The sequence below is a fragment of the Candidatus Albibeggiatoa sp. nov. BB20 genome, assembly GCA_016744725.1.
In the GTDB taxonomy this organism is placed as follows: Bacteria; Pseudomonadota; Gammaproteobacteria; order Beggiatoales; family Beggiatoaceae; genus Albibeggiatoa.
In genome coordinates this window covers 1-56,567 of record JADGDW010000007.1, presented here as the reverse complement: position 1 = coordinate 56,567, position 56,567 = coordinate 1, and the positions used below count along the sequence as shown (strand labels likewise).

Annotated in this window: 49 protein-coding genes; 28 read left to right on the top strand and 21 right to left on the bottom strand. The window is 38.5% G+C overall.

Annotated features, from left to right (window positions below; all coding sequences use genetic code 11):
* Positions 1-404 precede the first annotated feature (404 nt).
* Positions 405-1,151, top strand: a complete 747-nt coding sequence (locus tag ABXH34_RS01710; protein WP_353570123.1) for a Crp/Fnr family transcriptional regulator — start codon at positions 405-407, stop codon at positions 1,149-1,151.
* Positions 1,152-1,154: 3 nt separating this feature from the next.
* On the top strand, positions 1,155-1,637 hold the full coding sequence (locus ABXH34_RS01705) for a thioesterase family protein (protein ID WP_353570122.1): 483 nt from the start codon (positions 1,155-1,157) through the stop codon (positions 1,635-1,637).
* A gap of 50 nt (positions 1,638-1,687) precedes the next feature.
* On the opposite strand, the gene ABXH34_RS01700 is transcribed toward ABXH34_RS01705, so the two are convergent.
* Positions 1,688-3,337, bottom strand: coding sequence for an SUMF1/EgtB/PvdO family nonheme iron enzyme (locus ABXH34_RS01700; RefSeq protein WP_353570121.1), 1,650 nt, complete (start codon positions 3,335-3,337; stop codon positions 1,688-1,690).
* Positions 3,338-3,598: 261 nt separating this feature from the next.
* Complete coding sequence (locus tag ABXH34_RS01695; RefSeq protein WP_353570120.1) at positions 3,599-4,414, bottom strand: carbon-nitrogen hydrolase family protein; 816 nt, start codon at positions 4,412-4,414, stop codon at positions 3,599-3,601.
* Between the two features lie 410 nt (positions 4,415-4,824).
* Between ABXH34_RS01695 and ABXH34_RS01690 the strand changes: the two genes are divergently transcribed.
* Complete coding sequence (locus ABXH34_RS01690; RefSeq protein WP_353570119.1) at positions 4,825-6,438, top strand: TolC family protein; 1,614 nt, start codon at positions 4,825-4,827, stop codon at positions 6,436-6,438.
* A gap of 75 nt (positions 6,439-6,513) precedes the next feature.
* On the opposite strand, the gene ABXH34_RS01685 is transcribed toward ABXH34_RS01690, so the two are convergent.
* Together ABXH34_RS01685 and ABXH34_RS01680 are read right to left on the bottom strand one after the other, a co-directional pair.
* Complete coding sequence (locus ABXH34_RS01685) at positions 6,514-7,962, bottom strand: UDP-N-acetylmuramoyl-L-alanyl-D-glutamate--2,6-diaminopimelate ligase (RefSeq protein ID WP_353570118.1); 1,449 nt, start codon at positions 7,960-7,962, stop codon at positions 6,514-6,516.
* A complete protein-coding gene (locus ABXH34_RS01680) occupies positions 7,940-12,565 on the bottom strand; it encodes a PAS domain S-box protein (RefSeq protein ID WP_353570117.1) in 4,626 nt (1,541 codons plus the stop codon). The genes ABXH34_RS01685 and ABXH34_RS01680 overlap by 23 nt, the downstream gene beginning before the upstream one ends.
* Before the next feature lie 422 nt (positions 12,566-12,987).
* Here ABXH34_RS01680 and phaE point away from each other — a divergent pair, with 422 nt between their 5' ends.
* The 4 genes from phaE to rpoS all read left to right on the top strand — a co-directional run bounded on the left by phaE (position 12,988) and on the right by rpoS (position 17,048).
* Positions 12,988-14,094, top strand: coding sequence for a class III poly(R)-hydroxyalkanoic acid synthase subunit PhaE (phaE, locus tag ABXH34_RS01675; RefSeq protein WP_353570116.1), 1,107 nt, complete (start codon positions 12,988-12,990; stop codon positions 14,092-14,094).
* Positions 14,095-14,097: 3 nt separating this feature from the next.
* Entirely contained in the window at positions 14,098-15,153 is a 1,056-nt protein-coding gene (locus tag ABXH34_RS01670; RefSeq protein WP_353570115.1) for a class III poly(R)-hydroxyalkanoic acid synthase subunit PhaC, read from the top strand.
* 160 nt (positions 15,154-15,313) lie between these two features.
* Positions 15,314-16,060 carry a peptidoglycan DD-metalloendopeptidase family protein gene (locus ABXH34_RS01665; RefSeq protein ID WP_353570114.1) on the top strand — a complete coding sequence of 249 codons (747 nt, stop codon included), beginning with the start codon at positions 15,314-15,316 and terminating at the stop codon, positions 16,058-16,060.
* Positions 16,061-16,097: 37 nt separating this feature from the next.
* Positions 16,098-17,048: an RNA polymerase sigma factor RpoS gene (gene rpoS / locus ABXH34_RS01660; RefSeq protein ID WP_353570113.1), complete on the top strand. Its 951-nt coding sequence runs from the start codon at positions 16,098-16,100 to the stop codon at positions 17,046-17,048.
* 212 nt (positions 17,049-17,260) lie between these two features.
* Here rpoS and ABXH34_RS01655 read toward each other — a convergent pair whose 3' ends face one another.
* The gene (locus ABXH34_RS01655) at positions 17,261-18,400 is read right to left on the bottom strand and encodes a class I SAM-dependent methyltransferase (RefSeq protein ID WP_353570112.1); all 1,140 of its coding nucleotides are present in this window, start codon (positions 18,398-18,400) and stop codon (positions 17,261-17,263) included.
* A 49-nt stretch (positions 18,401-18,449) separates the two neighbouring features.
* Between ABXH34_RS01655 and ABXH34_RS01650 the strand changes: the two genes are divergently transcribed.
* From ABXH34_RS01650 to ABXH34_RS01640, 3 genes are all read left to right on the top strand, one after another.
* Positions 18,450-19,199, top strand: a complete 750-nt coding sequence (locus ABXH34_RS01650; RefSeq protein WP_353570111.1) for a pteridine reductase — start codon at positions 18,450-18,452, stop codon at positions 19,197-19,199.
* Positions 19,200-19,293: 94 nt separating this feature from the next.
* Entirely contained in the window at positions 19,294-20,400 is a 1,107-nt protein-coding gene (aroC, locus tag ABXH34_RS01645) for a chorismate synthase (protein ID WP_353570110.1), read from the top strand.
* Complete coding sequence (locus tag ABXH34_RS01640; protein ID WP_353570109.1) at positions 20,400-21,560, top strand: MFS transporter; 1,161 nt, start codon at positions 20,400-20,402, stop codon at positions 21,558-21,560. Before aroC ends, ABXH34_RS01640 begins: the two co-directional genes overlap by 1 nt.
* Positions 21,561-21,914: 354 nt before the next feature.
* On the opposite strand, the gene ABXH34_RS01635 is transcribed toward ABXH34_RS01640, so the two are convergent.
* The 3 genes from ABXH34_RS01635 to ABXH34_RS01625 form a co-directional block, all read right to left on the bottom strand.
* On the bottom strand, positions 21,915-22,373 hold the full coding sequence (locus ABXH34_RS01635; RefSeq protein ID WP_353570108.1) for a DUF4381 domain-containing protein: 459 nt from the start codon (positions 22,371-22,373) through the stop codon (positions 21,915-21,917).
* Positions 22,370-23,284, bottom strand: coding sequence for a DUF58 domain-containing protein (locus ABXH34_RS01630; RefSeq protein WP_353570107.1), 915 nt, complete (start codon positions 23,282-23,284; stop codon positions 22,370-22,372). Before ABXH34_RS01630 ends, ABXH34_RS01635 begins: the two co-directional genes overlap by 4 nt.
* A 115-nt stretch (positions 23,285-23,399) precedes the next feature.
* Positions 23,400-23,729, bottom strand: coding sequence for a hypothetical protein (locus ABXH34_RS01625; RefSeq protein ID WP_353570106.1), 330 nt, complete (start codon positions 23,727-23,729; stop codon positions 23,400-23,402).
* A gap of 641 nt (positions 23,730-24,370) precedes the next feature.
* On the opposite strand from ABXH34_RS01625, the gene ABXH34_RS01620 reads away from it, so the two are divergent.
* Entirely contained in the window at positions 24,371-25,825 is a 1,455-nt protein-coding gene (locus ABXH34_RS01620) for a hypothetical protein (protein WP_353570105.1), read from the top strand.
* A 258-nt stretch (positions 25,826-26,083) separates the two neighbouring features.
* On the opposite strand, the gene ABXH34_RS18720 is transcribed toward ABXH34_RS01620, so the two are convergent.
* The 3 genes from ABXH34_RS18720 to rpoZ all read right to left on the bottom strand — a co-directional run bounded on the left by ABXH34_RS18720 (position 26,084) and on the right by rpoZ (position 29,001).
* Positions 26,084-26,239, bottom strand: coding sequence for a GltB/FmdC/FwdC-like GXGXG domain-containing protein (locus ABXH34_RS18720; RefSeq protein ID WP_502710389.1), 156 nt, complete (start codon positions 26,237-26,239; stop codon positions 26,084-26,086).
* Positions 26,240-26,574: 335 nt separating this feature from the next.
* Positions 26,575-28,782: a RelA/SpoT family protein gene (locus ABXH34_RS01615; RefSeq protein ID WP_353570104.1), complete on the bottom strand. Its 2,208-nt coding sequence runs from the start codon at positions 28,780-28,782 to the stop codon at positions 26,575-26,577.
* 3 nt (positions 28,783-28,785) lie between these two features.
* Positions 28,786-29,001, bottom strand: coding sequence for a DNA-directed RNA polymerase subunit omega (rpoZ, locus tag ABXH34_RS01610; protein WP_353570103.1), 216 nt, complete (start codon positions 28,999-29,001; stop codon positions 28,786-28,788).
* A gap of 312 nt (positions 29,002-29,313) precedes the next feature.
* On the opposite strand from rpoZ, the gene cysM reads away from it, so the two are divergent.
* The gene (gene cysM, locus ABXH34_RS01605; protein WP_502710388.1) at positions 29,314-30,207 is read left to right on the top strand and encodes a cysteine synthase CysM; all 894 of its coding nucleotides are present in this window, start codon (positions 29,314-29,316) and stop codon (positions 30,205-30,207) included.
* A gap of 169 nt (positions 30,208-30,376) precedes the next feature.
* On the opposite strand, the gene ABXH34_RS01600 is transcribed toward cysM, so the two are convergent.
* On the bottom strand, positions 30,377-30,754 hold the full coding sequence (locus tag ABXH34_RS01600) for a DUF423 domain-containing protein (protein WP_353570101.1): 378 nt from the start codon (positions 30,752-30,754) through the stop codon (positions 30,377-30,379).
* A gap of 60 nt (positions 30,755-30,814) precedes the next feature.
* On the opposite strand from ABXH34_RS01600, the gene ispB reads away from it, so the two are divergent.
* From ispB to ABXH34_RS01560, 8 genes are all read left to right on the top strand, one after another.
* Positions 30,815-31,783 carry an octaprenyl diphosphate synthase gene (gene ispB, locus ABXH34_RS01595; RefSeq protein ID WP_353570124.1) on the top strand — a complete coding sequence of 323 codons (969 nt, stop codon included), beginning with the start codon at positions 30,815-30,817 and terminating at the stop codon, positions 31,781-31,783.
* 728 nt (positions 31,784-32,511) lie between these two features.
* On the top strand, positions 32,512-33,330 hold the full coding sequence (locus tag ABXH34_RS01590) for a lipase family alpha/beta hydrolase (protein WP_353570100.1): 819 nt from the start codon (positions 32,512-32,514) through the stop codon (positions 33,328-33,330).
* A 2-nt stretch (positions 33,331-33,332) separates the two neighbouring features.
* Complete coding sequence (locus ABXH34_RS01585) at positions 33,333-34,190, top strand: DMT family transporter (RefSeq protein WP_353570099.1); 858 nt, start codon at positions 33,333-33,335, stop codon at positions 34,188-34,190.
* Between the two features lie 62 nt (positions 34,191-34,252).
* Positions 34,253-34,699, top strand: a complete 447-nt coding sequence (gene fur / locus ABXH34_RS01580; RefSeq protein WP_353570098.1) for a ferric iron uptake transcriptional regulator — start codon at positions 34,253-34,255, stop codon at positions 34,697-34,699.
* A gap of 117 nt (positions 34,700-34,816) precedes the next feature.
* Positions 34,817-35,689, top strand: coding sequence for a TIGR04222 domain-containing membrane protein (locus tag ABXH34_RS01575; RefSeq protein ID WP_353570097.1), 873 nt, complete (start codon positions 34,817-34,819; stop codon positions 35,687-35,689).
* Positions 35,690-35,793: 104 nt separating this feature from the next.
* Complete coding sequence (locus tag ABXH34_RS01570; RefSeq protein WP_353570096.1) at positions 35,794-37,545, top strand: PHA/PHB synthase family protein; 1,752 nt, start codon at positions 35,794-35,796, stop codon at positions 37,543-37,545.
* A gap of 380 nt (positions 37,546-37,925) precedes the next feature.
* Complete coding sequence (locus ABXH34_RS01565) at positions 37,926-38,168, top strand: SMI1/KNR4 family protein (protein ID WP_353570095.1); 243 nt, start codon at positions 37,926-37,928, stop codon at positions 38,166-38,168.
* A gap of 194 nt (positions 38,169-38,362) precedes the next feature.
* Complete coding sequence (locus ABXH34_RS01560) at positions 38,363-38,938, top strand: 5-formyltetrahydrofolate cyclo-ligase (RefSeq protein ID WP_353570094.1); 576 nt, start codon at positions 38,363-38,365, stop codon at positions 38,936-38,938.
* A gap of 1 nt (position 38,939) precedes the next feature.
* On the opposite strand, the gene ABXH34_RS01555 is transcribed toward ABXH34_RS01560, so the two are convergent.
* From ABXH34_RS01555 to ABXH34_RS01545, 3 genes are read right to left on the bottom strand one after another with little or no spacing between them, the layout of a single operon-like run.
* The gene (locus ABXH34_RS01555) at positions 38,940-39,491 is read right to left on the bottom strand and encodes a YfiR family protein (protein ID WP_353570093.1); all 552 of its coding nucleotides are present in this window, start codon (positions 39,489-39,491) and stop codon (positions 38,940-38,942) included.
* A gap of 57 nt (positions 39,492-39,548) precedes the next feature.
* Positions 39,549-40,292, bottom strand: a complete 744-nt coding sequence (locus tag ABXH34_RS01550; protein WP_353570092.1) for a LytR/AlgR family response regulator transcription factor — start codon at positions 40,290-40,292, stop codon at positions 39,549-39,551.
* The gene (locus ABXH34_RS01545; RefSeq protein WP_353570091.1) at positions 40,289-41,557 is read right to left on the bottom strand and encodes a sensor histidine kinase; all 1,269 of its coding nucleotides are present in this window, start codon (positions 41,555-41,557) and stop codon (positions 40,289-40,291) included. The genes ABXH34_RS01550 and ABXH34_RS01545 overlap by 4 nt, the downstream gene beginning before the upstream one ends.
* A 198-nt stretch (positions 41,558-41,755) precedes the next feature.
* Here ABXH34_RS01545 and ABXH34_RS01540 point away from each other — a divergent pair, with 198 nt between their 5' ends.
* Entirely contained in the window at positions 41,756-42,460 is a 705-nt protein-coding gene (locus ABXH34_RS01540) for an OmpW/AlkL family protein (protein WP_353570090.1), read from the top strand.
* Between the two features lie 76 nt (positions 42,461-42,536).
* Positions 42,537-42,749: a hypothetical protein gene (locus tag ABXH34_RS01535; RefSeq protein ID WP_353570089.1), complete on the top strand. Its 213-nt coding sequence runs from the start codon at positions 42,537-42,539 to the stop codon at positions 42,747-42,749.
* Positions 42,750-43,093: 344 nt separating this feature from the next.
* Here ABXH34_RS01535 and ABXH34_RS01530 read toward each other — a convergent pair whose 3' ends face one another.
* Complete coding sequence (locus tag ABXH34_RS01530; RefSeq protein WP_353570088.1) at positions 43,094-43,960, bottom strand: NAD(P)-dependent oxidoreductase; 867 nt, start codon at positions 43,958-43,960, stop codon at positions 43,094-43,096.
* A gap of 191 nt (positions 43,961-44,151) precedes the next feature.
* Between ABXH34_RS01530 and ABXH34_RS01525 the strand changes: the two genes are divergently transcribed.
* Positions 44,152-44,916, top strand: a complete 765-nt coding sequence (locus ABXH34_RS01525) for an HAD family hydrolase (RefSeq protein WP_353570087.1) — start codon at positions 44,152-44,154, stop codon at positions 44,914-44,916.
* A 234-nt stretch (positions 44,917-45,150) separates the two neighbouring features.
* On the opposite strand, the gene ABXH34_RS01520 is transcribed toward ABXH34_RS01525, so the two are convergent.
* Entirely contained in the window at positions 45,151-45,744 is a 594-nt protein-coding gene (locus tag ABXH34_RS01520) for a YdbL family probable chaperone protein (protein WP_353570086.1), read from the bottom strand.
* 196 nt (positions 45,745-45,940) lie between these two features.
* Between ABXH34_RS01520 and rsmG the strand changes: the two genes are divergently transcribed.
* Both rsmG and ABXH34_RS01510 read left to right on the top strand, forming a co-directional pair.
* The gene (rsmG, locus tag ABXH34_RS01515; protein ID WP_353570085.1) at positions 45,941-46,570 is read left to right on the top strand and encodes a 16S rRNA (guanine(527)-N(7))-methyltransferase RsmG; all 630 of its coding nucleotides are present in this window, start codon (positions 45,941-45,943) and stop codon (positions 46,568-46,570) included.
* A gap of 180 nt (positions 46,571-46,750) precedes the next feature.
* A complete protein-coding gene (locus ABXH34_RS01510) occupies positions 46,751-48,790 on the top strand; it encodes a sodium-translocating pyrophosphatase (protein WP_353570084.1) in 2,040 nt (679 codons plus the stop codon).
* Between the two features lie 273 nt (positions 48,791-49,063).
* Here the strand turns inward: ABXH34_RS01510 and ABXH34_RS01505 are convergent, their stop codons facing one another.
* The 3 genes from ABXH34_RS01505 to ABXH34_RS01495 all read right to left on the bottom strand — a co-directional run bounded on the left by ABXH34_RS01505 (position 49,064) and on the right by ABXH34_RS01495 (position 53,262).
* Positions 49,064-50,239: an acetate/propionate family kinase gene (locus tag ABXH34_RS01505; protein ID WP_353570083.1), complete on the bottom strand. Its 1,176-nt coding sequence runs from the start codon at positions 50,237-50,239 to the stop codon at positions 49,064-49,066.
* Between the two features lie 109 nt (positions 50,240-50,348).
* The gene (locus tag ABXH34_RS01500; protein ID WP_353570082.1) at positions 50,349-51,746 is read right to left on the bottom strand and encodes a bifunctional enoyl-CoA hydratase/phosphate acetyltransferase; all 1,398 of its coding nucleotides are present in this window, start codon (positions 51,744-51,746) and stop codon (positions 50,349-50,351) included.
* Between the two features lie 508 nt (positions 51,747-52,254).
* Positions 52,255-53,262: a TRAP transporter substrate-binding protein gene (locus ABXH34_RS01495; protein ID WP_353570081.1), complete on the bottom strand. Its 1,008-nt coding sequence runs from the start codon at positions 53,260-53,262 to the stop codon at positions 52,255-52,257.
* 260 nt (positions 53,263-53,522) lie between these two features.
* Here ABXH34_RS01495 and ABXH34_RS01490 point away from each other — a divergent pair, with 260 nt between their 5' ends.
* The 3 genes from ABXH34_RS01490 to ABXH34_RS01480 are packed head-to-tail and all read left to right on the top strand — an operon-like array spanning position 53,523 to position 55,944.
* Positions 53,523-54,050 (top strand): hypothetical protein, encoded by a 528-nt coding sequence (locus ABXH34_RS01490; protein WP_353570080.1) that lies wholly within the window; start codon positions 53,523-53,525, stop codon positions 54,048-54,050.
* Between the two features lie 54 nt (positions 54,051-54,104).
* Positions 54,105-55,187, top strand: coding sequence for an ABC transporter permease (locus ABXH34_RS01485; RefSeq protein ID WP_353570079.1), 1,083 nt, complete (start codon positions 54,105-54,107; stop codon positions 55,185-55,187).
* A 1-nt stretch (position 55,188) separates the two neighbouring features.
* The gene (locus ABXH34_RS01480; RefSeq protein WP_353570078.1) at positions 55,189-55,944 is read left to right on the top strand and encodes an ABC transporter ATP-binding protein; all 756 of its coding nucleotides are present in this window, start codon (positions 55,189-55,191) and stop codon (positions 55,942-55,944) included.
* Here the strand turns inward: ABXH34_RS01480 and ABXH34_RS01475 are convergent.
* A partial coding sequence (locus tag ABXH34_RS01475; protein WP_353570077.1) for a prepilin-type N-terminal cleavage/methylation domain-containing protein occupies positions 55,941-56,567 on the bottom strand: 627 nt, incomplete at its 5' end. The genes ABXH34_RS01480 and ABXH34_RS01475 overlap by 4 nt on opposite strands.

The window sequence follows — 56,567 nt, the reverse complement described above, 5'->3', positions numbered from 1 at the left end:
GAGTGAAATATAGCTTCAGATTACGTTTGAGATTATTAAGAACTGAAGGTATTGTTCCTGACATACCAAGTAAAAATCAATAGTATTTTTTATAGATTCTGAGGATAGGGAGTTATTCTTAATGGTTGCGTGTCCTGAGATGCAACACCTCATACCCACTTTCCCTTCACGGAATTTTAAATTTTTGATAATTTGAGTTATTTGCATATTTTCCCCTATTATTGAGGCAAGCCTAAAAAGCAAAAATAATAGTTTTATTTTGAAATGAAAATGCTGTTCCCATATCTATTTACCTCATGATTTAGTCCATTCAATGAAATTAGTCTTCATTTTCCTTCAAAAAAGCCACAAATACATTTACAATGGACTTATTAACTTAAGTTAAAGCCGTTTATCCTAAATCCATGAGAAAAGCAACCACATTGACCTCTTGTTCAGTTTGCCCTGTGCGCCAGTTGAACATCTTTAAGCAGCTCCCTAGTGAACTCGTAGACGCGATTGAGAATTATCGTACAGAACAAGTCACTTTACCTGCCAAGACTTTTTTATACAAACAAGGTGAAGAACATAGTAATACCTATACTTTATTTTCTGGCTGGGTCATGCTGTATAAGACATTAGATAATGGTAGCCGCCAAATTTTGCGCTATGCTTTACCTGGTGATTTCCTAAGCTTTCAAGCTGATTTAAATAGCCCAATCAATCATTCTGCACAAGTATTAACTGAGTGCAGCTTCTGTGTATTTCCACGCAAAAGCATTCTACAAATGTTTGAGCATCATCCTGAATTAGCTTCGCAAATTGCGTGGATTACAGCGCGTGACATGAGTCTTAGTCATGAATATTTGGTTAATATTGGGCGTAAAAATGCTAAAGAACGCATGGCTTATCTATTTTTAGATTTATATCATCGTCTCTGTACCCAAGTGGAATATCAAGAAAATACGATTCCCTTCCCCATGACCCAAGAAGATATTGCTGATACGATAGGCCTGACTTTAGTGCATGTAAATCGAACTCTGCGCAGTTTGCGTGAAGAAGGTTTAGTTAAATTAGCCCATCATCAATTGACTATTTTGGATTACGCCACTTTAGCCTCACTTGCGGGTTTTACTCGTCCACTCAACGCGCAACCTCAGCCTTTATTGTAAATAATGACCGACTTAAATCAAACTAAAGAACAAGAGTTAGACCAATTGCTGAATCGTTTATTAGGTGCATTTGAAGAAAAAATGCCGTTTAATAAATTATTGGGGATCAAAATTGAAAGTCTCCATTTACAAGAAGTCCGATTACGGATCAATATGCGTGAAGAATTGGTTGGAAATTTTGTACATGGGATTTTGCATGGCGGCGTGATTGCGTCAGTATTGGATGTCGCAGGAGGAATGATTGCAATTGCTAATGCGTTCAGTACTAAAAAACAATTGACTGAAGCAGAGCGGATGCAAGGCATTGATAAATCAGGCACAATTGATATGAGAATCGATTATTTACGCCCAGGGCGCGGGAAGTATTTCATTGCTACCGCTCAAGTATTGCGAAGCGGTAGAAAAGTATCCGTGACACGAATGGAATTGCATAATGATAAGAACTTATTAATTGCAGTGGGGACAGGAAGTTATATTGTAGGATAGAACCGATTCATGTTTCTCAAATCGAAATAACACAAATCGGCCAACATAGTTTAATTTCCCAAACGTACCACCCTAAAGCCTAAAGTATCCATACGGGTTCTTGGGCTATAGTTATGGCGTTTAGTCATACGCAAACTATTTTCATAGGTACGGTAAGAGCTGCCGCGCACAATCCGTCGTGAGCAATCGCCTCCTTCCCATATTTGTCCATGCGATGGTGTCCCTCGGTAGCTAGGACGAAAACATGTTGTTGTCCATTCCATTACATTACCAATCGAATCATGTAAACCAAAATTATTGCTTGGAAAACTACCTACAGGCGCAGTCTGCTTTGCATCCCATTGACTACCACAAACGGCACAATTGGCTTTATTGTTCCCTAAACCACTACCCCACCAGTAAAAGGTATTCACACCCGCAGTAGCAGCATATTCCCATTCACGTTCACTAGGAAGACGATAAGTTTTACCTGTTTGTTCAGCCAGCCATTTGGTGTAATCCACAGCATCATGCCAACTGATATTAATCACAGGACGTTTACCACGTCCCCAACCTTTATCACTAGGTAATTTACGGTTAGTGTTAGCCGCAAATGCATCGTACTCATCAAAGGTCACTTCATAACGACTGATAGAAAAACTTTGCAAACTCACTTCAGTTTGAGGCCGTTCATCTTGGTAGGGTAAAGAACTTTTAACCCCGAGTAAAAAACTACCTTCAGGTAATTTAAGCATGGTTGGGCCAAATCCCCCACGTTTTAAATTGTCCCGAAATACAGCCAATGGCTTCACACGAGGCTTAGGCAATTGTTTAGGCTTATTTGATTCAGGTTGAGATTGTTCGGCTGTTCGAATGTTATTGGGTGATACTAGCGGATTTTGGATCGCAGCGGGTTGCTTCAAATCACCCAACAAACTATCAAAAATCGGTGTAGTAAACGCGAGTACAGCAACAACCGCCACCAATACTAAGGTTGCACCTGCACCAATTAAAATACTGATAATGCCGCCTGTACCTGAACGACGAGCATTACTTAATGTTTTATCCCGATCAAATTGCTGCTGGCGTTCCATCATTGCCCGAGCACTGTCACGTTGTAAACGGAGCAATTCTGAATCTTTTTGCGCTTGAGCTTTTGCAGAATCCAATTCTTTTTTCAGCCGCAAATGCTCATCTTCTTTTTGCTTAATCCGACGTGCTAGCTCTTGCTGTAATTTTTCGTCACTGTCTCTACGCTCTTGGGCAGACTTTTCTGCTTGGTTTTTTAAGCGCGACAATTCACGTTTAGCTCTAGCTAATTGGTCAATTTGCTCACGGGTTTTACGTTGAGCCGCCTCAATGCGACCGATTCTCGATTCAAGCTCAATCTTTTCTGCTTCAGCATGGCGCAACTCTTCCTCAGAAGCCACAGGCGTAGTGCCAACACTCGCCTCTGCTGCAGATGTGAGTCTTTTCTTAGGGGCAACTTTTTTATGCGTGGCAGGCTTGCGTGCCTCCTTACTGCTTTGCTCTCTATCTCTTGCTTGTAATTTGGTAATGGCTGTTTGTAATGCGCTAATTTGCGAAACAAGTTTTTCCGCTTCAGTTGCTTTGTGCGCAGCCTCTTCGGTACTGTTTGCACTCTTTGCTTCTGCTTGCAGCTTGTTATATCGCTTAATTAATTTCTGCGCTTCAGCTTTAGCCTGAACTATTGAAGACACAATGCTATCTCACAATGACTTTCTTGGACTACAGGATAACCTATAATGAATACCATATTTTCACATAAATAATATCGGTTTAAAAATCTTTCTAATGAATACCGTAAAAAAATATTGTTATGCGAACTGGCGATGTTTAATTGTTTATTATTATTTATTTTAAGTACGACCCTAGCCACATTACGTTATATACAGATAAAACTTCAAAAATCAAGTTCATCACCGTATCGTGCTTGTTCATCAGAATTATATTCAATATCATCAACTTATAATCCGCTGATGTTGACGAGCAGGAAACCTTTGATGTAATGAGGTTAAATGTTGAATATCAACATCTGCACAAACCACGCCTGCACCTTGTTTTAAACGAGTCACTACACTACCCCAAGGGTCTACAATCATGCTATCCCCATAGGTTTCTCGTCCATTGACATGGTAGCCACCTTGGTCAGCTGCAATCACGTAACACAAATTTTCAATCGCACGTGCTCGAAGCAATATTTCCCAGTGGGCTTTACCTGTTGTTGCTGTAAATGCCGCAGGTATCACTATTAACTGTACATTTTCTGCCAACATACTTCTAAATAATTCAGGAAAACGTAAATCATAACAAACGGCTAATCCTAGTTTTCCAAAAGGTGTATCTACAACAACAATATTTTGTCCTGCTTCAATGGTACTCGACTCTTGATAGTGCTCTTGTTGTCCCACTAATACATCAAATAAATGCATTTTATCATAACGTGCTACACACTGCCCTGCATTATCAAATAATAAACAAGCAGCATACACTTTATTCTCATTTTGACTATTAATTGCAACTGTACCACCAACAATCCAAATATCATGTAATTTTGCTTGTTGAGACAAAAATGTTTGAATCTCGCCTTGTCCCATAGGTTCTTTAATATCGAGCATATCAGCTTGATGTTTGCCCATTTGAGCAAAATTCTCTGGCAATACGGCAAGTTTCGCGCCCATTTTAGCCGCAGTGTGGATAAGTTGAGCCGCTTCGCGTAAGTTCGCAGAAACATTACAGCCAGAAGCCATTTGTATAGTTGCAATACGGTGCATCATGAAATACTTATTAGGTTGAGTGTCAGAAATATAACAATAGTAGAATATCTGCCGCCTACATCGTAAGGTGACTATATACGCTTACAGACTGCCAATATCCAGCTAATATACCAATTATTTTTAATCAAGCAGATAAGATTATACGCTAAGAAATAACAGCACTTATTCAACAAGCTTGGTCATTACTGTTATTATTTTCAATTTTGCCACTTTAATGCTTTATAATACAGAGATGCGGATTATTTAACTCATCACGCAATTTAATCAGGATAGATTTCTGCAATATCATGCTATTTTGGATTGAAAAATCAATAGTTCTGGTATAGGGTAGGGACAAAATCTAATAAACCATGAATATCATAATTTAACTCGCTAAACACTCATAAATAACCCCAATGGAGACCAGACTCATGCACTGGAAAACAAGCAAGTGGCAAGTCGCTGTCAGCGCGCTCTTGTTATTACCCACACTTGGTATAGCAGAATCAAAAACTCAGCTATCTGGGGACTCTCTCAGCTTAATGGACGCGGCGCAAATCACCATTGAAAACTCGCCCAAGATACTATTACAAACGCTTACGGTAGACACTGCTAAAGCAGGTGAACAAATCCAAGCTGGGTCATTTGATTGGACCACTTATGCCACAATTGGTGGTGGTCAAGAACGTATCCCTCGTTTTGAAAAACCACATCAAAAGGAAGTACCAACAGGGGCACGTTTAGACCACAATTTATTTAAAGCCACTGCGGGTATTTCTAGATTATTCAGAAATGGTATGGTCTCTAATTTTTCAGTCAATATGGTGAAAACAGACCCTTATTTGACTGATCTAAACCCTGCAATAAACTTTGATAATGCGAGAACAATTAATAGTACTACGGTCAAATTTACTCTAAAAGTCCCATTCTTAAAAGGAGCAGGTGCGGTATCTGCAAATGCAAATGAGAAAGCAGCCCAGCTAAATAGGGAAGCAGCTGAGCATACATTCGAATATTTTGTGACTAGTACACTATTGAGCACGGTGCAAGCTTATTGGAATTACAAAGCAGCTCAGGTGAACTTAAAAGTACAAACAGATTCAAAAGAGCGTGTAACTAAAATTATCAACCGGGTAGAAGATGTGGTTGCTAAGCAAAGTGAACCAAGTAAATATGAGCCTGATTTACAGCGTTTACATGCTTACTTATCTGATAAAAAACGTAACTTATCTGCTGCTGAAGATTTATTAAATAGTAACCGTAATGCCTTAGCAACCAGCTTGGGTATTCCAGCGGCACAAGCAAGGAAAATTGGTTTTGCTGAAGAAAAATTCACGGACAATTGGGTTGATGTTGCAAAGCGTTTTGATAAACAGTTTATGCAAGATTATTTATCTGGTTTAGCCCTACAAAATCGTTTAGATTTAAAAGCAGCTGAGTTAAAACATGAAGCCAATGCAGCTAAACTGGGGAAAGCCCGTAAAGATTTATTGCCTTCCGTGGATTTAAATTTAACTGCAGCATCACATGGGCTTGAATTTGGTAGTGATGCAGATGCTTATTTTAGTTCCTTACATGAGAGAACTGAAGGGTTTGATGCCACTGCTTATTTATCTTTTAAATATCCATTAGGCAATAATCGCGCAAAAGGTAGTTTGTTAGCAGCTAAAACAGGGCATCAGCGTAGTTTGATTTCTTTGAATGAATTGAAACGTAAAATCAATATTCAGTTGAATACCTCAGTGAGTTCTTTGGAACGTTCATTACAACAAGTTGAAGATGCCAAACAATCTGCTGATTTGTATAAAAAATCGTTCTTAGGTTTTAAAGGTTCGATTACGGACGATTTAAAAACCAATGTGGTATTCCAAATTATGGATACTGAAACCAAATTAATTGATGCACAAGCCGATTATGTTTCAGCTTTATTTAGTTTAGCCAATACGATTGCAAGCTTGCGTTTTCAAACAGGTACGTTAGTGAATGCAAATGCTAATGTTCAGCAAATTTCATTACAAGATGTAACAACATTACCTGAATTATAATATTTATATTTTATAAAATCAGGGCTGTCCGTTCTTAAAGCGTTGGCAGTCCTGAAATACTCCTTTCATCTCGCTTTACGCGGTACTTTTTGCAAAAGATTTCCTCACTTCATCCGCATCACTAAAATATAAAAAATCATCGCCCACTTGCTGATAATCCTCATGTCCTTTGCCTGCAATAAGCACAATATCTTGAGTTTGAGCTTGTTTAATCGCAGTTTGAATCGCTTCAGCACGGTTAGGAATCACTTGTAAATCATCATCGGGTAACTGACAACCATTTAAAATATCATCAATAATGGCTTGCGATATTTCATGACGTGGATTATCGTCTGTCGCAATCACTTTATCTGCAAATTGTTGCGCAATCTGTCCCATTTGTGGCCGTTTGCCTTTATCCCTATCACCACCACAACCAAACACGCAGTGCAATTGCCCAGCACAATGCTGACGACTGGCTTGTAATACTTTTTCCAACGCATCAGGCGTATGTGCATAATCAATAATGATAGTGGGTTGTTGCGCTTGAATAACACATTGCATTCTGCCTGCAACCGCTTGTAATTTTTCTATTTTAGCTAAAACCTGATCCAAAGCCAGACCTTGATTTAACACCACAGCCAAGGCCGCAAGCACATTGCTAATATTAAACCGCCCAAATAAATTTAACTCAATATCGCCATCACCCCAAGGTGTTTTAATTTGTAAACCATAACCTTGTTGATGCTGCTGTAAAATTTTCGCATAAATATCAGCTTGAGTATTTTCAAGACTATAAGTCAAACACTGCACATCTTTGGCTAAATGCTGTTGAATGGTATTGCTTAAGCTATCATCTTGATTGATTATGGCTGTTTTTAAACCATCCCATTGAAACAACTTTAATTTAGCAGCTTGATATGCTTGCATGGTTTGATGATAATCTAAATGATCGCGGCTTAAATTGGTAAAAACGGCGGTATCAAACTCAATTCCATTCACCCGTCCTTGTACCAGCGCATGGGAAGACACTTCCATCACAACTTGTTGAATCGCTTGCTGTTGAAATCCCGCAAATAAAGCCTGCAATCGAATCGCATCAGGTGTGGTGTGTTGGCCTGCTTGCAATTGCCCATATACTCCATAACCCAAAGTCCCTAATAAACCACAAGGCTGTGACAATAATTGTGCAATATAATGTGAAACAGAGGTTTTGCCATTCGTCCCTGTAATCCCTGTGACCTGCATCGATTGGCTGGGATAGCGATAAAAACGGCCAGCAATCAATCCTAATTTTTGGCTTAAATTGGGCACATCGACATGACAAATATCATTGGCAATATAGGTTTTATATTCGGCCGCTTCACGTAAAATTGCCACCGCGCCTTTTTCAATTGCGATTGGAATAAAACGCTCACCATGCACCTGAGTCCCTGCCAAAGCAAAAAACACCGCTCCCGCCTCAACTTGTCGACTGTCTAAAACCAAACTCGTGATATTTGGGTCAGAAGCTAAATCAAGCTCAAGTAGTTGGCTGAGTTTCATCGGTTTGCACATCCTCGTGTTGATTCAAAATCGGCAAATGAATATGAAATGTTGTACCTTGTCCAAGTGTGGATTCAACATCAACTTGGCCATCATGTTTTTGAATGATTTTCTTCACAATATCCAAGCCCAGTCCACTGCCTTCGCCCGGTGGTTTGGTGGTGAAAAATGGCGCAAAAATTTTGTCTATAATCTCTTCAGGAATACCGTGTCCTGTGTCGGAAATGGATACTTTGAGCTGATTTTGATATTCCTGTTCCACATAAATATTTAATATGCCTTTATATTCCATGGCTTGTAAGGCATTGTGAATCAAGTTAGTCCAAATTTGGTTTAATTCATCAGGATAGCACCAGATTTTTGGCAAATCATCTGCATAATGACGATTGATTTCAGTGTCACGCTTCAACTGGTTTTGATACAAAGTTAATACGGTCTCAATACCTTCTACAATATTGGATTCAATTTTCTCACCACTATGGTCGTAACGCGCATAAGTCTTTAATGCAAATACAACTTTAGAGGCTCTATCCGATGCGGTGGCAATGGTTTTAGCACTGGTTTTGAGTTGAGTTAATTGAGACAGCTTAATCAATATCGATTGTGAATCAGCAGTTTGTAATATTGGAAGGAATGGCGCAACCTCTTCGTGAATGCCAATATCCAGTAAATAATCAGCGACTGAAACCGCGTCATCAATATTGTGCTCTTCTAATTGTTGACTAAGATAACGACGAATTTTACGTTTTTCCCGAGTGGTTAAAATTGGGATGTCACGCGAGGCGATTTTCAACATTTCAAAGAATAAGTCTTGCTGCTGTGACTGGGATAAATCATGGAAAAAGGCTGGCAAAGTAATCAGATTTTGATCTAAAAACTCAATAATATTTTGCACCGAAGACTGAATTGCACCGAGCGGCGTATTCACTTCATGCGCGACACCTGCGACTAATTGACCTAATGCCGCCATTTTTTCAGATAAAATAAGCTCTTGTTGCGTGGTTTGCAATTGTTGCAATGCTTGAGCTAAATCCTCATTTTTCTTCTGTAATGCCGCCTCAGTTTGTTTGCGCTGGGTAATGTCTTCTTTAATCGCCAAGAAATGAGTCATCTCACCAGCTATGCTACGGATAGGCGTAATCGTCACTGATTCCCAATAAATTTCATCATTCTTACGTTTGTTGGCTAATTCACCATGCCACACTTTGCCTTGATTCTTAATCACATCCCACATATCTTGGTAAATCGCTTCAGTTTGCACCCCTGATTTTAGAACCCGAGGGTTATTACCCACCGCCTCATGATAAGAATAGCCTGTTGATTTTTCAAAAGCGGGGTTAACAAATTCAATGTTACCCTCTAAATCAGTAATCACAATGGTGCTGGCACTTTGTTCAATCGCGGTGGATAATTTGCGTAATTCCTCTTCGGCTTGTAGACGCTCCCGAATATCCCTTGCAATCGCAACAAACCGCCGTCGACCTTCATCAATTTGAATATGCTGCAATGACACTTCAAATGGAATCCAATGCCCTTCCTTATGTTGATAAAAACGTTGTACGGTTAATGCGGCTAAATCGCCGTGTAATAATGGTTCAATCAGTTGTTGGAATTCATCCAATTCGGTTGCAGGTTCTAAATCTATCGGGGTCATTTGCCAAAATTCTTCTTCCTCATAACCTAATTGGCGAATCGCGCCTTGATTGGCATAAATGAAACTGAGCGTGTCACTTTCAAACATCAATACGCAATCCAGTGTCATATCGAGCGTAGTTTTAAACTGATCTAACTCGTAAACTGCTTGCTGTAATTTAGCTTCACTTTGAACAATGGTTTGTTCAGCATGTTTTTGTTCGGTTAAATCGATGTGTGTACCAACAAAGCGGTAAGGTTTATCCTCATCCCAAACCGCAAGGCCACGGGTTAAAATCCACATATAATGCCCATCTTTATGCAATAGGCGTAAAGTAACTTCATAATGCTCAATTTGTTTAGATAAATATTGCTCAACTTGATGCTGAACCATTTCTACATCATTAGGATGGACTCGATCATAAAATTCTTGTGGTGAATCAGTAATTTCATCGTCTTCATAACCCAACATTTGCTTCCAACGTTGGCTTAAATAAACCGTGTCTTCATTTAAATCCCAATCCCATAAACCATCATTAGCCCCTAACATGGCCAGCTCAAAGCGTTCCTCATTATGTTGTAATTTTTCTTCAACTTGTTTTTGAGCCGTAATATCAAGCAAAATGCCATTAAATACAATTTCGTGACTGGTTTCTGTGGGACGTGCAATGCCTTTGAACCATTTAACCACGTTGCCTTCTAGTAACAAACGCCCTTCATATTCCCATTCTATAATCTGATGAACTGCTTCTTGCAAGCTGGCTTCAAACTTTAAGCTGTCTTCTGGATGGACTGGGAAAATCCGCCAATTCTGTTGAAATGCGGCTTGGTTAATGCCATATAATTCTTGGCAACGCGGGCTAACGTAATATAAGCCAGAGTCACCATTTTTACGTTGATACCATTGGAAAATGATACCGGGAATGTTCTCAGCTAAATCTTGCAAACGTAGCTCTAGTGACTGGATTAATTTCTGTTCTGCATCATGTAAAATGGCTTCTGTGCGTTTGCGTTGGGTAATATCGCGAATCACACCGACAAATTTGCGTTGATTATTAATAACTAGCTCATTCACAGCCAGTTCTAATGGAAACAACGTACCATCTTTGCGTAAACCTTCAGCTTCGCGGATTGTGCCAATAATGTGTTTTTCACCCGTATCGCAATAAGTTTGCAAATATTCATCATGACGACTTTTATACGGCTCAGGCATCAATAATTTGATATTCTGTCCTAATATTTCTGTTTCAGAATAGCCGAAAATTTCACTGAGGCGCGGATTCATCATTTCAATCAATCCTTTCTCATCAATTGTCATAATGCCGTCGGGCGCAGTTTCAACAATGGCTCGAATATGTGCTTCACTACTTTGTAAGGCAGAATCGCTGTGGATACGTTGCTGATAGTTTTTGTAAGCTTCGATGATACTGGCACAAGTCGCAAGAATCGGTTGTAAGTAATCAATCAGTTCATCAGAATAACCTATTGGATTATTAGCCAATCCGATAACACCAATCAGTTGTGAACCTCGATAAACGGGCAACCCAAGAAAGGTGTTAACAGGAGGATGACCTTCTGGAATACCTGTACTACGCGGATCAACCATAGGTTCATTGGATATAACAATATTGCCTGTCAATGCGACTTGACCAAATAAATTATCTAAATGATGAAATTCCAGCCCTTCTTCTGTTTCTAGTTTTGCATATAAATTTTGGCTTTCTTCATTCCAAGCAATATTAGTTACCGCAATCAGTCTTAAATAAGGTGAACCATCTTTTTTGTATAATGTTTCTGCAATAAAGCCGTATTCACTGAACGTCAACGCCAGCAATTGATCTAGTAGGTGATCAAAAGCAACCAGCGAATCCATATTGACGATGAATTTAGATTGAACATCCATGATACCATCGAGTAAAACGGTGCGTTCACGGACTCGTTGTTCTAAATCTGTATTGGCTTTTTGTAATTTTTCATGATGTTCTTGGATAATTTTTCTACTGCGGTGTAATTCATAAATAAACATCACCAACACAAAAATAATAAATGAAATAATAATTGTTTGCCAATAAAAACGTATGATCAGATCATGGAATTCATTATCTGTGGTGTAAGATATTAAATAGGCAGTAAAATCACCTGCCACATTTTTAATAGGCAAAAAGGTAATGACATAATTCTTTTTATTGAGTTGTATTGTTTTAACAAATTCATTTCCATTATGTAATAAGCCTTCAACTTCAGGGCGTAGTAATTTATTAATTTCCAGAAAAGCCGCTTCATCAATAAAATGGCTATTTTCTAGCTTATCTCTAAAACCTCTTGCATACTCTCTATCTAGTAAATAATTAAAACTTAAACGGCTTTGGATATAGTTGCTTTGCTCTGATTCATGTACTTTATGCAGCACCACATCTTTATCTAAAATAAAGTGATATAGCAGTGGTTGAATACTTTCCATTTCTGCACTAATGGCTTGGAAAGAGGCACTGGTTTCAACACTTCCAATATGTTTACTATCGTCAAATAAAGGATAAATATAGCGGAATGCGTGAAAAATAGAGCCTTCTTCAAAACCTTGGACAGGAATTTTTTGTAAATTAGCCAATTGTAGAGAATAACGAATAGGAAATAAATTATCACCATATCGACCGGGGCGATGGAAACGCAAAAAGCTTTCGCCATTAGGAAGATGAAAATCTAATTGTCTTAGGCCACGTTGCTTTAAACGTCGATAGCTATCTTTGAGTTTATCGTAAAGTTGTTCTCGAATTTGCTTTTGAATTTGAGTGTCTGCATCATGGGCTTGGGTAAAAATATCGATCACGTCTGGCCGATTAATCAACTCATTGAAAATAGTTTGAGCCACCAATCCATAGGAATTAACCACAACTTGGTAAGTAGTTGTAAGCTTGTTAATATGCATTTCTTCAAGTTTATGTTTTTGGAGTTGATAATTATAATGCAACATATAAATTATCAACATTTCCAATACAATACAAGAGATTAGGTAGTATTTGTATGAATATAATTTTCTTAACATAAGTCGTGATTTCCCATCTCAAACGCTTTCTAATTAACGTCTTTTCGAGTATTTTTATATCTAAAATCATAACACGAAGCAATTTAGGCATCTAAGCTATTTTTATTGAAATAGTTGCCATGGTATTTTTTGCTTTGCGGTAAACAGGTCACCAAATGATAGTGTGAAAATAATCAGTGGTGAAGTAAAATAAACCGACAATAATTTCAACTCCAAGAGCTTGTATTGAATGGAGATCGATTGCTTAAAATTCTATTGCTATTATGAGATAAAGGGTTAAAATTTGACATGTATTGCACTGCAATAATACACATGATAGGATGCTGCGTAAGAAAATAGGGTAAAGCTTTATGACTGACGAAACCAACACCGATTGGTTAAAATTGCAACAGCAGTATTGGGATACCTACTTAAATATGACGCATCAGGCCATGCAGGATACAGCTAAAGCAGCGAAAAGCCATGAGCCAAATTCCTCGCCTTGGGTCAATACGCTGGATATTTATTGGAAAACCCTATCACCTCTAGTGCAACCAGAAGCCAAAGACGTTTTGGAGAAATTCATTACGCAAGGGCAGCAATTCTTCCATTTTGCCACCACGTTCTTAAAAGTATTCCATCAAGCACCACAAGATGATGATCCCGAATTATGGCAGCAATACTTTGATGAATTAAAGCAAAGCCTAGCTGATTTTACCAATGAGCAACATCAAGGTTTAAGCTTTTGGGAATTACCTATAGATCGTTGGCAACGGACTGTCAGCAGTCTATCTTCATTGCCTGAAGATTTTTTTCAAAACCTAAAACCAAATAATCTTGCTCAAGATATGCAGGAAAATATGCAACGCTGGCTATCAACACCGGGGATTAATAGCAACCATACACGAGAATGGCAAGCTCAATTACAAGAATCAACCCGCTTGTGGATGACTTACCAAAAAGCCCATCAAGAGTATCATAATATTTTAAGCCGAGTGGGTACGCGTACTGTTGATTTAATGCAAGAAAAAGCAGTAAAGTTACAGGAAAGCAGTAAAAAAGTTGAAAATTTGCGGCAACTGTATAATTTATGGATTGATTGTGGCGAAATAGCTTATGCTGAAATTGTTAATACAGATGAATATGCTGAAATCAATGCCCATTTAGTTAACACCTTGATGGCATGGAAAAAACATGAGCGCTGTATGATTGATGAAGTGCTAGGCTCAATGAATATGCCAACACGTAAAGAGTTAGATAGCTTACATTTACGTTTGCAGCAATTACGCCGAGAAACTCGAATTTTAAAAGCGAAGCAGTATGAAGAACGTATTGATAATTTAAAAGGTGAATTAGGTCAATTACGGGCAGAAATGGAAGCCCTAAAAAAACAAGTGAATACACCGAAAAAGACCACCACCCGTCGTCGCACTACACGCAAAGTATCTGACGCACCACAATCCAAAACAGGAGAGTAAGCTGTGTTCCCTTTGTTTATCAGTCCAGAACAAGCCATACAAGACATGTTGGAATTCCAAAAGAAACTTGGTGAAGGGCTGACAACATTAACCCAAATTGAAGAATTCGACGTAGGCACAACGCCTAAAGAAGCGGTTTATCATGAAGATAAATTGACCTTATACCGCTATAAACCTGTTGTTGATAATCCTAATCCTATCCCTATTTTAATAGTATATGCACTGGTTAATCGACCTTATATGCTTGATTTACAGCCTGACCGTTCTTTGATTAAAAATTTATTAGCTCAAGGCCAAGATATTTACTTGATTGATTGGGGCTACCCTGATGGTGCGGATCGCTATTTGACTTTAGCTGATTATATTAATGGTTATATTCATCGTTGTGTCAAAGCGGTTTGTAAAAGACATGGTATTGAAAAAATCAATATACTTGGGGTTTGTCAAGGTGGTGCATTGAGTTTAAGTTATAGCTCGATTCATCCTACTCGGGTCAATAAATTGATAACAATGGTAACGCCTGTGGACTTTCATACGCCAGATAATTTGCTGAGCCATTGGGTAAATAAGTTAGACGTTGATATGTTAGTTGATACTTTGGGCAATATTCCGGGTGAATTATTAAACTGGACCTTTTTATCAATGAAGCCATTTCGGCTGACGGGTCAAAAATATTTAGATATGTTAGACAATTTATCTGATTCGACTGCTGCGGCTAATTTTTTACGAATGGAAAAGTGGATTTTTGATAGCCCAGACCAAGCTGGTGAAACCTTTAGAGAATTTGTTAAGCAGTTTTTCCAAAATAATGGCTTGATTAAAGGCAAAGTATGTATTGGAGAACATCCTGTTGATTTGAAAAATATCACCATGCCTGTGTTTAATATTTACGCCTCAGATGACCATATTGTACCACCATCTGCATCGAAAGCCTTAGGCCGATTCATTGGGACAGAAGATTATACCGAACTAGTATTTAAAGGCGGACACATTGGGATTTATGTCAGTGGTAGAGCGCAAAAGCAAATACCTACAGCCATTACAAAATGGTTGGGTTGATAAGACTATCTGTTGGATTATTGAGCTTTAAAGTAAATTAAAATAACCAATCTATCGTCAATCGCTTAAATTTCTGTTTACCTAAACCTCAACTTATTTTAGAGTAGCTTGTATAAACGCCGCTCTCCCAATATTGATGACATGATTTAGGTAAATAGCCGTGATTCCTTTAATACGTATTGTTCTTATTACTTTGTTGATTTCAGCCTGCTCGATTGTTCCTTTTACCTCTCAACCTGAAAAGACAACTCCCCAACAACCGCAACCTAATTACCAATCTCAAGCCAATATTGCTTATCGGGTGCAACGAGGTGATACACTTTCATCGATTGCAAAACGATTTCGCATTGCTCAAAATACCATTGCTCAGCTAAACCGCTTACGCCCGCCTTACACCATTTATGTTAACCAAGTGTTGAAAATTCCCGTTCAAAATCAGCGTGCTTCGAATAATTCAGGTCAGCTTAAAACGGTATATCGAGGAAAAAAAACCGTCACAGCCCCTAAAACTAGCCACAATAATAACAAACAATGCGCACCGATGCCTCGCTGGTCATGGCCAACTCGTGGTAATGTAGAACGCACTGTTTCACAAACAGGCAAAGGTTCGGGGATTAATATATTAGGCAAGTTAGGGCAGAACATCTCAGCATCCGCCGCAGGCACAGTGGCTTTTAGTGGAGCAGGGCCTAAAGGTTATCAAAATCTTATTATTATTCAACATAGTAGTAGCCTACTCAGTGTGTATGGACATAATCGTCATTTGTGGGTGCGCAAAGGACAAAAAGTACAAGCTGGTCAGAAAATTGCTCAAATGGGATTAGATACACGACGACGACCAGTAGTCCATTTTGAGATACGTTGTCATAATAAAGCGGTTGAACCTTTGATTTATCTGCCCAAATAGATAGATAAATTAAGCTTATTTTTAGAGGTGGGTAGTTATGGAAGAGGAGAACTTAGCCGAAAGCATGGATAATGTTGAAACGGCTGAAAATAATCCCACAACAAAGCAAGAACCAGCACCTGCTGCAACTCACCACATCAATGGTATGGTTGAAGCTGAACGAGATGCAACACGAATTTATTTAAATGAAATTGGTTTTACGCCTTTATTAACACCAGAGGAGGAAGTGTTATATGGGCGACGTGCGCGTAAAGGAGATATGGCAGCACGCAGTAAAATGATTGAGGCCAATTTACGTTTAGTGGTTAAAATTGCACGGCGTTATATGAATCGTGGGCTTGCATTGTTGGATTTAATTGAAGAAGGCAATATTGGTTTAATTCGGGCGGTTGAAAAATTTGATCCTGAGAAAGGATTTCGGTTTTCAACTTATGCAACATGGTGGATTAAGCAAACCATTGATCGTGCGATCATGAATCAAACCCGCACTATTCGCTTGCCAATTCATGTAATTAAAGAAATCAATATTTATATTCGAGCTGCACGTGAACTTTCTCAAGTATTAGATCGAGAGCCCACGCCTGAGGATGTTGCCCAGCATCTGGATAAACCCATAGAAGAAGTAAAACGGATGTTGGGTTTAAACGAACGAGTGACTTCAGTTGATACGCCACGCGGTGTGGATTCAGAGAAATCACTATTAGACACTATTCCTGATGAACAAAACCCTGATCCTTCAATCTTGTTGCAAGATGCCGATATGGTGCAGCATATTGATTTGTGGTTATCACAATTAAACGATAAACAACGCATGGTTGTAGAGCGTCGTTTTGGGTTAGATGGAAATGAGGGAGCAACCTTGGAGCAAGTTGGGATTGAAATTGGGATTACACGGGAACGGGTACGCCAAATTCAGCTTGAAGCATTGCGCCGTTTGCGGGAAATTTTAGAAAAAGAAGGTTTTTCCGTCGATTCGCTGTTTCAATAGCTATTTAACCTGAGTTCGGTATAAGGAACTGTGTGTTTTATAAAATCAGTCACTTAGGAAGTTTAGAATAAAAATGACTGCTATATAACCAATTGATTTTAAAAATCTAAAAATTACATCAAACTCAGGTTACTTAGTTTTTTATATTATAGGATTGCCAATCCGTTGAGGAATGGCAATCCTAACAATTTATAACAGAAATACTTTTTAAATCAAGAAAATCCTAACAAAGGCTGTTCAAAATTCTTGGTCGCCAACGCCATCACTTTAAATGTTTCACCCATTTCCTGCGGCATCACAAGTACTTTAACTTGCTGACTGAAATTAAAATATTCCGTGCCCTCTTTATCTTCAATATTTTCCATGATTTGCAACAAACCACAACGCAATAAAAAATTGGCTTGATTACTATAACCCGCGACCTGTAAGCCATAATCAATACCCGCATTACCCACCGCAGTAAAATCAACATGTGCCGTAATATCTTGTAAACCAACATGAATCAATGGGTCAGCATGTGCATGATGCTTGTAATGACACATCAATGTACCCATACTACGCTGTGGATGATAGAAAACATCTTGTAAATAACCATAATCAATCAGTAATGCGACCCCAGATTCCAAACTGTCTGCAATCGCCTGAATCCAGCCTTTCACTTGTGGATTCATTTCAGATTCATAACCCGCAGGCAATTGATGTTTATCAACTAATGCTGTAATCTCTGCATTGTCATAAGCTTTTGTTTGCCATATAAATTGTTCATTTTCATCCACAGCAACATAAAAGGCTTCAATGCCTTGCTCTGCAACTTGGAATTTTTGAACCGGCATTGCGTCCAATACTTCATTTGCAATCACAAAGCCGCTGATTTTCTGCTCAGGCAAGGTGTTTAACCACTGCACCCGCTCAAGTAAATGCGGTACTTGTTTTTTGATAGTTTCTTGTTGTAATTGTTTTAAATCTGCACTCAGTTCTAAAATTAAATAGTGTTTAGGCACACAATTTAGCTGTTCTAAAGTTTGCAATAGTCCAGCCGCCAAAATACCTGAGCCTGCGCCAAATTCTAAAATAGTGTCATGTTTTTCGTGCTGTAAAACTTGCTGACATTGACGCGCAAGGGTTTGAGCAAATAGCGGTGATAATTCGGGTGCAGTAATAAAATCACCTTGTGCGCCAAATTTAAGTTTATTTCCCGTGTAATAGCCCAATTGTGGTTCATATAATGCGAGCTGCATAAACTCTGCAAAAGGGATTGCACCACCTGCATTGTGGATTTTTTGTATAATGACTTGTTTTAATTGTTGGCTATAAGCTTGTTCTGGAGCAGTCGGTTGTGGTAATTGAGACATGATTATTTTCAGTTTACGAATCGTATTTTAGACGTTAAGGAGAACGATAATGACAAAAGCTCTGCAAGATAAAGTTGCATTGATTACAGGAGGCGTGAAGCGTGTCGGGGCAGCAATTGCGCGGCAGCTACATGCAGAAGGTATGAAATTGGCTTTGCATTATCGACATTCGGAACAAGAAGCCCATGATATACAAGCCGAATTGAATAAGCAACGACCTGATTCAGTGATTTTATTACAAGCCGACTTGGGTCAAGTGGCAAAATTAAATAGCATGGTGCATCAAGTCATTGAATCTTTTGGGCAACTCGATGTGTTGGTAAATAATGCCTCTAGTTTTTATCCAACGCCCGTCGGTAAAATTGAAGAACGTGATTGGGATGAGTTAATGGGAAGCAATTTAAAAGCCCCGTTATTTTTATCACAGGCTGCCGCACCATACTTAATCAAATCAGAAGGTTGTATTGTTAATTTGGCTGATATTCATGCGGATCGACCGTTGAAAAAACATGCTGTCTATTGTTGTGCCAAAGCGGGTTTAGTGATGTTAACTAAGAGCTTAGGCCGTGATTTAGGCCCGCATGTTCGCGTTAATGCAGTTGCTCCCGGTGCAATTTTATGGCCTGAAAATGACACAATGGATGAAGTGACAAAACAGCGCATCATTTCTCAAATTGCCTTAAAACGTCATGGCAACCGTGAAGATATTGCAAAAACAGTGTTATTTTTAATCCGAGATGCGGGCTATATCACGGGGCAAGTGATTCCTGTTGATGGCGGACGCTCTTTGGGGCAATAGCAATCATGTTAATGTTAAACATTAACTATGTATCGCACAGATAATTGTTCGCTGTATAATGCTTGACTTTAGAAATAACAAACTATAAAAAATTATGTCTGGCAATACTTATGGAAAATTATTCAGCGTCACCACGTTTGGCGAAAGTCACGGCGCAGCATTAGGCGGCATTGTAGATGGTTGTCCACCAAATTTAGTACTTTCAGAAGCAGATTTGCAGGATGATTTAGACCGCCGAAAGCCGGGCACATCACGCCATACAACCCAACGCCGAGAAGATGACCAAGTCAAAATTCTATCGGGTATCTTTGAGGGCAAAACAACAGGTTGTCCGATTGGTTTAGTGATTGAAAATACCGATCAACGTTCGAAAGATTACGGCAAGATTAAAGATACCTTTCGTCCGGGGCATGCTGATTACACCTATCAACAAAAATATGGATTTCGAGATTATCGTGGCGGCGGCCGTTCCTCAGCGCGTGAAACCGCGATTCGAGTCGCGGCAGGTGGTATTGCCAAAAAGTATTTAAAACAAACTTATGGCATGGAAATTCGGGCTTACTTATCGCAATTAGGCACAATTAATACCGTAACAGACAATTTTGATTGGGCACAAATTGAACAAAATGCGTTTTTCTGTCCTGATAATAATAAAGTTCAAGCTTTAGAAGATTACATGGATGCGTTGCGTAAAGAAGGCAATTCGGTTGGCGCGAAAGTGTCCGTAGTGGCGAATAATGTACCTGTTGGTTTGGGTGAGCCGATTTTTGATCGTTTGGATGCTGAAATTGCTCATGCGATGATGAGTATTAATGCGGTTAAAGGTGTTGAAATTGGTGACGGTTTTGGTTGTGTTGAAGCCAAAGGGACTGATTTTCGCGATGAAATGACTCCAGAAGGCTTTTTATCTAATCATGCAGGCGGCATTCTAGGTGGGATTTCTTCTGGGCAAGATATTGTTGCTCACGTCGCGCTAAAACCGACTTCAAGTATTCGTATTCCCGGACAATCCGTTGATATTAATGGCCAATCGGCAGAAGTGATTACCACAGGTCGACATGATCCTTGTGTTGGGATTCGTGCAGTTCCAATCGTTGAAGCGATGCTGGCATTGGTGCTGATGGATCATGTATTACGCCATCAAGCGCAAAATTCTGCGGTACAATCACAAACTCCTGTGATTCCTGCTAGCATTAATTGATGAACGGCATACCCTATTGGCGGCTGTCCAATTTCTATTTTTTCTATTTTGCCTCATTAGGCGGCTTAATGCCTTTCTGGGGCTTATATTTACAAAATATAGGCTTTAACTCTCAACAAATTGGTGAGTTAGTCGCTATTTTACTGGTTACTAAATTAGTTGCCCCAAATATTTGGGGATGGGTAGCAGATGTCAGTGGCAAGTATTTGGTCTGGGTGCGCTGGGGTGCTTTATTATCATTTATTAGTTTTGCAGGCCTTGTGCTTGATGACAGTTATTGGTGGTATGTGTTTATTATCGCGTTATTTAGCTTTTTCTGGAATGCCGTTTTACCACTGATTGAAACCACCACGTTTGCCTATTTAGGTGATAATGCCAAACGTTATAGCCATATTCGCTTATGGGGTTCCGTTGGATTTGTGTTTACTGTCATTGGTTTAGGTTTGTTTTTCGAACATTTCAGTATTCTTTGGTTGCCCTATTTACTTCTTTTGTTATTTATCGGTATTTGGCTGAGCAGCTTAATCATTCCTGAAAAAATTGTTCATACATCCCCACAAGAACAAGTTTCTCTTTCTCAAATCGCATTTCGTCCTGAAGTGATTGCGCTATTTATGGTTTTTTTGCTGCTACAAATGAGTCATAGCCCTTATTATATTTTTTATTCTATTTATTTAGAAGATTATGCTTATAGTCGTGATGTGATCGGTTGGATGTGGGCATTGGGTGTGATTGCCGAAGTGGGTTTGTTTGCGATTTCTTATTGGTTACTTAAACGGTTTTCTTTAGCCTATTTGTTGACTTTTACTTGTCTGATTACCGCTCTGCGCTGGTGGTTAATTGCTAATTTTGTTACGTCATTTCCGATTCTGGTTTTTGCACAACTGTTTCATGCTATTAGTTTTGGCTTATATCACGCGGTCGCAATCCAATTGATTCATCAGTATTTTACAGGCAATTTAAAAAGCCGAGGCCAAGCCTTATACAGCAGTATCAGTTTTGGTGCGGGTGGTGCGTTAGGTAGTTATTTAAGTGGCTACTCATGGGAATATTTAGGGGCACACTGGACATATTATGCTGCAATGACATTATGCTTAGTGGCAGCAGCGATTAGTTTAATTTGGATTCGAGATAAGCATATTCAGGATTTTCGGTTTTAAATACTAAAATCACATTGAAACTGACTCTGTAATGACTGTTTGTAAATAGGCTATTGCCAAACGCCCCTATTTTATTCATGAGAGCAAAGCCAGTATCAATGCACACCATACTGAACTTCGTCTAAAAATGAACTTTAGTAGGGTGGAATAGCGCAGCGTTTTCCACCAAAGATGTTGGGCATTGAAAAGGTGGAATACGGTGAGTGATAATGAGTCCATACCTGATTAATATTCGGGGTGCATCTATTCCACCCTACATAAAAATTTAATACAAACGATTGATTTGTATTGATAAAAATTACTCGGCATGAGTAAAATCTTAAATTATAATAGCGCAGAGTATATATTCTGACTCTAAATCCAAGCATAAATCGCTTGATGTAACTGGCGTAATTGCACGCTATCTATTTCAGTTTCGGGTGGCATATAAGGTAATTTGACCAAAACGTGTCCCCGTTGTTGCCAATCAAATTGTTTTGGATCATGGTTTTGTAACCAATCTAACCAATCATCTCCATTTAAACTTGCACACGCTTCACGCCCATATTGTTGCATCGCAATCCAACGTAATAAACTGGCAATACGGTTTGCTTGTTCATAAGAACTTAAAGTTGGTTTATTAATCGCCTGCCACTCTAATTTTGCTGTTTTACGCCATAGATTGGCTTTTTTACGTTTTTTTCTGGAAAACCAGAATCTGCTTAACAGAACAATTGCCAATAAAGCAGCTAAAATGACCAACCACCAGCCTAATGGTAAGGGATACCAGGATATAGTATCTAAACCATGAATATCACGTAGTTCTGGGTTCATCGGTGGGCTAACTCCTGTCGCATTCTTTGGCGTAAACCTGTTAATAAACTATCATGCACCTCATCATCAGTCGCAATTGAAATCAAGTCTAAACTCAGCCGATGCGCTAGCTGTTCTAAATTTTGCTGTCTGTGTTGCCAAGCGAGATGATAGCGTTGCAAACCCTGTTTTATATCTGTATTCACCGTCAGTTTTTGATTATCAAGATTATTAAAGTTAACTTGGCCAATGGCAGGTAAATCATAGTCAGCCTGATCCACAATATGAATTAAAACCACTTCATGCTGTTGATGAATTTGGGTGAGGGCTTTTTTGAGTTTGTCCGCTGCAATTTGATGTAAATCCGCAATAATAAAAATCAATGCTCCCGTCGGCGTACTGCGACTTAGCATTTCCAGTGCTTGGGCTAAATCTACCGTTTCAGCACTGATTTGAGGAGTTTGGGTAAATTGGCGTAATAAACGACCAAATTCACGCTGTGAGCGTTGCGGTCTAAAAAATAAAGGCTTGGCTTGTCCAAACAGTAAACCGCCTACTTTATCGCCATGGCCGTTAGCACTCCAACCAAGAAGAGCTGTAGTATAACTAGCTTGAATAGATTTGAATGTACCACGTGTACCAAATTGCATGTGCGAGCCAATATCGACACACAGCACAACATGACGTTCTCGTTCTTCACGGTAAACTTTTAAATAGGGTTTGCGCATCCGAGCCGTGACACGCCAATCAATATTGCGAATTTCATCGCCATAACGATATTCGCGCACTTCGTCAAAATCCATACCTTGACCACGAAACACCGAAGCATATAAACCACTCAGGGGTGTTTGTACTCGTTGGCCTGTATGTAAGCCAATTTGTTGTGCTTGATGACGTAAAGCAAGTAAATCATCTAATTGTGGAACCAGCATAAGCAATCAAATTCAAGTGAATCACCAGTGCATAAATGGGGTATTTTGTTTTTATCTCAATATTAAATTGCTAAATTGATTAGAATTGAAGCGTTAATCTAATCATAGCCTTTTCCTATATTTTTGCTTTTGAAAGTAAATCGATCAAGTCATCTATTGCTTCATCAGATTTCATTGCTTTGCCTCGTGCCAGTGTATAAATAGATTGCAAAACTTCAGTGGTTAAGGAGCTTGCTGTACTCGAAATACGTTCAACGACTTCGCCCGCTTCATTCATAATATCTAAATGGTAATTTTGTTCATCTTTTTGAATCCCTACAAAATAATTAGGAAAAGAGGCTTGAAATGCTTCTGAACTAGCGGTGACTTCCCATGCTAGCTTACCTTTTTGGGAATTTTCATACACCAAATTGACTAGTTTTAATTTTTTTTCTTGGCTGCTCATAAATGGTTTCCTAAATAATGTGAGTGTAGTTCTAGGCTCTAAAAATTTACAATTGAATGAGTGTTATGCTGAGCTTATTCATTGTTTTGCTATTGTCTTATAAATTTACTATAAAAGTGTTCGTAATGCTCTTTCAGAGTATCATAATGTCCCCAGCCATCGGTTACATCTTTAACAATATCGTAGGTTTGCACTCCGAATTGAGGCAATAAAAGGTTAATTTTGGCATGTTCAATATTTCTAATAATAGACCTCTTTGCCTTTAAACATATTTTTCTAGTATAGCTGAGCTAAATAATACAACCTTAACACAGGATAAAGAGTGTTGAGTGTATAACTAATATAACTAAACAGCATCAATTTTCCAGAGAAGATGTAAGTTTGACATATTATATTCATAATAGTTACGATATACTGAAAAAAGCTTTATGGTCGACTTGGAATCGGCTCTGATTTCATGTACCTATCTTTCAAAATATCGTTTACTCAAGATAAATAAAAATATGTATCTTATTAATGGCAAAGCCAACAAATATTTTTCATCCTCCCCTTTTTCAATAGATTTGCGCCTTTTTAGCTTAATACTTAGCAGTCTATTTGCATGGGGTTGCGGTATATATGCTTACTTATACCTTCCATCAATGCTTATCGATGATGCTTATATCTACTTACATATTGCTAATAATATCCTCGATGTTGGCACCGCTCAATATTATCCTATTGTAAACAATGACAGCTTGCTAGCATCTTCTCCACTGCGTATGTTAATTCTCGTGCCTGCAACTGCTTTAGCACGTATATTTACCAGCAACGACTATAGCTTTTTTACTTCTCAACTGACTTTTGTTTTTTCTGGTCTATTAACAGCCTTACTATTTTTACCTTGGTTTTGGGGAAAATGGCAGTGGTTTTGGGCAGGTATGCTATTCAATGGCATTATGAGTGTTGCGACGCTTGTAACAGTATGGCAAATGGAAGGAGCTTTACTATTTTGGTGTATTTACACTTTAGCTTGGTTAGCTGTGCATAAACCATTATCAGCTCAAGTTATACGACAGATAGGCTATGTTTCTGGTTTACTCCTTTTTAGCCGTCCTGAATATGGTTTTGTCACATTATTAATCACCTATATTTCGCTTGCCTCCTCTAAACATCGTTGGACATGGCTACTGGCTTATACCCGTCCACTATTGATTATTGCTGTTGTTTGGATATTGCTTGCAGCTCTACTTCAAGTTTGGTTTATACCAACGAGTTATTTATCTAAAATTATGACTGGTAAATTAGACTTCTTCAGTGCAGATTTTGGTGATTTATTAGTAGATAACATCAGCTTTTATTTTTTTTACAACCTACTTATATTAACTGAAGAAAGTCGCCGTTATATTACAGTTATGATTATTGCAGTATTGGGCATATATGGGGTATTACTTAGTCGACAACATCGATTTTATTTATTGTATTGTATCGGATTTGTTTTGCTGACAGCTCTACTTTACCACAGCCCAGGAAATTACCTCTGGTATAATGAAAATTACTTTATTGCTATTACCACAATCAGCTTTTTTGTGATGATGCAAACCCTATTACAGCAACAAAAACATTACTTTTTGACTGGTATGAGCTTTATTTTAACTATGCTACTTACGGTTAGCGGGACAAGCCACCGATTTTTTCATATTCCAGTTAGTTATATTGAGAAAAATCATATTTATGAAAATATTGCAAAGCATCACCAAGGTCATGGATTATTTAAATTTCCAGATTTGTCTATAACTTATATCAGCATGATGGAAATTGGCGTTGTTTCTTATTTGGCAGGACCTACTATTTGGCTTGATGATAAAGGTGGGCTGGCACAAGCAGGCACTTTAGAAGGCACTCAACAATCATCACTTGCTATTTTCTACCCTAAACGATTGTTAATTAATGGTATGCCAGAAATTCAAACATTATGCCAACGAGATCAAATTGAACCTTGTTTGTTACATGACACTTGGGCAATGCAATCAGAAAACCCAGAAAAATACGTTGCATATTATTTTCCACAATACAAAATTGGTCTTAATCCAAAAGCATTGGCATTCATGCCCTAGGTATTCCACCAAAACTCTTTACTCAGTTTTATCTGTGACATTTAATCTCTTAAAACGGAACGTAGTAAAAAGCTGTATATGTACAGATTCCATTAGAAATCTTTCGCTATATTAATTTTGAGCTTGAAACTTGCTAAATCACAAAAAAACAATATTTTACAAGAATAATATTTTTCTCGTTCCACGCAATGCGTGGAATGTGTCATAGACACACTTGCGTCTTGATATTTTTTGTGGATGCTTGGTGGGTCAGTCATATCAAATGACGACGCACCATGTCGTCACAAATAAACTTTGACCTGCTGAGCCTTTCAAGTTTAACTCAATAGGCTTATCTGCCATGCCTAAGTTGCCGTGGGGTTTGGTAATTTCACCTAAAATTCGTGCACCGATCGTTCGGCTGTTTCGAGTTATTTGGCTTGTTTAATATGTGTTTTCATTACCACCAGATAAGAGTATGATAGAATCTTGTTAAACAACATATTCTGTAGACTTTGCCGTAAAATATGCGTAGTTCATTGACACTTTCTCCTACTAGAGCGACATTACCAGAATGCCCCATTTCCAATCTATCAATGCAGGCTTGTATACGTGCTTTGGCTCGACGGTCTCATAAGCCTTCAAACCATTTATTGAATATTTCTATTGTGCGAACTTCAATCATATGTAAACTACAGTTTGCAAATTAGAAGTTATCAATTGTGGCTTGTAGTTCTCTTCAACATAGTATTGGTAATCAGGAAAAGCATTTAATTTTTACAACGCTGTACCCGAGTAACAATATTTAATTGTTTTAAAGCCCGCATAATACTAGCTAAATGTTTTCGATTATTCACTGCGAGGCATAAGCGCAAAATACTAAACAAACCATCTTTATTTTCATTAGAAATATTTTCAATATTGACGTGCATATCCGCTAACAAGGCACTGATTTGTGCTAATACACCACGCTCATGTCTTACTTCCACGTGTATATCAACTAAGAATTCGCCCTTAATTTCTGGACTCCACGTTACCAGTAAAAATTTTTCTGGCTGAGTATGGCGAGCTGTTACCATGTTCTTACATTGGCTGGTATGAATCGCAATGCCTTTACCCGCAGAAGGATAGCCAATCACTTCATCCCCCGGAATAGGGCGGCAACAACGTGAAAATGAAACCACACGCCCTTCATCACCCGTAATCATCAATGGCTTCATTACATGAGAATCTTTTGACAACTGGTCTTTATCTGCATCAGGATCAAAGTGGCTTGCAACCACAATTGCCATCAAATTACCCAAACCAATTTCTTTTAACAAACAATCCCAACTGCCCATTTTAAAATATTGCACCAAATGTTCACGTTGAGCTGCTTCAACATTATCGGCAAACAAACCATACTTCAATAATTGTTTACTCAATAAACGCTTGCCTAAATCAATCGCCTTATTTGCATTCTGATTTTTCAAATAATGTACGATATGATTACGGGCTTTGGCACTGATGACAAAATCCAGCCAATCGGGACTTGGACGTGCCCATTCAGCGGTAGAGACTTCAACTGTTTGGCCACTTATCAGTGTGTTATATAATGGTGCATACTGACCATCAATTTTAATCGCAATACAGCGATTTCCCACCGCACTGTGAATGGAGTAAGCGAAATCTAAACCTGTAGCGCCTTTCGGTAATTGTTGAATTTTCCCTTTGGGCGTGAAAACATAGACTTCTTCTGGCAATAAATCATTTTTGACATGATTAATAAATTCCAGTGAATCTTCTACATTTTTCTGCATATCAACTAAGCCTTGAATCCAAGCCGCTGCTCGTTCGCGCGTTTGTTCAAAATCTGTATTATGCTGATTCTGTGTATCCAGCCGATTATATAAGCCATAAGCAGCAACACCATATTCAGTCAATTCGTGCATGGTTTGAGTACGGATATGTACTTCAATTTGTTGACCTTGCTGACCTGATTCTGCGCTTAAAACAATCGTATGTAATGATTGATAACCATTGAGTTTAGGAATTGCAATATAATCGCTAAAACATCCCAGCACAGGCTTATACAAACTGTGTACACCACCCAAAGCTCGGTAACAATTACCAACGCTATCAGTAATCACGCGAAAACCATAAGAACGGGTAATTTGCTGAAAAGTGCGGTATTTGCTGGATAAGATTAATTGTTTGGATTCACGAATTTTTTTATAAATTGTATAGGGATATTTGTCGCGCTCTTGAATTTCTAAATAGGATAAATCATAGGTTTCTAAGCGTTTCTTAAGGGCTTCATTAATTGATTTAAAGTGTTCGGCGCGTTTATCTCGAATCCGTGCCAAACGTTTTTTAATTATTTTGTAGCGTAATGGATATAAGGCCGCAAAACTTAAATCTTCCAATTCCAAACGTACATTATTCATACCTAAACGGCTGGCAATCGGGGCATAAATATCTAAAGTTTCTCTGGCAATACGCCGTCGAGAAGCGGGCTTCATCACCCCAATGGTGCGAATATTATGTAAACGGTCGGCTAATTTGATGATAATCACCCGAATATCCCGACTCATCGCCAAAACCATTTTTCGGAAACTTGCGGCTTGAGCTTGTTCACGGGTTTCAAATTCCATCCGATTCAGCTTGCTGACACCATCAACTAATTCCGCTATCGTCTCGCCAAATTCATCGATAATGGTTTGTTTGCTATTGCCTGTATCTTCAATGACATCATGCAGTAACGCTGCCGACAGAGCTTCCATATCCATGTGAAATTGTGCCAAATTATAAGCAACCGCAATTGGATGATGAATAAAATCCTCACCAGAACGGCGAATCTGTCCTTGATGTGCCTCAGTTGCAAAAGCGTAAGCACGGTAAACTTCTTGAACTTGTCCTTGTGGTAGATAACTTTCAAGTAGTTGGCATAAATCATTAATATAGAGACGTGGAGGTCCTATCGGTGGCGAGTCAGACATAACTTATTTAACCCTGCCTCCAGACTTGTCAGCAGTATCTTGAGTGATTTTGCCTTCTGCAATTTCACGTAATGCGATTACCGTTGGTTTATCTTTTTCTTCTGGGACAAGAGGCGTTGCACCCATTGAAATTTGGCGTGAGCGTTTACTGGCTAACAGCACCAGATTAAAGCGGTTATCGACATGATTTAAACAATCTTCAACAGTTAAACGTGCCATGAGGTATTGAATACTCCTTAAAATACGGTAGAGTGAAATCTTAACAAGTTAATTTATCAAGTCGGTAGCGAATTAGCAATGAGCAATTGTATTAAAAAGCGTTTAATTTAATAGTGAAATGCAAAATAGTTGTAGATTTACAGTATTGGTTGTTTTAGATAAATTTACAAGCTAGATAGGTATAAGTTAAGTCGCTTTAGAATATATAAAAAAGAGCTTGAATTAAAACATCTTTTGTTGAAAACCTATCTAAGCTACTCTAAATATGCTATAAAATTATTTTATTGATCCACATACGAGACATAATAAATGATGGACTTTCCTACAATAGAACAACATATTGGTCACACACCTTTAGTCCGCTTACAACGTTTAAATCCTAATCCTAAAAATACTGTATTGGTAAAATTAGAAGGTAATAATCCCGCAGGCTCAGTTAAAGATCGTCCAGCCTATAGCATGATTCAACAAGCTGGATTACGTGGTGATATTAAGCTGGGGGACACTTTAATTGAAGCAACCAGCGGTAATACTGGGATTGCATTGGCAATGGTTGCAGCCGTAAAAGGCTATCAGATGATTTTGATTATGCCAGAAAATATGAGTGTTGAGCGGAAAATGTTAATGAAAGCTTATGGGGCTGAAATCATTCTTGTGACTAAGGAAGAAGGGATTGAAGGTGCACGCGATTTAGCGATTAAAATGGAAGCTGAGGGCAAGGGTAGAATTCTTAATCAATTTGATAATGAAGATAATCCGCTGGCACATTATATGTCTACAGGTGAGGAAATTTGGCGCGACACCCAAGGTAAAGTGACTCATTTTGTCAGTTCCATGGGAACAACGGGTACGATTATGGGCACATCACGTTATTTGAAACAACAAAGTGCTGAGGTTGAAATTGTCGGGGTGCAACCTGCTGAAGGTGCAAGTATTCCCGGTATTCGTCGTTGGCCACAAGAATATTTACCTAAAATTTTTGATGCTTCGCGGGTTGATAGAATTATTGATGTCAATCAATATGATGCAGAGGAAACCACGCGTCAACTAGCCAAACAAGAGGGTATTTTGGGAGGAATTTCATCAGGTGGCGCGGTGGCAGCTGCGTTGCAATTATCTCAGCAAGTCAATGATGCGATTATTGTTGCTATCGTGTGTGACCGAGGTGATCGATATTTATCTACAGGTGTGTTTCCAGCAGAATAATATACATTATTTTTGCACAACTCATTTATGATGCTGAGCAGTCGTAGATTTACTGTAAATTGTTATATGACATTTTATATTGTAAGACAGCCCGTCCGAAAAATTGATACAAAAAACGGCAGCTCATATCATGAATGGGTAAAATCGATTGATTGAGGAAACGACGGAATTAACAATCTCGATAAGCTGCAACGGTTAAACTTAGCCAGCCTAGTAAAAAACTGATACCGCCGAATGGTGTGATAATGCCCAATTTACGGATTTCAGTCATTGCCAAAGCGTATAAACTACCGCAAAAAAGTATAATACCCGCCAGTAATAGCCAGCCAGATAATTTAAGAAATAATGAATTTTGGGCTTTTTGTGCTAAGATGCCAATACCGATTAGCCCCAGCGCGTGCATACTATGATATTGCACTCCTGTTTGATAAATTGCCATCAGGCTTTCAGATAAAATGGGTTTTAATCCATGTGCACCAAATGCACCCAGTGCCACAGCTAAAAACGCATTGAGACTACCTAAAATAATGAATGTTTGGCTCATCATACTTAAAATATAGCAAAACAATCACCTTACCACTAACTAGGACAAAATACTACAATCATGATGGATGTTGCAGCTATCCAACGCCTTATCAGTGATGATATGCAGGCAGTCAATGAGTTAATTCGTACTCGTCTACGTTCCGATGTTGTGTTGGTCAACCAAATTAGCCACTATATTATCAATAGCGGTGGCAAACGGTTGCGCCCCATGTTGCACCTGCTCTGTGCAAGAGCCTTGAATTATACAGGTCAACATCACATTACTTTAGCCACAGTGATTGAATTTATTCACACTTCAACTTTGCTACATGATGATGTGGTTGATGCTTCTGACATGCGTCGAGGCAAAGAAACGGCTAATAATATTTGGGGTAACGAGGCCAGTGTGTTAGTGGGTGATTTTTTATACTCACGCTCATTTCAAATGATGGTTGGCGTGCGTGATATGCGCGTCATGGATATTTTAGCCAATGCAACGAATGTGATTGCAGAAGGTGAAGTATTACAGCTATTGAATTGTCATGAACCCGATATTACCGAAGATGATTATTTACAAGTGATTCGTTCTAAAACCGCGAAATTATTTGAAGCGGCGGCACAACTCAGTGCAGTCATTGGTAATCACTCTGAGGAATATGAAACTGCAGTGTCTCATTTTGGTATGCACTTAGGTACAGCGTTCCAAATTGTTGACGATGCGCTTGACTACGGTTCAAGTTCCGAAGACATTGGTAAAAATATTGGTGATGATTTAGTCGAAGGTAAACCCACCTTACCCTTGATTTATGCTTTACGTTTAGGCACGCCAGAGCAGCAAAAGATTTTACGGGATGCGATTATTAATGGCGGTAAAGAATATATTGATGATGTGATTGCGGCAATTCGTGCAACACCCGCAATTGATTTAGCGATGGAAGCGGCACAAAAAGAAGCAGAATTAGCCGTCAATGCCTTAAAACCAATTCCTGACTCTGAATATAAACAAGCTCTACTAGCATTAGCCCATTTTTCAGTGCATCGAACTTACTAACTCACGTTACGCAAATCTGATTGCACAATATCTAGTATTTATAGTGTAGGGTGGAATAGCGCAGCGTTTTCCACCAATGAGGTAGCGGGTAACTATCGCAAAAGATGGAATACGATGTTGTGATGTTATCCAGATGTTTTGAGATACATCTATTCCACCCTACATAAATCATTCCATTTATGCGATCTCATTTTATCACTGCCATGAAGTTAAGTTTGCAGGAGCAGGATAAATCTTACACTCCAATAACTAAGAATTGTTCCAAAATAAGCATTTTTTCTTAACTTTACGGTTGTAATATGTAGGATATAGTCAGTTTCGTTTTGGGTATTAGGGACTGCCAGTTCTGTATCACTTTAAAATAAAACGACTATAGCAAGGTGTTTTCCACTGACTGTAGAATAGGAACATGGCGCATGATCGCTGACTCATTATATTCATTTTTGAGCCGTTCCTATATTCACCTTATATTTTTAAGTTTTTGGAAATTGTGCGTAAAAGACTGTATTTAAAACATTATTCAATTGATTTTATTGTTATTTATTAAATTAATTGTCCGAACTATTATTCAATTAAAAATGCGAAAAATACGTTCAAATAAAACCTGAAAAATAGAATCAATGAACGATAAAAAATATTATATTGTGGCGATTATGTGTTTCCATAATAATTCCTACAGCAGTGCCATGAGTTGAGGTGCTGTAAGTTCAACACTGTTGGAGGACATTATGCGTACTTATCAACTACTTATTACATGCTTTTTATTACTCAATTTAAACATAGCGACCGCAGGACAAGTATTAGTGCTGGTTCATGGTTACTGGAGTGAAGGCAGTGGCTGGCGAACTGCTGGCATTGTGTCACATTTACAGCAAGCAGGCTGGCAAGATCAAGGACATTTATTCGTTAATGCGGCATTGCCACCTACAGGTGCTGCCTATCCTTCTGACCGCCATTTATATACCATCACACTGCCTTCCGAAGCGCCACTTCCAATTCAATCCCAATGGTTAGATTACTTTTTAACAGGGATTCAAAAAGCCCATACTGATGATGAAATAATTCTAGTTGGACATTCTCTAGGTGGTGTGGTTGCACGTTTAAGTATGGTAAATGGACAGTTCCCAATTAAAGGCCTAATCACTATCGCTAGTCCGCATTTGGGCACAGATAAAGCTGAAATAGGCAAATGGATCGCTGACAGTCCACTGGGCTGGGTTACGCCATTAATCGGATTAGGTACAATTAATCGCTCGCGTGATTTATACTGGGATGTCAGTCGAGAATATCCTACTACACCATTGTTTCATCTGAATCGCACCTCACACCCTAAAGCACGTTATATTTCAATTGTGCGTGCCAATGAAGACAGCTTCTGGACAGCACTTGTACCTGCCTATAGCCAAGATATGAATAATATTCCTGCACTACGTGGGCACGCAATCACAGTGCCCAGTGCTGGTGGACATTATTTGCAACCTGCGGATGGGATTGCCTTAGTGAATTTACTCGCAACTCATTTCCCCGAATCGGAGACATCTAACTAACTGTGCCCTCACAATTTACCTTAGCCGTTTTCTTCGTATTAGCGGCTGAATTCTCATTTGCGTCTATGGCTGTCGTGGTCAAAATGGCAGCCTCTCACCTTCCAAATGAATCAATTGTGTTTTTCCGCAATTTTTTTGTGATGATGCTTTTGCTCCCATGGATATTACCTCAAGGTAAACAAAAGCTTGCCACAAACATTCCACACTTACATATACTACGCTCCTTATCGGGACTCAGTTCTATGTATTGTTATTACTATGCTATTGCTCACATACCCTTAAGTGAAGCGGCATTATTAAAACAAACTGCCCCGTTTTTTATCCCATTTATTACCTTTTTTTGGTTTGGGGAACAAATTTTTATGATGACAATCTGGGCTATATTGTTGGGTTTCATTGGTGTTATGGTGATTTTACGCCCTGATATTAATGTCTCCTCCATTGCATGGATCAGCGTATTAGGTAGTATGTTTGCCGCATTGAGTAAATCTAGCATTCAACGTATGTCCGCAACAGAGCCTAGTCTCCGAATCGTATTTTATTTTACTACGATAGGCTCGATAGTTTCGGCTGTTCCAATGACATGGGCATGGGTAACACCCAACTCTGAAGCCCTGATTTTAATGCTTTTACTTGGTGTTTTTGGTACGATTGCGCAGCTTTGTATGACCAAAGGCTTTAAACTTGCCCCAACTTCACAGCTTGCTGTTTTCACTTATGCCTCAATTATTTTTGCTACCATATACGGCTGGATTTTTTGGCATGAATGGATTGATTACCGCTTTTTTATGGGTTCAATTTTGATTTTTATTGCTGGCGTATTGATTACGTCAGCAAATAAACGTTATGCTAAAACTTGAGGTTTATAGGACTGCCAGTCCCTGATTGGCCATGCTTGTTAAAAACACATTGGATATTTTGAATGGAAAGTGCTGATTTAAAACGGTTGGGATTAAAAGTAACCCATCCACGTATGAAAATTTTAGAATTACTTGAAAATAGCCGTACACGCCACATGAGTGCGGAAGAAGTGTATAAAGCCCTCTCCAATTCAGGTGAAGAAATCGGCTTGGCCACCGTATATCGCGTATTAACTCAATTTGAAACTGCAGGTTTAGTGATTCGGCATTATTTTGAGAATGGACGTATTTCAGTGTTTGAACTGGCTGAAACTGCACACCACGATCATTTGCTGTGTATCAAATGTGGTAAAATTATCGAGTTTTCTGACAATATTATTGAAGAACGTCAAAAAATCATTGCAGAACAACATGGCTTCAATATTAAAGACCACTGCTTATATATTTATGCTGAATGTACAGATTATAAAGATTGCGAACATTACAAACAATATCTACAAAACCAGTGATGTAAGGTAATAAAAATAATGTTTTTATATAGGCATTGGTTTTGCGTAATGAAGTATTCAAAAGTTAACAATTTTTGGCCGTTTTCATAAACCCTTACTTATGTTTGGAGATGTTCTATGCTTGATTTTTTGCTAGAAATGCCAATGGGAGAGTTTCTCATCTATTTTGGCTTGTTTGCAATGACGTGTATTGCTGTTGGCTGGTTTTGGGTCAATGCGGATGGTTCAAGCCAATATAAATTACCTTCAGAAGAAGAATTAAATTCTTTTGAATTGGCTGCACTGCGTGATGGTCGCAAAGGCGTGATTCACACTGCATTATTCAATTTATGGCATCGTGGCTTACTGGCTAGTGATCGCAACAGTGCAAACCCAAAAGTGCAAAGGGTTAATGTGGCAACAGATGACCCACGAGGTGAAATTGAAGATGCAATTTATCAATTTACTTGGACAGCCCGTAGACCCGCTGAGTTTTTTACTGATGCGACTTTGTGTAAGAAATTAGACCCTTTAATTCGTCCCATTAACCGTAAATTAGAGAAAATGCACCTTAAGTTTAAAGAAGATCATCTTGACCGTGCCTCTATTGCAAAGTTTATGGTTTTGGCTCTTATGTTTGCCGCTGCGGGTGCTAAAATTTATCACAGCATGTTTGCTGATGAGCCTTTTATTTTTATTTTAGCGGCTCTAGTTGCTGCTGTTGTTGCAACCCATTATTTGATTAAGCCCAGTCGCAATACTCGCTTAGGCCTTATTCATGTGAAGAAAATGCAAGAACGCTTTGCATGGGCAAAAAGTGAAAATCCTGATGATGGTTTAGACCCAGCCTTGCGTGTTGCCTTATATGGTATTTCAGCTTTGAGTGGGATTACCATGTTTTCTTCATTCCAAAATACCTTTGCAACAACGGATACTATCGGGGCTGCAACAGGTGGTTATGCTGGCGGCGGTAGCGGCTGCGGCGGTGGTTGTGGTGGTGGCGGTAGTTAGTAGTAGCCATAAAATAATTAACATCATAACTATAAATAATCATAATACACAGCTATAATACTTGACAGATTTGTATACCCAGATTGCAAAACGGAGACCTTCAAATGAGTACACCGCCAAATTTTACTAATCCAGAAGAAGTAATCAAAGCATTTAATGAGCAAGCAAGTGAAGTATTTGGTGGTTTTGCCTCCAGTCAAGCGCAAGAAATGGTTAAAGAATTTAGCCAAGCGTGGAATTCTGTTGCATCCCAAGCGATGGAAAACCCTCAAGAATGGCTTCAAATGATGGCGCAATATCAACAAGAACAGCTTAATTTGTGGGGCAAGTTGTTTAACGTCAACATTGAGGCAGTCCCTGGTATCTCTAAGCTTGAACCCGAACGTGGTGATCGTCGTTTCTCTGATAAAGAATGGAACGAAAATCCTATATTTGATTACATTAAGCAATCTTATTTATTGGCTTCTAAGTCATTAAATCAATGGTCTGAGTACGCGCACTTAGATGATGAAAATAAGAAGAAATTAGAGTTTTACACTAAGTATTTCATCGATGCGATGTCTCCTACTAACTTTGCGGTCACTAACCCTGAAGTGATGCGGGAAGCAGTGGATTCTAAAGGTCAAAGTTTATTGAACGGTTTGCGTAATTTGCTTGAAGACATGAGCAAAGGTCGCATTACGATGACGGATGAATCGGCATTTGAATTAGGCAAAAACATCGGTGCATCTGAAGGTGCTGTGGTTTATCAAAATCGCATGATGCAGCTTATTCAGTACAAACCAACGACTGAAAAAGTCTCTGACCGTCCTTTGTTAATTGTTCCACCTTCAATCAACAAATTCTATATTTTAGATTTACAGCCTGCAAACTCTTTTGTTAAGTACTCAGTTGACCAAGGTAACACCGTATTTTTGATTTCTTGGATTAACCCTGATGAGTCAATGAAAGATATATGCTGGGATGATTATTTAGAAGATGGTATTATCCAAGCGACTAAAGTAATTCAAGAAATCACCAGTGCGAAAAAATTAAACACGGTTTCTTGGTGTGTTGGCGGTACATTATTAACTTCTGCGTTAGCTGTGATGCACGCGAAGAAAATTCATACTAGCATTGCTTCTGCAACCTTCTTTACTACCATGTTAGACTTCTCTGATGTGGGTGATTTAAGTGTATTTATCGATGAAGGCCAAGTGGCTCAACGTGAAGCACAATTGAAACAATCAGGTATCTTACCAGGTAAAGATTTATCCTTAGCATTTTCCATGATTCGTGCGAATGATTTGATTTGGTCTTATGTGGTGAATAACTACTTAAAAGGTCAAAACCCTGCGCCATTTGATATTTTATATTGGAACAGCGATCCAACTAATTTACCTGCAAATATGTATAGTGATTACTTACGCAATTTGTATTTAGAAAACAAGTTAATTAAATCTAACGCATTAGAAATGTGTGGTGTGCCGATTGATTTAACTAGCATCAAAACACCTTCTTACTTCTTATCTACCATTGACGATCATATTGCGCCTTGGAAATCGACTTTCACAGGTACAGAATTGTTCTCTGGTAACATCGAATTTGTATTAGGTGCAAGTGGTCACATTGCAGGTGTAATTAATCCTCCTGCGAAGAACAAACGCAATTACTGGCATGGCGGTGAATTAGGTAAAGGTGCGGATCAATGGTTAGAAACTGCTAAATCTGAAAAAGGTAGCTGGTGGAATCACTGGACTGCTTGGTTGAAGAAACGCGGTGGTACTGAAGTTGATGCGCCTACAGCATTAGGCAGTGATAAGTATAAAGAAGTTGAAGCTGCACCGGGTAGTTATGTAAAAAAACGTATTGTTTAGTACATACCTAACTAAGTGAAAAAAAGCTGGCAATCTGCAACAGACTGTCAGCTTTTTTATGTCATTGTTTTCTTAAGCTGAAACTATCCAAAATTAGTTTATGTCCTGTACTGGGAAAAATCATTTTACATTTAATTTTCAATTCAGCCGTTTAATGTATTCCTTAAAGATAACTTGGGTTTGGTATGTTTTTTCGTACTAAGCTCTGGTTAAAGTATATAAAGGAGATTGCGTTGTCTAATCAATTTGAGTGGCAACCTTTTCTTGCTCAATGGGCAAATAGAATTGAGTGGGATGAGTATGTTTGTAATGAAGATATTTGTTTTTGGAAAACTTTCTAGGAAAAAAATACTCCACCTGTGGGTAATAATGTAATAAAAATGAAAAAGGTTGAGCTTCAATTTTTTCAAGTTTCTGAGTTGGATATACAGCAGCTTGAAACAAACTTAGGTCTACATTTACCACCTTCCTATAAAGCTTTTTTACAACACACAAATGGTTGGCCTATTGCTATGGATGAAACTTTACTTCCAGCTCAAGAAGTAGGCTTTTTTTCTAAACGTTACCCAGAAGACCTTAAATTTCTAGGTAATGCTACTTTGATAGCACTACCCTATTTTTGAAACTGCACTTGGTTTTTCATTACAATTTCTCCTTATTTCTTTATCTTGAGTATAGCTCAAGGTTGTTTGGCTATAGTTCATTGGTAATAAGGTTTTATTTAGTACTCTAATAAATTATCTGAACTGTCGGATTGATATAATACAAAAAATATTATATATTCAATATGTTATCCATTTAAGAATTAACAAAAATAATGAATAAAAAAGCTTTAAGAAAACAATTTTTACAAAAACGTAAACGATTAACAACTCAGGCCTTAGAACAAACCAGCCAAGCAATACAAAAGCAATTTTTTAACAATATTCCTATTCATTGTGAAACAGTGCACATTTTTCTACCTATTATCAAAAAAAATGAAATCAATACATGGCTGATTATTAATCAGTTATTTCAGCAATTTCCTAAAATCAATATTGCCGTTCCTAGAGTAGATATTCAGCACAATAGTTTAAGCCATTATTTTCTGACTTCAGATACACAACTCATTCAAAATCAATGGGGAATCGATGAACCTATCAAAGCTCAAGCGTGCCCAATTGAAACGATAGACATGGTATTAATTCCTTTATTAGGCTTTGATAATCAGGGTAATCGGGTTGGATATGGCAAGGGCTTCTATGATAAATTTTTGGCAGAATGCCGAACGGATGTGATTAAAATTGGTTTGTCATTATTTGAACCTGTAGAACAGATTGATGATATTCAATCCCATGATATTAAGCTGGATTTTTGTATTACACCCAATGCAGTCATACAAATCAATCCATAAACTATTTATCAACAATCTTTGCTAACACGAGGAGGCGCGCATTAGCATAGAGCTGGACTTGTTTTAACACTTTTAGATTAATTTCTAATTTAACCCGATTGCGTCGCTTAACCATATTAATCATACCACCGTCATTCGCAAATTTAGGTATTTCACTCACGGTTAAAATCGGTAGACCTTTTACATAAGATAAAATTTTACTGACATTATCTTTTTCAGCACGGACAATAAACAGGACATGACAATTTTGGCTTTGGTTTAATTCAATATTTCGCTTTAAGATGAGACTACGCTTTCTAACCGTATTTTCTTTTATTGTGTCCAGCAGTGAACCAAATGAGTCTTCTCCTAAAGTACAAATAACCAATGGGTCTGAAATCCGCGTTTTTGAACGTTCATCAGGCCATTTTATCATTAAAGTTAAATTGTACAAAAACGCTGCTTTAATATGATACTCATTATAAGCATCATCCGCATATAATTGAGTAATGAATAAGCCATTGATAACAATAAAAGCGATGAGGGACTTAACGATAAACCCAATGTGTTGCATAATCACGCCCTATCTCGAATGCTGTGTAGCAAAACCATTAATTTTGTCCTGCATCGCCTAAAAACTAGATAAACGCATATCTTTTAGCACTTTTCGCACTGTCGGTAAGTGACGACGGCTAATTTCTAAACGTGTAGGCTGGTCGCGCAAGGTGATGTAACAACGCCCGTTATTGTCCTTAACCAAGCTCGAAATATAATTGACTGCAACCAACGTGCTACGATGAATGCGTAAAAATTGACCTGCGAACTCTTTTTCTAAGTCTTTTAAGGTCTCACTTAGCAGAGCTTCGCCTTCTTTCCAATGTAAAATGACATATTTTTCATCAGCAGAGAAGTAAAAAATTTCTCCCACTGGAATTAATTTTAAATTACTTCTGACATTAATACTAATGTGACTACGTGCAGTTGCTCTTGGTGTATCGTCTGCAGTAGAAGGTTTTTGTAGCAGAGCTTGAGCACGTTTTAAGGCTTGTTGTAAGCGGTCTTTGCGTATCGGTTTGACCAAATAATCAACGGCCTGCGTCTCAAAAGCTTCTAACGCATGATCGTTATAGGCGGTTGTAAAAATCACAATCGGTTGGGGATATAAATTCACTAACCTTTGCGCCACTTGCATACCATCCATCCCCGGCATCCTAATATCTAATAATACGACATCAGGCTGATAGGCATGAACTGCACTTAAGGCTTCTTTACCATTGCTTGCTTCTCCAACGACATTGCCTAAGCCTAATTCATGTACTAAGGCTGTGAGGCGTTCGCGCGCAAGACGTTCATCATCAACAATTAATATTTTCATAAGTCTGTTTGATATGGGAAACGTAGGCTAACACAATATACATCGGGTTCTTGTCTGACGCTTAAGCTGCCTAATTGACCATAGTACGCTTGTAAACGTTCGTGAATATTGCGTTGCGCAATCCCATGTCCTTTACTCTGGTGGCTTAATGGTTGCTGGCTTAAGGGGTTTTCAATATCTAACTGGATTTGTTTACCATCAAAAAGACCCGTAATTTCTATCATACCACCTTCTGGTAAAGGTTGGATACCGTAATAAATTGCATTTTCTAATAATGGTTGAATACTTAAACGCGGGATTAACGCATCTTGTGGTACTCGATCAATTTTCCATTCTACTTGCAATCGTTCGTCTAAGCGTAAGCCTTCAATACGTAAATATTGGATACATAAATCAAGTTCTTCTTCTAAAGCTACTTTTTCTCTAGCATCACCCAAACTGGCGCGAAACAGTTCTGATAAATCTTCCACAGCTTGTTCTGCTTTATCTGGATCAATGCGAATTAAACTTGCAATCGTATTCATACTATTAAATAAGAAATGCGGGCGAATCCGTGCTTGTAAAGCTTGAACTCTGGAATAGGCTGTAGCCTCAGTTTGTTTTTTCCAACGGTATTGAATATAAAAATAGCGTAAAACAATGGCGCTGACAATGGCACTGATGCTTAAGTTGCGTAAAAGAAACAAATGGTGATCGATAACTTGGTTGTGGTTATTTTGCAACGCATTGAGTACGGCGAGTAATTCAGTGAGTAAAATGGTGAGAATGAGTATGAGAGTATAAATTAAAACAAGAGTGCCATTTTTCCATATTTTTTTGTAATAACAAGAGCCTAGTACAATGCCGCTAACCAAATTACTAATAATCAAATTAGTTAATAATATTGAATAATAATTAGTGTAAATGTCTGCTACATGGGTAAAGGCATGTTCTAATTCCCAAGCAAATTTACTGGCAAGCCAAGTCATCAGCAAGATAAATAAATAGCTCAAGATAGGGCCAATATTTTGATCTTCTAATTGTCGTAACCACTTTCTAGTAAGACATAAAATAGATAAACTCAGCAGTGTAACTGCTTGCATGAACAGGGATGTCCATCCTAAACTAGGCAATAATTCGTATTGAATATAATGCCATGCATAACCTTCTTTCCCTACAGGACTGAGTACCAACATGATAGCCAGCAGCTCGGTCAAAACAATTCCAGAAATAATTAAATACGCGCTGCAAAAGTTGGGTAAAAAATGTTTATCTGTATCATCCATATCAATTTAGGCCTTAAAAGTTGTTGCATATCAGCAAATCATTTTTTTTGTTGTAAACTTGCATCAAACTGTTGACTAATTGTCACACCTTTGTAATAGTACGCAGTAATTTATAGGTAATTCTGCAACCAAATTCTTAAGTTTATACCGTGATGGTATGACCTAAAAATCATAAACAATTAATTAGGAGCAAAACTGATGTTAAAAAAATTCGCCAAGTTTTCCTTACCCGTTATTATGGCAGGCTGTTTGACAGCTATCAATGCACCTGTTCAAGCTTTAGAGACAGGTGACTTATTAGTTCGTGGCCGTATCATCAATATTAACCCAAGTGCTGACAGTGGTAATGTCACTTCTAGTGCTGTTGGTGGCGAAGTTGCTGGCACTGAAGTAGACGTAGAAGATGCGTATTCTTTAGATATCGATTTCACTTATATGTTGACACAAAACATTGGTGTTGAATTATTATTAGACCTTAGCTCCAAGCATGATATCGTGGGTAAAGGTCCTACTTTATCTCCTTTAGGCACTATTATTGAAACCCGCGTATTACCTCCTGCGTTGATTTTACAATATCACTTTTTACCAGACAGCCAGTTCCGTCCTTATGCAGGTCTTGGTTTAAACTACACAATGTTCTTGAGTGAAGAAGCAACTTCATCTTTAGATACAGGTTTAGGTGGTGTTAGAGACGTTGAATTAGATTCTTCTTTCGGCTGGGTTGGTCAAATCGGTATGGATTATGACTTAGGTAATGATTTATTTTTTAACCTTGACGTTAAATACATGGACATCGATACAACTGCAACTTTCTACTCAGGTGCATTAGGTAACGTTTCTACTGATGTTGATGTTAACCCTTGGGTATTCGGTATTGGTGTAGGTAAACGTTTTAGCTTCTAGTTTATCTACAATGTGGGTTTGGGTTAGAATGGCAGGTATTAGCAATTCTATCCAAACGCCCATTTAGGAGAATATCATGGCAGAAACGAAAAAAAAGAAAGAACGTTATATTATTATTACTGATAACAGTAGTGTTGGTATAACGCAGGCAACACGATTGATGGTTTCTCAGATTAATGAGAAAATTGACCAAGGTTATGTGCCCTTTGGCAATTTAGCCGTATCTGAAGATGAAGCTGGTAATCCAAATTTTTACCAACCCATGATTTTGAAAGCCCCGTCAAAATAGTTTTTTTATGTTATTAGAAGTGAATTACATTTCGTGCAGTATACCGATTTTACATAATGTGGTTAAACTTCCCAAATGTAGTTCGTTTTACTCAAGCCTCATGCCATTTAGAATTTTCTACAGCCAAATTGATCTTGATTATCTATTTAAACAAGCATGCTCATAGTCCATTCCATCCTCATAAAATCTCCAGCCAATAATCCTAATACTTTATTCATCTTACGCAGTTCAGGGATTTTTTGATAAAGCATGAATTATATGTGTAGGGTGGATAAGCATAGCGTCATCCACCGAGATTCAATTGAAAATCATCTAAAACTAAGTGAAATAATCTCAAAAACTGACTAACTTTCAGGTGAAATCGCTTGAAATAAGGCAGAGTAATCATGTTCACCAAAACCCATATTGACCGCTTGTTGCAAAATATCCCGAACCCCTTCAGTTGCAACCCCGTTTAAACCTAATTGCTGGGTCTCATCAAGGAATAAATTAATATCTTTCAACATGTGTGAAGTTGGAAAATTAGGATTATCAAACTGCCGTTCCAACATGTTATTTAACTTTTTATCGTATGTTGGAGCATATAGCGCACTATCTCGCAAAATATTCATAAATTGTTCAACATCTAAACCATTTGCTTTAACCATCGCCAAACTTAAACCAAATGTTGTTGCCAGTGAAGCAATAAAATGATTGAAGGCCAGCTTTACTGCTGATGCACTACCTACTTCCCCAACATAATGCACTTGAGACCCAAGATGACTTAATAAAGGCTGCCATTGCTCAAATTGTGCTTTAGTTCCACCGAATATAGAAATCAATTGACCTGCATTGACATTAGGAATACTTCCAAGTACAGGTGCTTCTAAGTAATCCACATCATATTCAGCCAATGTTTGTGCTAAGTTTCGGCTTTGCTGTGGAGCAATTGTGCCCATTTGAATAATGGTTTTACCTTTAAGTGCTGCTCTTACATTATCTTGTTCCAATAATACCGCTTGAATCGCTGTAGCATCCGTCAGCATCAATATAATGACCTTTGTTTGTTCAATTGCTTCTAGTGCGGTCTCAGTGGTTTTGATACCCGCTTGTTGCAATGGCTTTAATTTATCTTGGCTACGATTCCACGCCGTAATATCTACATTTTGAATATGGAAACGTTTAACCATTGCTGCACCGAGCAATCCAGTGCCTAATAATGCAACTTTCATTCAGCATCCTTTGTTGATTAATGGTTCATAAAGTGATTATGCCATTATACAGCCAGCCACTGCTGATTATATCAATTTGATTCCATAAGTTAATTTTATAAAAATGATTATCTTTTTTAGCATACTGGATTGCTCAACAATTCGCTATAATTAGGATTCTAACAATAACAAACCCAATTAGGATGGTCAGGATGGCAGAACTTAAAGCATTGATTTTTGATGTAGATGGCACATTAGCTGAGACTGAGCGTGATGCACATCGGGTGGCATTTAATGCAACTTTTAAGCAATTTGGATTGGATTGGTATTGGTCTGAAGAATTATACGGCGAACTACTTAAAGTCACAGGTGGTAAAGAACGGATTCGTTATTATATTAATGACTTTGGTGCAGCTGTACCTGAAGTGGATGATTTAGATACATTTATCGCTGAGTTGCATAAAGACAAAACTGCACGTTACTACGATATTATGGTTAATGATGATGTTCCGTTACGCCCCGGCATTGCACGTTTATTTCAAGAAGCTAGAGAAGCAGGTTTAACACTGGCTATTTCAACCACGACCAGCCCTAAAAATATAGAAGCTTTATTAGCTTACAACCTAGACCCAGAAGCCATGAGTTGGTTTAAAGTAGTGGCTGCAGGTGATATGGTTAAGCAGAAAAAACCTGCGCCTGATGTGTATCAATTGGCATTAGATGGTTTGCAATTACCTGCCAACGAATGTATTGCCTTTGAAGATTCTATTAACGGTTTGAAATCAGCAAAAGGTGCTAATTTGCCTACGATTATTACATTCAGTGGTTATACTCAGCATGAAGACTTTACAGGTGCTGAAGTCATACTCAATAATTTAGGAGAACCTAATCAGCCAATGGAAGTTATTGCTGGCGATGTAGGTGATGCAAGTTACATTACAGTTGATATTTTGAAAAAATTAGCTGCACAATGGTAAAAAATCCGTTCTGAAGCTTGAACCCGCTATTTTATTGCAAGCGATTATTTTGGATGGCTGGCAGTGATATAGTCGTTTTATTCTAAGATGATACAGGACTGGCAGTCCTTGGTTTTAAAAGTAATTGATATTTAAAGTTTTATAGGACTGCCAGTCCTAATACCCAAAACAAAATTGACTATAACATATAAAATTCGCTGCCAGCCTGCACTTTCTAAATAATAGAATTACATATTAATTTGCTTTTTGTAGCCAATTTCCATCTGTATCTTGATACCACCAACCTGATTTGGCACGGTCAATCCAGCGTGCCGCAAATGTATCACGGATTTGAGCTTCCCATTCAGGATGCCCATTGGCATTGGCAATTTCACGATATAAGGCTAAACGATCATTATTTTCATCGTCGACTAATTTTTTAATTTCATTGCGTGAGCGCAAAGGTACTTTATTTGGTGCACGTAATACGATCAACGCATCTGAAGTTAAACCAATCCCACCATTATTATAATACGACTCTAACTGTTGATGACGGACTTGCATCGCTTCTTGAATTGCCTGAATTGCAGGGCTAGAAATATCAACATTGAATTCTACTGCATGAGCAGGACGTACTAATATATCCAAGGCTTGTGCCCACAATGGTATAGCAATACTCGATTGTGTATCAGAGCTTTGTGCTTCTTGCTCTTCTTCACCCCAAACCTTATCAATAATTTGATCTGCGGCTTTTTCAGCCGCTGCCGCTGGGAAATACACATTAATTGTCACACACGCAGTTAACATTAACATCACGGGCAACCAAGACCAACGTAAATAGTGCATCATAAAATCCTCATTAGTTGAAAAAATTTAAGCTTTGATTGTAAGAAACTGATACGGATATGCAAGTGCAAAATCACATCCATGGTATTTTATTTGTGCTAAGCCTGCTTCCCAGCATATCAATACTTTCTCTATTGTGTGACCTAGCTTATAATTTCTGAAACACAAATTCATTTGGTACTTTTAAGGTTTAACAACTGTGAGCTATAGCGAAATATTGCAACAAGGTATTCAGACATTAGACCTAAGTTTGTCTGAGACAACTCAAGCACAGTTATTGGGTTATTTACGATTACTGGAGAAATGGAATCACGTTTATAATCTTACAGCAATCACTGATTTTTCAGAAATGATTCCAAAACATTTATTGGATAGTTTAGCAGTTGTACCACATATTTCAGGGCGGCGAATTTTAGATGTAGGAACGGGTGCTGGGTTGCCAGGATTGGTGTTAGCCATTGTACATCCAGATTGGGAGTGCACCCTGCTCGATAGCAGTAGTAAGAAAATTCGTTTTGTACAACAAGTGGTGGCAGAATTAAATTTAACCAATGTGCACTTAGAACATGCACGGATTGAAGACTTTGAACCTAGCAGCCGATTCTCAAGCATTATTTGTCGGGCTTATACCAGTTTGCATGATTTTCTTGCCCAAACTGAAGAGCTTTGTGAGCCACAAGGTAGTATTCTAGCCATGAAGGGGCTATATCCTGAACAAGAGATTGCCGAATTGATGCACTTGCCTGTGAAATTAGAAACCATCGTATTACAAGTGCCACAACTTTCCGCACAACGTCATTTGATTGTGATGCGCCCCTATGACAACTAAAGATTCAAACCATCATTAATACAGAGATTATTTCATTTTTGGATAGGAAATTAGACGTTTTATTTTAAACCATTATTTTTCAACAAATCAACCTGAGGGTAGTACTGCTCTAACGGACGAAGTATCTAATAACAATAAATAATAAGTTAGTTTTTTACCACATAAGGAAGGAGTGAACACATGTTGGACTTTTCTGGGGTAAACCTCGTTTATATTGGCGTAGGGGTCGGGATACTGGCCTTGCTGATGGCATGGATCAACAGCCGTCGCGTTGAGCAATTTAAAATCACTAACCCACGAGTTGAGGAGCTGACTCAAGCGATTCGAGAAGGCTCAATGGCATTTTTAGATGCAGAATATCGTATTTTAATTTTGTTTGTGATTGCGGTTGCGATTCTGTTGGCTTTATTCATGCCGAATCAATTGATTGCAGTCACCTTTGTGTTAGGTGCGATTACATCCGCAGTGGCAGGTAACATCGGTATGCGGATTGCGACTCGCGCTAATGGGCGTACCGCAATGGCAGCACAAGAAGGCGGTTTAGCTCGTGCCTTAGACGTAGCATTTTCTGGTGGTGCAGTGATGGGCATGGCGGTAGCAGGTTTGGGTTTATTAGGTATTTCTCTCCTTTTAGTCAGTTTCACCGAAGGCATTAGTATCATCACAGGATTTGGTATGGGTGCGTCTTCTATCGCGCTTTTTGCTCGGGTTGGCGGTGGTATTTACACTAAAGCGGCGGATGTTGGTGCGGACATTGTTGGTAAAATTGAAGCGGGTATCCCTGAAGATGATCCACGTAATCCCGCCACTATTGCCGATAACGTCGGTGACAATGTGGGTGATGTCGCAGGTTTAGGCGCAGATTTATTTGAATCTTATGTTGGTTCAATCATCGCTACCATCATTTTAGGTGTGCTTGCTGCTAAAGAATTAGGCGGTAATCCAGATAGTTATGTGGTCGCGCCGATTTTAATTTCTGCTGTGGGTATTATTGCAAGCATTATTGCGATTTTCACAGTGCGTACTAATGATCCTAGTAAAGTCTATTCTAAACTGGAAAACGGGACACGTATTGCAGGCTTGCTGGCCTTGGCGGGTTCTTATGCAGTGATTTATCTATTAGGTTTGAATATTGGCGTATTTTGGGCGATTTTAGCGGGTATAGTTGCAGGTTTAGTGATTGCGTTTGAAACAGGTTATTACACTGAAAAACACAAACGTCCTGTCAATATGATTGCCGATGCAGCGAAAACAGGCCCAGCTACCACCATTATTCAAGGCTTAGCCATGGGCATGGAATCGACTGTAACGCCGATTATCGTGATTGGGATTACAATTATTTTAGCGTTTAATTTCGCTGGTTTATACGGTATTGCAATGGCTTCGGTTGGTATGTTATCGATTACAGGGATTGTGGTTGCGGTCGATTCTTACGGGCCTATTGTTGATAATGCAGGCGGTATCGCAGAAATGGCAGAATTGCCTCCAGAAGTGCGTGACATCACCGATGAGCTGGATGCAGTAGGTAATACAACGGCGGCAATTGGTAAAGGTTTTGCGATTGGTTCAGCCGCGTTAACCGCCTTGTCTTTATTTGCTGCCTATAAAACCGCAGTGGAACATTTGGCCACGGAAAAAGGCATTGAAGCACTACAAACATTTAGCATCGATGTAACCAATCCACCTGTGATTGTTGGTTTATTCCTCGGTGGTATGTTGACCTTCTTATTTACTTCATTGACCATGACTTCAGTTGGTAAAGCAGCAATGGAAATGGTTGAAGAGGTGCGTCGCCAATTCCGTGAAATCGATGGCATCATGGAAGGTAAAACCAAGCCTGACCATAAACGCTGTGTCGAAATTTCCACTAATTCCGCATTGAGACAAATGATTGCTCCGGGCTTGATTGCCGTCACTGCGCCTGTTTTAGTGGGTTTATTTGACCCAGTTGCATTAGGTGGTATGTTAGCAGGTGCTTTAACCACAGGTATTTTGATGGCGATTATGATGGCTAATGCGGGTGGTGCTTGGGATAATGCCAAGAAACAAATCGAAAGTGGTTACAAAGGTGATGGCAAAGGTTCTGAACGTCACAAAGCTGCGATTGTCGGCGATATGGTAGGCGATCCGTTTAAAGATACGTCAGGCCCTTCATTGAATATTTTGATTAAATTGATGTGTATCGTGTCTTTGGTACTTGTGCCTTTATTTGTGCGGTAATTTTTATATTATAGTCAATTTTGATTTATGTGTTAGGACTGGCAGTCCTTTTATAATTTAAAATATCAGTCAGTTTTAAAATCGAGGACTGCCAGTCCTGTATCACTTTAAAGTAAAACGACTATAGGGCTCGTTGGATCGGCAGTCCTGTATTTGGTGGGTTTCACTGCCATTTTATTAAGCTCTCAAGGAATGCAAAATAAATTTCGCACTCCAATCACTGATATTCTTCTGTAGTTTCTATGGCGAAGATATTGACAGCTCAATATAAGCTTAAAGTTCTAACAAATCATAAGTATGTTGCGCAATCATTTTTTCTTCGTTGGTTGGAATCACCCATACTGAAACTTGACTGGCATCGGTACTGATTTTAGTTGCCGTTTGATTATTTGCTACAACATCTAATTCAACACCCAACCATGCGCTTTGCTGACAAATTTGCGCTCGGACTTGTGGTGAATGCTCGCCAATACCCGCTGTAAATACTAAGGCATCTAAGCCACCAATGGCGGCACAGAGCGAACCTATTTCACGTACAATACGATAGTTAAATAAGGAAACGGCTTGTTGTGCTTCAGGTGCTGGATTATCTAACAATTCTTGCATATCGTTGCTAATACCCGAAACCCCTAATAAACCCGATTCGTGATACAACAAATGTTCTAATTGCTTTGCATCTAAACCTTGTTCAACTAAATATAAAATCACACCGGGATCAATATTGCCAGAGCGTGTGCCCATTGGAATCCCATCTAATGCAGTAAAGCCCATCGTCGTTGCTGTACATTGTCCATTTTTCAAAGCGGCCATACTCGCACCATTCCCCAAATGACACACAATCACCCGTTCAGGCATTTCACCTGCACATTGTGGTAAAGCCTTGGTAATATATTCATAAGATAAACCATGGAAGCCATAACGCTTAATACCTTGTTCTGTATATTTACGTGGAATAGCAAAAGTGCAAGCAATATCTGGTTGAGTCGTATGGAATGCAGTATCAAAACACACCACTTGAGCTAAACCTTGTTTTAATTTTTGTAAAATTTTAATCGGGGCAATATTGTGTGGCTGATGCAAAGGCGCGAGTGGGATGAAAGCCTCTAACTCTGTTATCAGATTGTCTGTGACTTTTTCAGGTTGAGTGAATTGTGTACCGCCGTGTACCATGCGATGACCAATGGCAATCAAATTTAAACCATCCTCTTGCTGCTCTAACCAGTCTAACATCACCGAAAAAGCGGTTTCATGATCCGCACCTTCAGCCAAAGTCTGTTTGGTTAAATTTTGTCCTTGTGCATCTTCAGCTTTGAATGACGGATGTGTGCCAATCCCAGCAATACCACCATGATAGACTAAATCTAAACGATGTTGAGCTTGGCAAGAAAAAAGTGAAAATTTAATACTTGATGAACCTGCATTGACGACCAAAATCGCATTTGCCATCATGAAATCCTTTTGATTCAATTATCAATTAATACGGGAAATATAGGACTGCCAGTTATTGAAAAATTGACAATCCTACGAAATACGAAATTAGAACGAAGGTTTTGATTCCTTAACGTTCAATTTGTGGTTTTTTGTTCCGTACCAATAATAAGGCAAGCGCACAAGAAGCCATCCGACTTAACACACTGTCCGCACGACTGGTTAATGCAATCGGCACACGTGCACCCAAAACGATACCAGAGGATTGTGCATCTGCTAAATATTCCAATTGTTTCGCCACCATATTGCCAGACTCTAAATCAGGTGCAACTAAAATGTCAGCTTGACCTGCAACAGCAGAAGTGATTTTTTTGATTCTTGCTGCTTCAAATGATACTGCATTATCAAATGCTAAAGGGCCGTCGACGAGGCCACCTGTAATTTGACGACGATCTGCCATTTTGCATAAAGCCGCTGCTTCTAAAGTTGAACGCATTTTAGAACTAACCGTTTCAACTGCACTTAATAAAGCCACTTTCGGTTCACTAACACCTAAAGCATGAGCTAATTCAATTGCATTTTGCACGATGTCCCGTTTGGTTTCTAAATTAGGTTCGATATTGATCGCGGCATCTGTAACCATCAAAGGACGCGGATAAGTCGGTACATCCATTAAGAACACATGACTCATACGGCGAGAGCTAGTGATACCTGTATCGCGTTTAATCGCCTCGTGCATCAATTCATCTGTATGCAAACTGCCTTTCATTATCGCTTCAACTTCACCCGAACGCGCCATGACAACTGCTTTTGCCGCCGCTTCATGACTATGTTCCGTGTCAATAATTTCATAATCATTAATATCGACTCCTTCCTGCTCAGCAATTGCAGTGATTTTACCGCGAGGGCCAAATAACACAGGTATAATTAAATTCGCTTTCGCCGCATCAATTGCACCCATCAATGAATTAGTATCCACAGGATGTACAATTGCCATCCGAATCGGTTCAAACTTCTCAGTCATTTTAACCAAGCGTTCTAATTGTGCACCGGGCATATTGATATGAATTTCAGGCAACATCGCACGCGGACGTTTGATTTTTTCTGAAGGTGCAAATACGTTAGCACAACCTGTATAAATGATCTCGCCATCTTGATTTTCACAACGACAATTAAATACGACTAAATGATCGTCCTCATGTTTTTCTTTAACCGTAATCGTGACAATAATGGTTTCGCCTAAAAATACTTGGCGTTCAAATTGTAAATTTTGCTCACGATAAACCGTACCTGGTCCTGGTAGTTGATTACCTAATAAACTAGATAATAAATTACCTGCCCATAAACTGTGGCCAGACACTTTATGGCTTTCTTGACCTTCTGCATATTTTGTATCCATGTGAGTTGGATTAACATCACCTGATACTAATGCAAATAAACGAATATCTTCAATGGTTAAGGTATGGGTTAACGTGGCTATATCGCCAATTTTGATTTCGTCAAAGACTTTATTTTCTATGAATTCCATAGAGTATTTCTCGATTTGTTTAGAAAGTAATAGGATTGGTATCAAATTAAGATATTTGTATGACACCAAAATGAATCTTTATCACCTTTCATACTCCTAAAGTAGCTATCTAGTCGAAAACAACAATAACGACAATTGATTATTATTTTTGCCGCAATGTATAAGAGTTCAGCAAATTTAACAAGAGGCTGCACTATAATTTTATAAGTGAAATGTGAACATATCAGAAGGGAAAACAGGTGTTAATTGATTAAGTTAGCCACATTTTTTGTTTCATAGATGTTTTTTTAAAATTGGAAAAACTTGCAAGCATATTCATATCAATTCAAACTGAATCATTCAGCATTAGAATGGGGAAATTATAATAAAAATCAAGCAGGAAGAAATATAAAATCTTGATATTCGATAAGCAGTAGTGGATATATCTGTTTAAATCAAATACATCAAAAAAGCCTAACCAGCAGTGATTGCCAGTCAGGCTTAAGATATTATCATTATATTTAAAATATTACTGGTTTGAACTTAACGCAGCATCAACCACATCTTTGCCAATTTCGTCTTCAAATTTAGCCCAAACAGGTTTCATTGCTTCACGCCATTTAGTCAATTCTTCTTCTGTTAACGCTAAAACTTCAGTGCGACCAGAATCAATCACTTTTTGACGATAATCCATTGATAATTTAGAAGCCTCTGCATTCACTTCGGTAGTGACTTCAGCAATAATTGTTTCTAATTCTGCACGAATGTCTTCAGGTAAGCCATTCCAGAATGAGTCACTGGTCACTAACATATAACCTAAATAGCCATGGTTAGATTCAGAGAAATATTTTTGTACTTCGTGGAATTTCTTGGAATAAATATTCGCCCAAGGATTTTCAGCACCGTCGACAACGCCTGTTTGCAACGCATTATAGACTTCAGCAAAGGCTAATTTTTGAGGGCTAGCCTCTACTTGTTCGAATTGTACTTGTAATACATCTGATTGTTGAATACGGAATTTTAAACCTTTGGCATCTTCTGGATTACGCAATGGTTTGTTAGCGGACAGTTGTTTCAAACCGTTATGCCAGTAAGCAAGGCCATGATAACCAGTGTCACCCATTGAACTGAGTAAATTACGACCTGTATCACTTAATTGGAATTTTTCGATCGAACTTAAATCATTGAATAAGAAAGGTAAATCAAATATTTGTAATTTTTTAGTGTATTTACCAAATTTAGCTAAAGAAGGTGCAGCCATATGTACATCGCCTAATAACAAGGCTTCCATGACTTTATTGTCATCATATAACTGTGAGTTTGGATAAACTTCAACTTCAACCCGACCTGCAAGACGTTGTTCGACCAATTCTTTAAACCGATTTGCGCCAATCCCCTTTGGTGTACTTTCAGCGACGACATGAGAAAATTTAATTGTTATAGGTTTATCAGATGACGCATGCCCATCACTGTCACCTTTATTGCATCCCGTCATTGCTAAAATAACTAATGACAAGCCTAAAATATATTTGAGCATAGGATTCTCCTCCAATTATGATAAGATATAAGCTAATTTCCATAGCTTAATAAAATAAAATTATTAGGGTATAAAAACACCCTTAGCACAGGCTACCATGTCTTCAATTATTATCAATAGGTCAATGTCAAATTAATCATTGTTTTCAGGTGAAATAGTGATAAACCAAATAGTTATGAATCTTACTATGGCAACGGGTTGATACTATGTCTAAGCACAGATTATTTTTTCTCTTCTGTATTTTACTATACAGCTTGTCAATGACAGGTTGTGCAGGCTTATTGCCTGAAATTAAGAAAACAACCAAGTCCCCTTGGAAAACTTTTGGTGAGGCAAAGAAATCATTTGATTTAATTGTGCCTGAAAAAACCACCAAAGAAGAATTGAAGCTATTAGGCTTTGATCCCTTTGAAACCCCTAACGTTAAGTTAATTACTTATTTAGATGTTTTAGAACGTTTTGTGCCTAATCAAGCCGTACAATTGCAACACTTGCACCCGCAAATCCGCGCGTGTTTAGAAGCGAAAGGGGCATGTCATGGCTATGAGGTCAAACCTAGCAATTTACAAAGTAAACGTTATGGTAATGCGGTTCTGGATTTATTGAACTTTCGACGTAAAACCATAACCTCGGGCTGGCGGTTTGATGCAATCATCGTCTTAAATGAAGAAGTGGTGATTTATAAACTTTGGGGTGGCGAACCGAACGTTTTAGAATTTGAAGATAAGAAAAATCCTTTAGGCCCTCTACAAGATATTGGTCGGGTATTTAAAATAGAGAATTTCTAGCATTTATGAGGAGTTGTTGATTAGCAGCTCTTCATTAAATAAAGCTTATATTTCATGTCAGAATCTTGCACTCCTCTCGAATTACAAAATACGACCTTACTTTGTCGTGGTACATGGACTATTCAGCAGCTTGCCGTTATTGAACCATTGCAGGCTGCTTTAACTTCTCAACCAATTCAGTTCATTGATGGACAAGCCATTGATCGCTTAGATACTGCGGGGGCATGGTTGTTGTATTCATTACAGCCTCAAGCGCAGTTTATTCATTTCAAACCTGAACATATTGCCCTGATTAACTTAGTTAAGAACACACCCATCAATTCAAATAAACCTAGCGAACAGCCGTTTTTGCTAGAAACCCTTGGCCGTCAGACTCTTTATCAATTACAACAATTGACCTATTTTTTAAGCTTTATTGGTGAAACCAGTGTGGCCTTTTTGTCCTCTCTATTTCATCCACAACAGTTTCGCTGGAATGCCTTATTTTCCAATATTTATACATCTGGAGTTACGGCTGTGCCTATTGTGGGCTTGATGGCGTTTTTGATGGGTGTGGTGTTGGCTTATCAAGGTGGAACGCAATTGCAGCTTTATGGCGCGAATTTATTTATTGTGGACTTGGTTGGGATTACTTTGCTGCGAGAGCTTGCACCGTTGTTAACCGCAGTCATCGTTGCAGGGCGCAGTGGCTCAGCCTATACCGCTCAGATCGGTACGATGCGCATTACCCAAGAATTAGATGCTTTACAAACCATCGGTATTACACCCATGTCGCTACTTGTTTTGCCTAAGGTGTTGGCTTTAATGATCGCGTTGCCGTTGTTGAGTGCCTTTGCTGACATCATGAGTGTGTTGGGTAGTATTGTGATTGCAAAATTGACGTTAGGTGTCAGCGTAACAGATTTCATGAGCCGCTTTCCTGAAGTGATTGGGGTGAATCATTATTTAATTGGTTTAGGAAAAGCACCTGTCTTTGCGGCAATTATTGCTTTAGTTGGTTGTTTTCGGGGTTTTCAAGTAACGGGTAGTGCCGATAGTGTTGGGCTGCAAACCACTTTGAGTGTGGTACAAGCGATTTTCTTAGTGATTGTGGCAGATGCTATTTTCTCAGTATTGTTTAATTGGCTGGGCATGTAGCATGGACAATATTATTGAAATTCGAGATTTATATACCAGTTTTGCCGATTTATCGATACATGAAAAGTTGAATTTAGAGATTAAACAAGGTGAGATTTTAGCCTTAATTGGTGGCAGTGGCGCGGGAAAATCGACTTTATTGCGTGAGATGATTTTATTAGAACAGCCGACTTCAGGCTCAATCCAAATATTAGGCCATGATATTTTAAATTTAAAAGACAGCTTATGGTTGCGGCGGCATTGTGGTGTGATGTTTCAAAATGGTGCGTTGTTTGGTTCTTTAACGGTTGCGGAAAACATTGCTTTGCCATTACAAGAGCATACTGAATTAAGTGATAACTTGATTGCAGAAATTGTGGCGTTAAAAATTGCATTGGTACAATTGCCTCAAACAGCAGGACAGTTGTATCCAAGTCAATTAAGTGGCGGCATGGTCAAACGGGCAGCATTGGCAAGAGCTTTGGCTTTAGACCCACAAATTATTTTTTTAGATGAACCGACGGCAGGCCTAGACCCCATTGGTGCAGCCGCTTTGGATCAGTTGATTGTGAATTTAAAACAGTTGCTGGGCTTAACTATTGTAATGGTGACTCATGATTTAGACTCATTAAGACAAGTGGCTGATAGGATTGCAGTATTAGCCGACAAGCAAGTGATTACCGTACAAACTTTTGACGTATTATTAGAATTTGAACACGATTGGGTGCAAACTTATTTTCATGGGATACGAGGGAAAAGGTTTAGCTCAATTGCCTAAAAATCAAATTGCTGATTAATTGGAATTGGGGCTTCTTTGACTCCAATCACGCTGACGAGCCATTGCACTTTTTGTTGTCGACGTTTCGCGGTAAATAAAATCGCTTCAGGTAATTGGGTAGTCAGTCCAAATTTTGTTGGCGGCCATGCTTCAAACCATGCTCCATTTGCATCCATATATTGAAATTGTCCCTCATGTCCAAACCATTCCATTATTTGCCATTTTGAGGTGGGTTGTTTAATTAAATCAGGATAATAATATAAAATTGTTTTATCTTGCTGTGGTTGTAATGTCCATTGAAAAGGAGCGGGCATACCTGTTTCTTCATGTAGTGAAGCCATTGTTAAACCAGCAAAATGATCTTTTTCTCCTGTAAAGATATAAGCTGAATTTTTACTTGCTGGGAATAAGGAACGGACGCTGCTTCTAAACCAATATTCTTGTAATGCGCCTTGTTGCAAATCGTTAATTTGATTTACAAACTGAGTTCTTAACTGGAATACAAAGGTTAAGCCTTGCATTAGCAACATACTGATTAAACTTACTAATACCAGTACGACCAGCATTTCCAATAAAGTAAAACCCGAATCCCGTTTCATTCTTCCCATGCCTTCCATACAGGG

Excerpts from the sequence above, each read along its gene's own strand:
- ABXH34_RS01490 (WP_353570080.1), top strand. The coding sequence starts at position 53,523 with ATGACAGGTTGTGCAGGCTTATTGCCTGAAATTAAGAAAACAACCAAG.
- ABXH34_RS01710 (WP_353570123.1), top strand. The coding sequence starts at position 405 with ATGAGAAAAGCAACCACATTGACCTCTTGTTCAGTTTGCCCTGTGCGC.
- ABXH34_RS01640 (WP_353570109.1), top strand. The coding sequence starts at position 20,400 with ATGAACGGCATACCCTATTGGCGGCTGTCCAATTTCTATTTTTTCTAT.
- ABXH34_RS01550 (WP_353570092.1), bottom strand. The coding sequence starts at position 40,292 with ATGAAAATATTAATTGTTGATGATGAACGTCTTGCGCGCGAACGCCTC.
- ABXH34_RS01570 (WP_353570096.1), top strand. The coding sequence starts at position 35,794 with ATGAGTACACCGCCAAATTTTACTAATCCAGAAGAAGTAATCAAAGCA.
- rpoZ (WP_353570103.1), bottom strand. The coding sequence starts at position 29,001 with ATGGCACGTTTAACTGTTGAAGATTGTTTAAATCATGTCGATAACCGC.
- ABXH34_RS01600 (WP_353570101.1), bottom strand. The coding sequence starts at position 30,754 with ATGATGAGCCAAACATTCATTATTTTAGGTAGTCTCAATGCGTTTTTA.
- ABXH34_RS01520 (WP_353570086.1), bottom strand. The coding sequence starts at position 45,744 with ATGATGCACTATTTACGTTGGTCTTGGTTGCCCGTGATGTTAATGTTA.
- fur (WP_353570098.1), top strand. The coding sequence starts at position 34,253 with ATGGAAAGTGCTGATTTAAAACGGTTGGGATTAAAAGTAACCCATCCA.
- ABXH34_RS01485 (WP_353570079.1), top strand. The coding sequence starts at position 54,105 with ATGTCAGAATCTTGCACTCCTCTCGAATTACAAAATACGACCTTACTT.
- ABXH34_RS01695 (WP_353570120.1), bottom strand. The coding sequence starts at position 4,414 with ATGATGCACCGTATTGCAACTATACAAATGGCTTCTGGCTGTAATGTT.
- cysM (WP_502710388.1), top strand. The coding sequence starts at position 29,314 with ATGGACTTTCCTACAATAGAACAACATATTGGTCACACACCTTTAGTC.
- ABXH34_RS01480 (WP_353570078.1), top strand. The coding sequence starts at position 55,189 with ATGGACAATATTATTGAAATTCGAGATTTATATACCAGTTTTGCCGAT.
- ABXH34_RS01525 (WP_353570087.1), top strand. The coding sequence starts at position 44,152 with ATGGCAGAACTTAAAGCATTGATTTTTGATGTAGATGGCACATTAGCT.
- ABXH34_RS01705 (WP_353570122.1), top strand. The coding sequence starts at position 1,155 with ATGACCGACTTAAATCAAACTAAAGAACAAGAGTTAGACCAATTGCTG.
- ABXH34_RS01615 (WP_353570104.1), bottom strand. The coding sequence starts at position 28,782 with ATGTCTGACTCGCCACCGATAGGACCTCCACGTCTCTATATTAATGAT.
- ABXH34_RS01535 (WP_353570089.1), top strand. The coding sequence starts at position 42,537 with ATGGCAGAAACGAAAAAAAAGAAAGAACGTTATATTATTATTACTGAT.
- ABXH34_RS01540 (WP_353570090.1), top strand. The coding sequence starts at position 41,756 with ATGTTAAAAAAATTCGCCAAGTTTTCCTTACCCGTTATTATGGCAGGC.
- ABXH34_RS01510 (WP_353570084.1), top strand. The coding sequence starts at position 46,751 with ATGTTGGACTTTTCTGGGGTAAACCTCGTTTATATTGGCGTAGGGGTC.
- ABXH34_RS01625 (WP_353570106.1), bottom strand. The coding sequence starts at position 23,729 with ATGAGCAGCCAAGAAAAAAAATTAAAACTAGTCAATTTGGTGTATGAA.
- ispB (WP_353570124.1), top strand. The coding sequence starts at position 30,815 with ATGGATGTTGCAGCTATCCAACGCCTTATCAGTGATGATATGCAGGCA.
- ABXH34_RS01560 (WP_353570094.1), top strand. The coding sequence starts at position 38,363 with ATGAATAAAAAAGCTTTAAGAAAACAATTTTTACAAAAACGTAAACGA.
- ABXH34_RS01565 (WP_353570095.1), top strand. The coding sequence starts at position 37,926 with ATGAAAAAGGTTGAGCTTCAATTTTTTCAAGTTTCTGAGTTGGATATA.
- ABXH34_RS01680 (WP_353570117.1), bottom strand. The coding sequence starts at position 12,565 with ATGTTGCATTATAATTATCAACTCCAAAAACATAAACTTGAAGAAATG.
- ABXH34_RS01555 (WP_353570093.1), bottom strand. The coding sequence starts at position 39,491 with ATGCAACACATTGGGTTTATCGTTAAGTCCCTCATCGCTTTTATTGTT.
- ABXH34_RS01620 (WP_353570105.1), top strand. The coding sequence starts at position 24,371 with ATGCTTATCGATGATGCTTATATCTACTTACATATTGCTAATAATATC.
- ABXH34_RS01545 (WP_353570091.1), bottom strand. The coding sequence starts at position 41,557 with ATGGATGATACAGATAAACATTTTTTACCCAACTTTTGCAGCGCGTAT.
- ABXH34_RS01690 (WP_353570119.1), top strand. The coding sequence starts at position 4,825 with ATGCACTGGAAAACAAGCAAGTGGCAAGTCGCTGTCAGCGCGCTCTTG.
- ABXH34_RS01495 (WP_353570081.1), bottom strand. The coding sequence starts at position 53,262 with ATGCTCAAATATATTTTAGGCTTGTCATTAGTTATTTTAGCAATGACG.
- ABXH34_RS01630 (WP_353570107.1), bottom strand. The coding sequence starts at position 23,284 with ATGCTGGTTCCACAATTAGATGATTTACTTGCTTTACGTCATCAAGCA.
- ABXH34_RS01500 (WP_353570082.1), bottom strand. The coding sequence starts at position 51,746 with ATGGAATTCATAGAAAATAAAGTCTTTGACGAAATCAAAATTGGCGAT.
- ABXH34_RS01530 (WP_353570088.1), bottom strand. The coding sequence starts at position 43,960 with ATGAAAGTTGCATTATTAGGCACTGGATTGCTCGGTGCAGCAATGGTT.
- ABXH34_RS01635 (WP_353570108.1), bottom strand. The coding sequence starts at position 22,373 with ATGAACCCAGAACTACGTGATATTCATGGTTTAGATACTATATCCTGG.
- phaE (WP_353570116.1), top strand. The coding sequence starts at position 12,988 with ATGACTGACGAAACCAACACCGATTGGTTAAAATTGCAACAGCAGTAT.
- ABXH34_RS01655 (WP_353570112.1), bottom strand. The coding sequence starts at position 18,400 with ATGTCTCAATTACCACAACCGACTGCTCCAGAACAAGCTTATAGCCAA.
- ABXH34_RS01505 (WP_353570083.1), bottom strand. The coding sequence starts at position 50,239 with ATGATGGCAAATGCGATTTTGGTCGTCAATGCAGGTTCATCAAGTATT.
- ABXH34_RS01685 (WP_353570118.1), bottom strand. The coding sequence starts at position 7,962 with ATGAAACTCAGCCAACTACTTGAGCTTGATTTAGCTTCTGACCCAAAT.
- ABXH34_RS01590 (WP_353570100.1), top strand. The coding sequence starts at position 32,512 with ATGCGTACTTATCAACTACTTATTACATGCTTTTTATTACTCAATTTA.
- aroC (WP_353570110.1), top strand. The coding sequence starts at position 19,294 with ATGTCTGGCAATACTTATGGAAAATTATTCAGCGTCACCACGTTTGGC.
- rpoS (WP_353570113.1), top strand. The coding sequence starts at position 16,098 with ATGGAAGAGGAGAACTTAGCCGAAAGCATGGATAATGTTGAAACGGCT.
- ABXH34_RS01575 (WP_353570097.1), top strand. The coding sequence starts at position 34,817 with ATGCTTGATTTTTTGCTAGAAATGCCAATGGGAGAGTTTCTCATCTAT.
- ABXH34_RS01650 (WP_353570111.1), top strand. The coding sequence starts at position 18,450 with ATGACAAAAGCTCTGCAAGATAAAGTTGCATTGATTACAGGAGGCGTG.